Source organism: Streptomyces javensis (assembly GCF_039525925.1).
GTDB lineage: Bacteria > Actinomycetota > Actinomycetes > Streptomycetales > Streptomycetaceae > Streptomyces > Streptomyces asiaticus.
Genome location: NZ_BAAAIF010000029.1, coordinates 1 through 55,831, shown reverse-complemented (window position 1 = coordinate 55,831; position 55,831 = coordinate 1). Strand labels below are relative to the sequence as shown.

50 protein-coding genes and 1 riboswitch are annotated in these 55,831 nt (G+C 72.1%); of the genes, 13 read left to right on the top strand and 37 right to left on the bottom strand.

Annotation, left to right across the window (positions count from 1 at the left end):
• Positions 1–99 precede the first annotated feature (99 nt).
• The 5 genes from mmuM to ABD329_RS24850 form a co-directional block, all read right to left on the bottom strand.
• Positions 100–1,080 carry a homocysteine S-methyltransferase gene (gene mmuM, locus ABD329_RS24870; RefSeq protein WP_344316914.1) on the bottom strand — a complete coding sequence of 327 codons (981 nt, stop codon included), beginning with the start codon at positions 1,078–1,080 and terminating at the stop codon, positions 100–102.
• Positions 1,081–1,103: 23 nt separating this feature from the next.
• Positions 1,104–2,027, bottom strand: a complete 924-nt coding sequence (locus tag ABD329_RS24865) for an LLM class F420-dependent oxidoreductase (RefSeq protein ID WP_198282226.1) — start codon at positions 2,025–2,027, stop codon at positions 1,104–1,106.
• 18 nt (positions 2,028–2,045) lie between these two features.
• Positions 2,046–2,531, bottom strand: coding sequence for a DUF6099 family protein (locus tag ABD329_RS24860; RefSeq protein WP_020867923.1), 486 nt, complete (start codon positions 2,529–2,531; stop codon positions 2,046–2,048).
• A 297-nt stretch (positions 2,532–2,828) separates the two neighbouring features.
• On the bottom strand, positions 2,829–3,191 hold the full coding sequence (locus ABD329_RS24855) for a nucleotide pyrophosphohydrolase (RefSeq protein WP_309142977.1): 363 nt from the start codon (positions 3,189–3,191) through the stop codon (positions 2,829–2,831).
• Positions 3,175–4,332: an AAA family ATPase gene (locus tag ABD329_RS24850; RefSeq protein ID WP_344316912.1), complete on the bottom strand. Its 1,158-nt coding sequence runs from the start codon at positions 4,330–4,332 to the stop codon at positions 3,175–3,177. Before ABD329_RS24850 ends, ABD329_RS24855 begins: the two co-directional genes overlap by 17 nt.
• A 146-nt stretch (positions 4,333–4,478) precedes the next feature.
• Between ABD329_RS24850 and ABD329_RS24845 the strand changes: the two genes are divergently transcribed.
• The 3 genes from ABD329_RS24845 to ABD329_RS24835 all read left to right on the top strand — a co-directional run bounded on the left by ABD329_RS24845 (position 4,479) and on the right by ABD329_RS24835 (position 8,592).
• Complete coding sequence (locus ABD329_RS24845; RefSeq protein WP_198280118.1) at positions 4,479–5,003, top strand: hypothetical protein; 525 nt, start codon at positions 4,479–4,481, stop codon at positions 5,001–5,003.
• Positions 5,004–5,419: 416 nt separating this feature from the next.
• Positions 5,420–7,585, top strand: a complete 2,166-nt coding sequence (locus ABD329_RS24840) for an MMPL family transporter (protein WP_198280117.1) — start codon at positions 5,420–5,422, stop codon at positions 7,583–7,585.
• Between the two features lie 86 nt (positions 7,586–7,671).
• The gene (locus ABD329_RS24835; protein WP_198280119.1) at positions 7,672–8,592 is read left to right on the top strand and encodes a hypothetical protein; all 921 of its coding nucleotides are present in this window, start codon (positions 7,672–7,674) and stop codon (positions 8,590–8,592) included.
• On the opposite strand, the gene ABD329_RS24830 is transcribed toward ABD329_RS24835, so the two are convergent.
• From ABD329_RS24830 to ABD329_RS24795, 8 genes are all read right to left on the bottom strand, one after another.
• Entirely contained in the window at positions 8,544–9,887 is a 1,344-nt protein-coding gene (locus ABD329_RS24830; RefSeq protein ID WP_198280116.1) for a class I SAM-dependent RNA methyltransferase, read from the bottom strand. The genes ABD329_RS24835 and ABD329_RS24830 overlap by 49 nt on opposite strands.
• 117 nt (positions 9,888–10,004) lie before the next feature.
• A complete protein-coding gene (locus ABD329_RS24825) occupies positions 10,005–12,101 on the bottom strand; it encodes an APC family permease (RefSeq protein ID WP_198280115.1) in 2,097 nt (698 codons plus the stop codon).
• A gap of 88 nt (positions 12,102–12,189) precedes the next feature.
• Entirely contained in the window at positions 12,190–13,305 is a 1,116-nt protein-coding gene (locus ABD329_RS24820; protein ID WP_309142948.1) for a cytochrome P450 family protein, read from the bottom strand.
• On the bottom strand, positions 13,287–14,759 hold the full coding sequence (locus ABD329_RS24815) for a cytochrome P450 (RefSeq protein WP_198281580.1): 1,473 nt from the start codon (positions 14,757–14,759) through the stop codon (positions 13,287–13,289). Before ABD329_RS24815 ends, ABD329_RS24820 begins: the two co-directional genes overlap by 19 nt.
• The gene (locus tag ABD329_RS24810; RefSeq protein WP_198281581.1) at positions 14,756–15,367 is read right to left on the bottom strand and encodes a GTP-binding protein; all 612 of its coding nucleotides are present in this window, start codon (positions 15,365–15,367) and stop codon (positions 14,756–14,758) included. Before ABD329_RS24810 ends, ABD329_RS24815 begins: the two co-directional genes overlap by 4 nt.
• Positions 15,345–15,701 (bottom strand): DUF742 domain-containing protein, encoded by a 357-nt coding sequence (locus ABD329_RS24805; protein ID WP_037962352.1) that lies wholly within the window; start codon positions 15,699–15,701, stop codon positions 15,345–15,347. Before ABD329_RS24805 ends, ABD329_RS24810 begins: the two co-directional genes overlap by 23 nt.
• Positions 15,698–16,126 carry a roadblock/LC7 domain-containing protein gene (locus tag ABD329_RS24800; protein WP_046088447.1) on the bottom strand — a complete coding sequence of 143 codons (429 nt, stop codon included), beginning with the start codon at positions 16,124–16,126 and terminating at the stop codon, positions 15,698–15,700. The genes ABD329_RS24805 and ABD329_RS24800 overlap by 4 nt, the downstream gene beginning before the upstream one ends.
• Positions 16,123–17,745, bottom strand: coding sequence for an ATP-binding protein (locus ABD329_RS24795; RefSeq protein ID WP_344316911.1), 1,623 nt, complete (start codon positions 17,743–17,745; stop codon positions 16,123–16,125). The genes ABD329_RS24800 and ABD329_RS24795 overlap by 4 nt, the downstream gene beginning before the upstream one ends.
• A 611-nt stretch (positions 17,746–18,356) precedes the next feature.
• Here ABD329_RS24795 and ABD329_RS24790 point away from each other — a divergent pair.
• Both ABD329_RS24790 and ABD329_RS24785 read left to right on the top strand, forming a co-directional pair.
• Positions 18,357–19,025, top strand: coding sequence for a potassium channel family protein (locus tag ABD329_RS24790; RefSeq protein WP_198280808.1), 669 nt, complete (start codon positions 18,357–18,359; stop codon positions 19,023–19,025).
• On the top strand, positions 19,022–19,699 hold the full coding sequence (locus ABD329_RS24785) for a potassium channel family protein (protein WP_030834322.1): 678 nt from the start codon (positions 19,022–19,024) through the stop codon (positions 19,697–19,699). The genes ABD329_RS24790 and ABD329_RS24785 overlap by 4 nt, the downstream gene beginning before the upstream one ends.
• Positions 19,700–19,941: 242 nt before the next feature.
• On the opposite strand, the gene ABD329_RS24780 is transcribed toward ABD329_RS24785, so the two are convergent.
• The 8 genes from ABD329_RS24780 to ABD329_RS24745 all read right to left on the bottom strand — a co-directional run bounded on the left by ABD329_RS24780 (position 19,942) and on the right by ABD329_RS24745 (position 27,893).
• Positions 19,942–20,763: a DUF3159 domain-containing protein gene (locus ABD329_RS24780; RefSeq protein ID WP_198280807.1), complete on the bottom strand. Its 822-nt coding sequence runs from the start codon at positions 20,761–20,763 to the stop codon at positions 19,942–19,944.
• A 3-nt stretch (positions 20,764–20,766) separates the two neighbouring features.
• Complete coding sequence (locus tag ABD329_RS24775; protein ID WP_198280806.1) at positions 20,767–21,195, bottom strand: OB-fold nucleic acid binding domain-containing protein; 429 nt, start codon at positions 21,193–21,195, stop codon at positions 20,767–20,769.
• 46 nt (positions 21,196–21,241) lie between these two features.
• Positions 21,242–21,925: a response regulator gene (locus ABD329_RS24770; RefSeq protein WP_198280805.1), complete on the bottom strand. Its 684-nt coding sequence runs from the start codon at positions 21,923–21,925 to the stop codon at positions 21,242–21,244.
• Entirely contained in the window at positions 21,922–24,528 is a 2,607-nt protein-coding gene (locus ABD329_RS24765) for a DUF4118 domain-containing protein (protein ID WP_344316909.1), read from the bottom strand. The genes ABD329_RS24770 and ABD329_RS24765 overlap by 4 nt, the downstream gene beginning before the upstream one ends.
• 306 nt (positions 24,529–24,834) lie before the next feature.
• The gene (locus ABD329_RS24760; protein WP_344316908.1) at positions 24,835–25,722 is read right to left on the bottom strand and encodes a hypothetical protein; all 888 of its coding nucleotides are present in this window, start codon (positions 25,720–25,722) and stop codon (positions 24,835–24,837) included.
• A 290-nt stretch (positions 25,723–26,012) separates the two neighbouring features.
• Positions 26,013–26,798, bottom strand: a complete 786-nt coding sequence (locus tag ABD329_RS24755) for a DUF3710 domain-containing protein (RefSeq protein WP_051573833.1) — start codon at positions 26,796–26,798, stop codon at positions 26,013–26,015.
• 1 nt (position 26,799) lies between these two features.
• A complete protein-coding gene (gene dut / locus ABD329_RS24750; RefSeq protein WP_198278993.1) occupies positions 26,800–27,315 on the bottom strand; it encodes a dUTP diphosphatase in 516 nt (171 codons plus the stop codon).
• Positions 27,312–27,893: a PaaI family thioesterase gene (locus ABD329_RS24745; RefSeq protein WP_198278992.1), complete on the bottom strand. Its 582-nt coding sequence runs from the start codon at positions 27,891–27,893 to the stop codon at positions 27,312–27,314. Before ABD329_RS24745 ends, dut begins: the two co-directional genes overlap by 4 nt.
• A 59-nt stretch (positions 27,894–27,952) precedes the next feature.
• Between ABD329_RS24745 and ABD329_RS24740 the strand changes: the two genes are divergently transcribed.
• Entirely contained in the window at positions 27,953–28,399 is a 447-nt protein-coding gene (locus tag ABD329_RS24740) for a DUF3093 domain-containing protein (protein WP_198278991.1), read from the top strand.
• Positions 28,400–28,417: 18 nt separating this feature from the next.
• On the opposite strand, the gene ABD329_RS24735 is transcribed toward ABD329_RS24740, so the two are convergent.
• From ABD329_RS24735 to ABD329_RS24720, 4 genes are all read right to left on the bottom strand, one after another.
• Entirely contained in the window at positions 28,418–29,224 is an 807-nt protein-coding gene (locus ABD329_RS24735) for a hypothetical protein (RefSeq protein WP_425574378.1), read from the bottom strand.
• Positions 29,134–29,436, bottom strand: coding sequence for a DUF4193 domain-containing protein (locus ABD329_RS24730; protein ID WP_009714537.1), 303 nt, complete (start codon positions 29,434–29,436; stop codon positions 29,134–29,136). Before ABD329_RS24730 ends, ABD329_RS24735 begins: the two co-directional genes overlap by 91 nt.
• Positions 29,437–29,842: 406 nt before the next feature.
• Entirely contained in the window at positions 29,843–31,090 is a 1,248-nt protein-coding gene (locus ABD329_RS24725; RefSeq protein WP_198278989.1) for a sensor histidine kinase, read from the bottom strand.
• A 6-nt stretch (positions 31,091–31,096) separates the two neighbouring features.
• Positions 31,097–31,750 carry a response regulator transcription factor gene (locus tag ABD329_RS24720; RefSeq protein WP_014055413.1) on the bottom strand — a complete coding sequence of 218 codons (654 nt, stop codon included), beginning with the start codon at positions 31,748–31,750 and terminating at the stop codon, positions 31,097–31,099.
• Between the two features lie 359 nt (positions 31,751–32,109).
• Between ABD329_RS24720 and ABD329_RS24715 the strand changes: the two genes are divergently transcribed.
• Positions 32,110–32,283 (top strand): hypothetical protein, encoded by a 174-nt coding sequence (locus tag ABD329_RS24715; protein ID WP_020867951.1) that lies wholly within the window; start codon positions 32,110–32,112, stop codon positions 32,281–32,283.
• Positions 32,284–32,472: 189 nt separating this feature from the next.
• Here the strand turns inward: ABD329_RS24715 and ABD329_RS24710 are convergent, their stop codons facing one another.
• Positions 32,473–33,273 (bottom strand): inositol monophosphatase family protein, encoded by an 801-nt coding sequence (locus ABD329_RS24710; RefSeq protein WP_198278988.1) that lies wholly within the window; start codon positions 33,271–33,273, stop codon positions 32,473–32,475.
• Positions 33,274–33,337: 64 nt separating this feature from the next.
• Entirely contained in the window at positions 33,338–34,489 is a 1,152-nt protein-coding gene (locus ABD329_RS24705; protein WP_198278987.1) for a ferrochelatase, read from the bottom strand.
• A gap of 119 nt (positions 34,490–34,608) precedes the next feature.
• Between ABD329_RS24705 and ABD329_RS24700 the strand changes: the two genes are divergently transcribed.
• Together ABD329_RS24700 and ABD329_RS24695 are read left to right on the top strand one after the other, a co-directional pair.
• Positions 34,609–35,865, top strand: a complete 1,257-nt coding sequence (locus ABD329_RS24700) for an MFS transporter (RefSeq protein WP_198278986.1) — start codon at positions 34,609–34,611, stop codon at positions 35,863–35,865.
• Positions 35,819–37,144, top strand: a complete 1,326-nt coding sequence (locus ABD329_RS24695) for a D-arabinono-1,4-lactone oxidase (protein WP_198278985.1) — start codon at positions 35,819–35,821, stop codon at positions 37,142–37,144. The genes ABD329_RS24700 and ABD329_RS24695 overlap by 47 nt, the downstream gene beginning before the upstream one ends.
• A 45-nt stretch (positions 37,145–37,189) precedes the next feature.
• Here the strand turns inward: ABD329_RS24695 and ABD329_RS24690 are convergent, their stop codons facing one another.
• Positions 37,190–38,113, bottom strand: a complete 924-nt coding sequence (locus ABD329_RS24690) for a hypothetical protein (protein WP_344316907.1) — start codon at positions 38,111–38,113, stop codon at positions 37,190–37,192.
• Between the two features lie 356 nt (positions 38,114–38,469).
• Here ABD329_RS24690 and sepH point away from each other — a divergent pair, with 356 nt between their 5' ends.
• A complete protein-coding gene (gene sepH / locus ABD329_RS24685; RefSeq protein ID WP_198281359.1) occupies positions 38,470–39,570 on the top strand; it encodes a septation protein SepH in 1,101 nt (366 codons plus the stop codon).
• Positions 39,571–39,632: 62 nt separating this feature from the next.
• Here the strand turns inward: sepH and ABD329_RS24680 are convergent, their stop codons facing one another.
• The gene (locus ABD329_RS24680) at positions 39,633–40,469 is read right to left on the bottom strand and encodes a sulfurtransferase (RefSeq protein WP_198281358.1); all 837 of its coding nucleotides are present in this window, start codon (positions 40,467–40,469) and stop codon (positions 39,633–39,635) included.
• Between the two features lie 287 nt (positions 40,470–40,756).
• On the opposite strand from ABD329_RS24680, the gene ABD329_RS24675 reads away from it, so the two are divergent.
• Positions 40,757–41,530: a VOC family protein gene (locus ABD329_RS24675; RefSeq protein WP_198281357.1), complete on the top strand. Its 774-nt coding sequence runs from the start codon at positions 40,757–40,759 to the stop codon at positions 41,528–41,530.
• A 72-nt stretch (positions 41,531–41,602) separates the two neighbouring features.
• On the opposite strand, the gene ABD329_RS24670 is transcribed toward ABD329_RS24675, so the two are convergent.
• From ABD329_RS24670 to ABD329_RS24655, 4 genes are all read right to left on the bottom strand, one after another.
• Positions 41,603–42,247, bottom strand: coding sequence for a thymidine kinase (locus ABD329_RS24670; protein ID WP_198281356.1), 645 nt, complete (start codon positions 42,245–42,247; stop codon positions 41,603–41,605).
• A gap of 103 nt (positions 42,248–42,350) precedes the next feature.
• A complete protein-coding gene (locus ABD329_RS24665; protein WP_198282253.1) occupies positions 42,351–43,592 on the bottom strand; it encodes an alkaline phosphatase family protein in 1,242 nt (413 codons plus the stop codon).
• Positions 43,592–44,188: a DUF5998 family protein gene (locus ABD329_RS24660; protein ID WP_138917161.1), complete on the bottom strand. Its 597-nt coding sequence runs from the start codon at positions 44,186–44,188 to the stop codon at positions 43,592–43,594. The genes ABD329_RS24665 and ABD329_RS24660 overlap by 1 nt, the downstream gene beginning before the upstream one ends.
• Before the next feature lie 127 nt (positions 44,189–44,315).
• Entirely contained in the window at positions 44,316–47,201 is a 2,886-nt protein-coding gene (locus tag ABD329_RS24655; protein WP_344316905.1) for a bifunctional acetate--CoA ligase family protein/GNAT family N-acetyltransferase, read from the bottom strand.
• A gap of 189 nt (positions 47,202–47,390) precedes the next feature.
• On the opposite strand from ABD329_RS24655, the gene ABD329_RS24650 reads away from it, so the two are divergent.
• On the top strand, positions 47,391–47,672 hold the full coding sequence (locus tag ABD329_RS24650; protein WP_137979878.1) for an HPr family phosphocarrier protein: 282 nt from the start codon (positions 47,391–47,393) through the stop codon (positions 47,670–47,672).
• A gap of 156 nt (positions 47,673–47,828) precedes the next feature.
• On the opposite strand, the gene ABD329_RS24645 is transcribed toward ABD329_RS24650, so the two are convergent.
• The 4 genes from ABD329_RS24645 to ABD329_RS24630 form a co-directional block, all read right to left on the bottom strand.
• A complete protein-coding gene (locus ABD329_RS24645; RefSeq protein WP_198279113.1) occupies positions 47,829–48,584 on the bottom strand; it encodes a GntR family transcriptional regulator in 756 nt (251 codons plus the stop codon).
• A 245-nt stretch (positions 48,585–48,829) separates the two neighbouring features.
• Positions 48,830–49,630 carry a M23 family metallopeptidase gene (locus ABD329_RS24640; protein WP_198279114.1) on the bottom strand — a complete coding sequence of 267 codons (801 nt, stop codon included), beginning with the start codon at positions 49,628–49,630 and terminating at the stop codon, positions 48,830–48,832.
• A gap of 13 nt (positions 49,631–49,643) precedes the next feature.
• A riboswitch (cyclic di-AMP (ydaO/yuaA leader) is annotated at positions 49,644–49,809 on the bottom strand.
• 284 nt (positions 49,810–50,093) lie between these two features.
• Complete coding sequence (locus ABD329_RS24635; RefSeq protein ID WP_198279117.1) at positions 50,094–51,476, bottom strand: M16 family metallopeptidase; 1,383 nt, start codon at positions 51,474–51,476, stop codon at positions 50,094–50,096.
• Between the two features lie 20 nt (positions 51,477–51,496).
• Positions 51,497–52,867, bottom strand: coding sequence for a M16 family metallopeptidase (locus tag ABD329_RS24630; protein WP_198279115.1), 1,371 nt, complete (start codon positions 52,865–52,867; stop codon positions 51,497–51,499).
• 315 nt (positions 52,868–53,182) lie between these two features.
• Between ABD329_RS24630 and ABD329_RS24625 the strand changes: the two genes are divergently transcribed.
• On the top strand, positions 53,183–55,636 hold the full coding sequence (locus ABD329_RS24625) for a DNA gyrase/topoisomerase IV subunit A (RefSeq protein ID WP_198279116.1): 2,454 nt from the start codon (positions 53,183–53,185) through the stop codon (positions 55,634–55,636).
• Positions 55,637–55,831: the final 195 nt, after the last annotated feature.

Sequence of the window (55,831 nt, the reverse complement as noted above, 5' to 3'; positions counted from 1 at the left end):
CCAGGGGCCGGTCCGGGGGCTGGGGCTGAGCCCCAGTTGTGGGAAGGGGCGGGGAGGGGAACAGTCCGCCGCAGGCGGCACGGCCCACCCGACACCCCCTTAGTGATTCCGCACCACCGCCGCCAGCTCCGCGATCCGCTCCGGCCCCACCCGACAGCAGCCACCGATGAGCCGCGCCCCCGCCTCCCGCCACGCCTTCACCCGCCCCGGGTCAAACGTCGCCCGGCCGCGCCAGCTCCGCGCCGTGGCATCCCACTCCTCTCCGCTGTTCGGATAGACCACCACCGGCTTACCGGTGGTGTCGGCCGCGATCTCCACGGCCCGGTCCGCGTCGCCCGGCTCACAACAGTTGACGCCGACGGCGATCACCTGGTCGACCCCCGCGGCCAGGGCGAACGCGTCCCTCAACGGCTGCCCGGCCCGGGTGGTCTCCCCCGCGATGCTGTAGGAGAGCCACACCGGAACCCCGCATCGCTCGGCGGCGCTCAGCATCGCCTCGGCCTCATCCGCGTCCGGCACCGTCTCCAGCGCCAGCGCGTCGGGCCCGGCCGCGGCAAGGGCCTCGATCCTCGGCCGGTGGAACCGGGCCAACTCGGCCACGCTCAGCCCGTACCGCCCGCGGTACTCGCTGCCGTCCGCCAGCATCGCCCCGTACGGGCCGACGGAGGCGGCGACCCACACCGGCTCAGCGCCCCGCTCGCCCCCGCCTGCCCGCTCGGCGGCCGTCCGTTCAGCGACCGCCCGCCCGGCGGCCACGCGCGCCAACTCGACGCTGCGCCGCAGCAGCCCCGTGGCCTCCTCGTGGCCCGCACCCCGGTGGGCGAACCCCTCGTAGGTGGCCTGATAGCTGCTCGTGATGAGCACCCGCGCGCCCGCCCGGACGTAGGCGGTGTGGGCCGCCTCGATCTGCCCCGGGTCGTCGGCCAGCAGCCGGGCCGACCACAGCTCATCGGAGAGATCGCAGCCCTGTGCCGCCAACTGGTTGGAGAGACCGCCGTCGAGGACGAGCGGTCCGCGCTCCAGCGCGGCGGCCAGGGAGGCGGGGGTTGAGGTGGGGGTTGAGGTGGGGGGTACGGACATCACGGGTGCTCCTGGTGGTGCGCTCAGCCCAGCTGGGCCTGGACCTGCGAGGAAATCAGCTCCAGGTGGTCGAGGTCGTTCAGGTCCAGCATCTGGAGGTAGAGCCGGGAGGCACCCGCCTCCGCATAGCGGCCGATCTTCTCGACGACCTCGGCCGGGGAGCCCGCCAGACCGTTCTCCTTCAGCTCCTCGACCTCCCGGCCGATCGCCGCGGCCCGCCGGGCGACCTCGGCGTCGTCCTTGCCCACGCACACCACCAGCGCGTTGGAGTACACCAGGTCGTCGCCCTTGCGGCCGGCGGCCTTGGCCGCCTCCCGCACCCGGCCGAACTGGCGCTCACTGTCCTCGGGCGAGGCGAACGGCATATTGAACTCATCCGCGTACCGCGCGGCCAGCCGCGGGGTGCGGGTGGCCCCCTGGCCGCCGATCAGCACCGGCACCTTGCTCTGCGCGGGCTTGGGCAGCCCCGGGGAGTCCACCAGCTGGTAGTGGGCCCCGTCATGGCTGAAGGTCTCGCCGACCGGGGTCTGCCACAGCCCGGTGACGATGGCCAGCTGCTCCTCCAGCCGGGCGAACTTCTCCTTGGGGAAGGGGATCCCGTAGGCCCGGTGCTCCTCCTCGAACCAGCCCGCGCCCAGGCCCAGCTCGACTCGTCCACCCGACATCTGGTCGACCTGCGCGACCTGGATCGCCAGCACACCGGGCAGCCGGAAGGTGGCGGCGGTCATCAGGGTGCCCAGCCGGATCCGCCGGGTCTCGCGGGCCAGCCCGGCCAGGGTGATCCAGGCGTCGGTGGGGCCGGGGAGGCCGTCCACGTCTCCCATGTGGAGGTAGTGGTCGGACCGGAAGAAGGCGTCGAATCCGAGGTCCTCGGTGGCCTTGGCGACGGTGAGCAGCGTGTCGTAGGTCGCCCCCTGCTGGGGCTCGGTGAAGATGCGAAGATCCATGGCACCCATCCTGCCTCGTCACGCGGCACCACCCCACTCCCCACCCCACTCGCGGAAGGTGAGGTGCCTGAGCATGCCGTGCACCCGGTCCCGGGCCTCGTCCGCCGCGTCGATCGCCTCCACGCACTGCCAGTACAGCGCCTCCTCCTCGGTATTGGAGGCGACTCCGACCAACGCGAAGCCCGCCTCCGCCAGCAGCTCCCCCAGCGCCAGCAGCACCTCCCTCGGATCGCGCACCTCCGACAGCTGGGCGGCCCGTAAACCGCCGCCGCGCAATGTGGGGTGGTGCAGCGCCGGGTGGAACAGGGCGCCGCGCGCCCGCCCGCCCGCCTCGCACAGACCGCGCGCCTCCGCTCGCGCGGCCGCCGGGCCGCTCACCACGAAATATCCGCCGACCGCTTCGGCCAGCGCTTGAACCTGCCAGGCTTCGGCCACGATGTCATGCACGCTCCCGGCCTTCGCCAGGGCGTGCCGGGTGACACCGATCAGCCGCATCGCGTCCATTCCCCGCACCCCTCTCAACGGACTTTCGAGCCCGTCACTCCTCCACTACCCAGAGTGATGACTAACAGGCCGAAAAGCTAGGGGAATTCAGGAATCTGTTGACAACAGTTGCGGTGTGGATAACTTCTTCACCACGGAGAGTGACGGATCAAGGGGTCAGGGCCCCGCGAGTCGCCGGAGATCACGGTTCACCGCCACAGTCCCCGTTCACCGCCATAGCCCCCGTTCACCGCGAGATCACCCATTCACCGCCAAAGCCCCCGTTCGCGGCGAGCCCTCGTGGCCCCCGGTACGCCGTCAGCGCGCCCCGTTCACCGGAAACCGCATCTCGTTCCGGTCGATCTTCGCCGAGAGCGCCGCGAGCGCGTCGATCCCCAGCACTTCGCAGAACTGGAGCAGATACGCCAGCACATCGGCGACCTCGTCCTCGACCCGGCCCGCCTTCCCCTCGTCCTCCATCACCCGCGCCGACTGCTCAGGCGTCAGCCACTGGAAGATCTCCACCAGCTCCGACGCCTCGACGCTCAGCGCCGCCGCGAGGTTCTTGGGGGTGTGGTACTGCTGCCAGTCGCGCGCCGCCGCGAAGGCGGCCAGCCTGCGCTGGAGCACCGCCACATCCAGGCCGTCGGTTCGTCGTTCGCTCTCATGGGACTCGCTCACGCCCCAGGTTTACCACCGTGACGGGGGCGTCCCCGACCGCCCCCGTCACGTCCCCCACCGTCCCCACGAGCCGGATGTGCCCCCGTGCGCACATCCGGGCCGCCACCCCCAGGAGCTCCCGCGCCTGCCGCCGGTCCAGACACCGGTCGAAACCGTCGGCCAGCACGGTCAGCACCTGCCGCGCGGGGAGCACATCGGCCGCCGGGTCCACGGCCAGCACACCGGGCCCGGTCAGCAGCACCAGCGCGAGCGCGAGATACCGCAGCTCGCCGTCGCCGAGGCGCTCCACGGGCATCGCGCCGAGCTCCCCCTGCTCGACCAGGGCCCGCACCACCCCGTCCGCCCGCCCCTCCGTGACCAGTCCCTCGACCGGCCCGGCGCACCCCGCCCGGACCGCCGCGACCAGCGCCGCGTGCCGCGTACCGCACTCCCGGCTGGTCCGCCGCAGCACCGCCGCCAGGTTCTCGCAGCCGCCGCGCAGCCGCCCGTCCCTCGGCGCCGCCGGCGCCCGCATCCGGTCCGGCCGCGGATCGCAAGGGAAGACCGAGCGCAGCGCGATGACCACCTGCTCGGCGGCGGCGAGCGCGAGCCGCTGACCCTCCGTCGTGCCCGCGACCCGCAGCGGCAGCAGCGAGGTCGCCAGCCGGTCGTCGGGCAGCGGGGCGCGGGTCACCGCGACCGCGCCCGCCGTGTGCCAGGCGGCCTGGACACAGCGCCGCCCAGGGTCGCGCAGCGCCGTCTCCAGCAGGGTCTCCCCCGCCCCCGTCATCCGCTCGCCCACGATGCGCAGTTCGGGCTCGGCCTGTACGGCGACATCGACCCGTACCGGCCCGACCGGGCCGTCCACGGTGCAGCCGATGCGGAAGCCACGCCGCCCCTGCCGGTCCGGCCGCGCCCGGCGCGGGATGTACGCGGCCGGATCGCGGAACACCTCCGCGAGCCGGGCGCCGCCCGCGAGCCGCGCGAGCGCCGCGTACGCCTCCAGCACCCCGGACTTACCGCTGCCGCTCGGACCGGAGATCAGGGTCAGCGGTCCCAGCTGGAACGCGGCACGGCGGTGGCTCTTGAAGGCCGACAGCCTCAACTCGGAGACGATGGGCCGCAGTTCGGTCCTTGCGGGCAGCAGCCCGGATGCGCTCATGCTCCGGAACATATCTGTGGCACATACCGCCGAACCGTTACTCCTTCCGTATCTTCCTACCATCGGGGGATAGCCGCCGTGGCCGATGATGACCAAGGGACTGCGGATGTTCAGCGCTCGAGGAATTGAGGACGGTACGGGGGCCCATGACTGACAGCACGTTCTGGATCGCGGCCCTCACCGGCGGCACCGCCGTCATGGCCAGCTGGGTCACCAGCCGCGGCAACACCCGGGCCGCCCGGATCCAGGCGGACACCGCGGCGCTCGCCCAGCGCACGGAGCGGCTGCGTGACAGCAGGCGCACCGCATATCTCGATCTGATCGAACAGACCCACAGCATCGGCGAGTTGTACTGGGAGGTCGCCGCCGTCGAGCGCACCGGCGCGCCGGAACACCGCCTCGCCCTCCTGGACGAGCTGGCCGAGCGGGAGCGCGACGAGTACGGCAAGATGCGCCGCTGTGTGCGCGTGGTCGAGCTGGAGGGCCCGGCCGCCGCGGCCACCGCGGCGAACGCGTTGCAGAAGGCCACCGGCCCGTTCCATCGCGCCCTGGGCGCGATGCGCTCGGAGGAGCCGGAGGCGGGGCAGCGCTTCCACGCCGCGTTCCGCCCGTTCTGGCAGGCCCTCACGGACTTCGTGGACGCCGCGAAGACGGCCCTCCAGGAGGTCTAGTGCCGAATCCGGCCAGGCGTGGCACCCGCCCCCTGACGAGCCGTAGCGCGGCGTCCTGACGAGGTGTGCCGGGGCGCCCTGACGAGGCGTACGGGCGCGTTGTCAGGAAGCGGACGGGACGGGCGGGAACGCACCCGCGAGAAGCCGCCGGGCACGCTGATTTTGTCAACTACATGTCAGACCCGCCCACTTCACGGCCCGCCCGCGCCGCGGCCCCCGAAACTCGGACGGTGGCCGTCGGCCCGGGGCCCGAGGGGCGCCCTCAGCACGGATGCTGAGACGTGGATCGCTTCCCTAAACCCTTTGGCGGAGCCGCCCTCACCCCCCAGGCCGATTTCCACGAGGACACGTGGTGCGGCCCGAACAGCTGCCCTAGCGTGCCCTCTTACTGGAACCTTAACTCCCTAAGGAGCGTCATGTTCGGGCGAATAGGACGGTTCGCCGTCAACCGTCCATGGCTGATCGTCGCGATGTGGGTCATCGCGGCGGTCGGCCTGGCCATCCTTGCCCCACCGCTGAAGTCCAGCTCCGACCAAGCTGACTTCCTGCCCTCGCACTACGAATCGGTGCGGGTGACCAAGCTCCAGGAGCACGCGTTCCCGCAGCAGGAGAGCGCGGCCGCCATCCTGGTCTACCAGCGGTCGGACGGCGGGAAGCTCTCCGAGGCCGACAAGGCCGCCGTCATCAAGGCGACCAAGGGGTTCCAGGACAAGAAGTACAAGACCTTCAAGTCCGTGGTGACCACGCCCCAGGCCGTCTCCAAGGACGGCAAGATGGCGCTGGGCAACATCTACTCGACCAAGAAGAACCTCTACGACGAGGACACCCAGCAGTCGATCAAGGATCTGCGCGAGGACCGCGACAAGCTGCTGAAGGGCACCTCGCTGAAGGTCGATGTGGCCGGTCCCGCGGCCTCGGGGCTCGATTCCGCGGAGTCCGAGGGTGACACCGACGCCATGATCATGATGGCCACCCTGGTCCTGATCATCGTGCTGCTCGGCGCCATCTTCCGCAGTCCGCTCATCGCGCTGATGCCCGTGCTGATGATCCTGGTGATGTTCATCATGGCCCAGGGTCTGATCGGCACCGCCAGCGACCTGTTCGGACTCGAGGCCGACAGCAGCGTCTCCGCGATCCTGATCGTGGTGCTGTTCGGCGTCGGCACGGACTACATGCTGTTCCTGCTGTTCCGCTACCGCGAAAACCTCCGCAAGGGCGAGGAGCCCAAGGAGGCCCTGATCCAGGCGGTCACCCGGGTCGGCGAGACCATCGCATCGGCCGCGGGCGCGGTCATCGTGGCGTTCCTCGCCCTGACGCTGTCGACGATGGGCAGCATGCGCGCCATGGGTCCCTCGCTGGCGATCTCCGTCGCGGTGACCCTGGTGGCGGCCCTCACCCTGGTGCCCGCCGTGTTCTCGCTGCTGGGAACGAAGGCGTTCTGGCCGTCCAAGGCGTGGAAGCAGGCGCCCCGCAACCGGCTCGCCAACGGCACCGGCTCCCTGGTCTCGCGCCGTCCCGGGCTGATCGCCACGGTGTCCGCCTGTGTGCTGGCGGCGCTCGCGGTGGGCGCGTTCGGCTTCAAGGCCGAGTTCGACACCGACAGCTCGCTGCCGAAGGACCTGGAGTCCGTCAAGGCCATGACGGAGCTCCAGAAGAGCTTCTCGGCCGGTGAGTCCGACCCGAGCCTGGTGTACGTCCAGTCCAAGGACGGCGCCAAGCTGGACGCCGCGGCGCTGACCGGGTTCCGGAAGAAGCTGGAGGGGGTCGAGGGCGTCGGCGAGGTCTCACCCGCGGTGCCCAACCCCAAGGGCGACGTGGCCCAGTTCAGCGTCGTGCTGAAGTACCGGCCCGCCTCCGAGAAGGCCATCGAGCTGGTGGCCGGGGACCTGCGGGACACCGCGCACACCTCCGCGCCCCAGGGCAGCGAGGCCCTGGTGGGCGGGACGACCGCGGTGCTGGGCGATATCGAGGACGCGGTCAACCACGACTACCGGCTGGTGTTCCCGGTCGCGGGCGTGGCCATCATGCTGATCCTCGGCCTGCTGCTGCGCAGCGTGGTGGCACCGCTCTACCTGATGCTCGCCGTGGGCCTCGGCTTCGCCGCGACCCTGGGCTCGACGGTCTGGCTGTTCCAGGACATCAGGGGCGAGCACGGCCTGCTCTTCATGCTGCCGATCGTGGTCTATCTGTTCGTGGTGGCGATCGGCACGGACTACAACATCCTGATGGTGGCCCGATTGCGGGAGGAGGTCGGTAAGGGCAAGTCCCCGGCCGAGGCGGCCCGGCTCGCGGTGGCCCAGTCGGCGCCGACGATCGGTTCGGCCGCCATCATCCTGGCGGGCACCTTCGGTGTGCTGATGCTCGCCAGCAACACCATGCTCCAGCAGATGGGCTTCGCCGTCGCCTTCGGCATCCTCCTCACCGCGTTCATCATGGCGCTGCTGCTGGTGCCGACGGTGACCGCGATGCTCGGTTCCAAGGCGTGGTGGCCCAACCACCGCTTCGACTCCCCGCACGCCTCCGGTGGCTCCGGCCCGGGGCGGGCCGAGGAGCCGGACACCGCGGAGACCGTACGGGTGTGATCCGCGGCTTACGCGGCCGCCGAAACGCCGCGGTGGCCCTTCGCGACACGGACGCGGAGGGCCACCGGACGGACCGGTGGGACCGGATGGGGCGGCTGGCCGCGTACGGGGGCTCCGCCGCCATGGCCCCCTACGCCGTGATCAAGGTGTCGTGGGTGATCGGCTCACTGCTCGGACTCGCGCCCGTCGGGGCCGGGTTCGGGCTCGCCGAATGGGTGGTGCTCAACACCGTCACGGTCGGCATGGCGGTCATCGGGATCACTCTCGGACTGGCCCTGGCCCGGCCGTGGGGGATGCGGCTGCCCGGGGTACCGCTGATCTTCTGCGCCTGGGTCGGCACGGGGTTCCTGGTGTCGATGCTGCCGTACGCGGTGGCCGACTCGCTGCTGTCGGAGCCGGACGCCTCCGGGTCCGGGGGCGACAGCGACCCCCGGATGCCCGGCTGGGAGGCCGCCCTGATCCAGTTCGGCTTCATCGGCATGGGCCTGGGCCTCACCCTCGCGCTCCCCGCCTATCTGCGCAGGCGCTGGCCGGAAGCGTTCACCGGCCGGGCCCGCGGTCCCTCACCGCTCGGCCGGGCGGCCGTGGCGCTCGGCGCCGCCGTCGGCCTGATGTGGCTGTACTGGGCGGCGGGCGGCACCGCGGGCCTCGCCCACCCCGGCGAGGGCCGCACCACCTGGCGCCTGCTGTGCGGGATCTGCGGCACCTGGGCGCTGGTCGCCGCGTTCGCCGTGGCCCGCCCGGGCCGCGAGGGCCCCGGCCGGCTCCCCCGCTGGCTGCCGTCGGTCCTCGGCTGGCTCGGCTCGGGCTCGCTCTTCGCGTGGAGCGGCTGGAAGCTGCCCTTCACCCTGTACGTGGCGATCGCCTCGCCCCGCGACGTCGTCCTCCCGGAGCGGCCGGCCCTCGCGATCACCCTCCACCTGTGCGCCGTCCTGGCGGGCGGCGCGATGATGTGGACTCAGCGCTCCTCGCGCACGGGCTCCAGGATCGCCACGCACTCCACGTGATGCGTCACCGGGAACAGGTCGAACGCACGCGTCCGGCGCGGGGCGTAGCCCGCCTCGCGGAAGTACTTGAGGTCGCGGGCGAGGGCCGCCGGGTCGCAGGCGACGTAGGCGATGCGGCGGGCGCCCAGGGCCGCGACGCGGGCGACCGTCTCCTTGCCCGCGCCCGCGCGGGGCGGGTCCAGGACGATCAGGTCGGCCTCGGTGATCCCGGTGCGGGGCAGCACCTGCTCGACCTTGCCGTGCTCGATTCGGACGCGCTCCAGGTCCTGGAGGTTGTGCCGGGCGTCCTCGACCGCGCGCTTGCTCGACTCGATGCCCAGCACCGCACCGCGCTCCCCCACCCGCTCGGCGATCGCGCCCGCGAAGAGGCCGACACCGCAGTACAGATCGAGGGCCATCTCGCCCTTACGGGGCATCAGACCCTGCATCACGGCCTCGACGAGGACGTCGGCCGCCTTCGAGTGGACCTGCCAGAAGCCGCCCTCGCCGACCCGCCAGGTGCGGCCCGCCGCGCGCTCGCGGACGAAGGGGCGGCCGTGGACGCGGTGCACCAGACGGGCCCGGTCGCGGCCGCGGGACTCGCTGACCCGCAGCACGGAGACCGGCCGGTCCAGCTCCACGATCGGCAGCCGGCCGCCGGGGCGCGGGGTGAGGACCACCTGCCGGTCGGAGGAGCCGGTGGCGGCGATGGCCTCCACGGTGGCCATCTGGGGCCACTCGCGCTTCTCGACGCCGAGTTCGGTGACGCCGGGGGCGGCGATCAGACAGTGGTCGATCGGCTCGACCTCGTGCGAGCGGTGGCGGCGCAGCCCGGGACGGCCCTGTTCGTCCACCGCGTACTGCACCCGGGTGCGCCAGGCGGGGACCTCGCCGCGGGCCACCTTGTCGCCGGGCGCGGGCTCGACCGTGCCGTCCCAGCCCGCCTCTTCGGGGGTGAGCCCGGCCAGCCGGGCCAGCTGCTCGGTGATCACGTCGGCCTTGAGCCTGCGCTGGGCGCCGGGGGCGGCGTGCTGCCAGTCGCAGCCGCCGCACTTGCCGGGTCCGGCGAACGGGCACGGCGCCTCGACCCGGTCCTTGGAGGGGTCCAGCACCCGCACCGCGTCGGCGCGCAGGAAGCGCGCGCCCTCCTCGCCCTCGGTCACCCGGGCGACGACCCGCTCGCCGGGCAGCGCGTGCCGGACGAACAGCACCTGGCCCTCGGCGGTCCGGGCGATGCAGTGACCGCCGTGCGCCACCGGGCCGACCTCGACCTCGTACTCCTCGCCGACCAGCGATGCCTTGGGTTCACTTTGCATGGCGGGCTCAGGCTCCAGAAGGGGTGAGGGGGCGCGGTGGGACAACAGCCCACCAGTCTACGTCGCGCCGGACCGCGCCCCGTCACCCCCGGATCCCCGGGCCCCGGATCCCCGGGTCTAGCGGCCCGGCACCTGCGAGGTGACCCCCGGCTTCTCGCCCTTCGCCCCCTTCTCGCCCTTCTCCCGCTTGGGCGGGATCACCGGGCCGCGCCGCACCGCACCCGGCGCGCTCCACTCGGCCCGCTTGCGGGCCCGCTTCCGGGCCAGCTCGGAGGAGTCCAGCTGCCACGGCACGGAGGTGACCATGACGCCCGGGGTGAACAGCAGCCGCCCCTTGAGCCGCAGCGCGCTCTGGTTGTGCAGCAGGTGCTCGTACCAGTGGCCGACCACGTACTCGGGGATGAAGACGGAGACCACATCGCGCGGGCTCTCCCGGCGCAGGCTCTTGACGTAGTCGATGACCGGCCGGGTGATCTCGCGGTAGGGCGAGTCGAGGATCTTGAGTGGTACGTCTATGCCGCGCTCGTGCCACACCGTCTGGAGCGCCTTGGTCTCGGCGGGGTCCACATTGATGCTCAGCGCCTCCAGCCGGTGGGAGCGCATCAGCTTGGCGTAGGCCAGGGCGCGCAGCGTCGGCTTGTGGACCTTGGAGACCAGCACCAGGGAGTGCACCCGGGAGGGGCGCACCTCCTCCTCGTCGAGCTGTTCGGTGGCCGCCGCCAGCTCCTCGGAGACGCCGTCGTAGTGGCGCCTGATGGCCGTCATGGTGACGTAGAAGATGACCATGCCGAGCAGGGCGACCCAGGCGCCGTGGGTGAACTTCGTCAGCAGCACCACGACCAGCACCAGGCCGGTGAAGAAGGCCCCGAAGGTGTTGATCGCTCGGGCGCGGACCATGCGGCGGCGGGCGTTCGGGTCCCGCTCGGTCGCCAGATGGCGGTTCCAGTGCCGCACCATGCCGGTCTGGCTGAGGGTGAACGAGACGAAGACGCCGACGATGTAGAGCTGGATCAGCCGGGTGGAGTCGGCCCCGTAGAGGTAGACCAGGACCGCGGCCGCGGAGGCCAGCAGCACGATGCCGTTGGAGAAGGCGAGCCGGTCGCCGCGGGTGTGCAGCTGCCGGGGCAGATAGCGGTCCTGGGCCAGGATCGAGCCGAGCAGCGGAAAGCCGTTGTACGCGGTGTTGGCGGCCAGGAACAGCACCAGCGCGGTGGCCCCGGCCAGCACCACGAAGAGGAACGAGCCGTCGCCGAAGACCGCGGCCGCCACCTGCGAGATCACCGGGTTCTGGGTGTAGTCGGCACCCAGCGGTGTCCCGTTCTTCAGCAGGTCGTGCGCGGGGTTCTCGGCCATCTTGACGTTGGTGGCCAGGGCGAGGGTGATGATGCCGACGAACATGGTCACGGCGAGGCCGCCCATCAGCGCCAGCGTCGTGGCCGCGTTACGGCTCTTGGGCTTGCGGAAGGCGGGCACGCCGTTGCTGATCGCCTCGACGCCGGTCAGGGCGGCACAGCCGTCGGAGAACGCGCGCAGCAGCAGGAAGATCAGCGCGAAGCCGGCCAGCCCGGTCTGCTCGGCGTGCACCTCGTAGCCCGCGGTGGGGGCCTTCATGTCGTCGCCCAGGACCAGTCCGCGGTAGGCGCCCCAGAGGATCATCGCGAAGACGCCGCCGACGAAGACATAGGTGGGGACCGCGAAGAGCTTGCCCGACTCCCGTACGCCCCGCAGGTTCATGAGCGTCAGCAGCAGGATGATCCCGACCGCGCAGAGCGTCTTGTTCTCGACGAAGAAGGGGACGGCCGAGCCGAGGTTCTCCACACCCGAGGAGATCGACACCGCCACCGTGAGGACGTAGTCGACCAGCAGGGCGCTGGCGACCGTCAGTCCCGCCTTGGGGCCGAGGTTGGTGGTGGCGACCTCGTAGTCACCGCCTCCGCTGGGGTACGCGTGGACGTTCTGGCGGTACGAGGCGACCACCGTGAACATCAGCACGACGATGGCGATCGTGATCCACGGGCTGTAGTGGTAGGCCGACGCACCCGCCACGGACAGAACGATCATCACCTGCCCCGGCGCGTACGCGACGGAGGACAGGGGGTCGGAGGCGAAGACGGGGAGCGCGATGCGTTTCGGGAGGAGGGTCTCCCCCAGCTTGTCGCTGCGCAGCGCCCGCCCGATCAGGATCCGTTTCGGGAGGTCGGTCAGTTTGGACACGCAGAGGATCGTAAGGGGTAGCCCGGGCCCCCGCCCACCCGCCCACCCCTGGGAATGGGGGCGGGCGGGGGCGCGGGCCCCGGGGCGGTCAGGCCAGCCGCGCGGGCAGGGTGCGGTGGCCGTTGGAAATGAAGGACTCCACCGGCTCCAGCGGGTCCTGCCCGGACGCGAGCGTGAGCCCGGGGAAGCGGTCGAAGAGCGCCGGGAGCGCGATCGCGGCCTCCAGCCGCCCCAGCGGGGCGCCGACGCACAGATGGACGCCGTGGCCGAACGCCAGATGGCTCTTGAGCTGCCGGGTGACGTCGAACGCGTCCGCGTCGCCGTGCACCTCCGGGTCGCGTCCGGCGGCCGCGTAGGCGGCCAGGATCGCGTCGCCCTTGCGCAGCACCACGCCGCCGTCCAGCTCGATGTCCTCCACGGCGTAGCGCAGCGGCAGGTTGGCGACCGGGGCGGAGTGCCGCAGCGTCTCCTCGATCACATCGTCCCAGGTGGCCCGGCCCGCCCGGACGTGCTCGAGCTGCTCGGGCCGGGTGAGCAGCGCGTGGATGGCGTTGTCCAGGAGGTTGACCGTGGTCTCATGACCGGCCGAGAGGAACAGGGCGAGGGTGTCGGTGAGCTCCTTCTCGCTGAGCCGGGAGTCGCTCTCCTCGTCCCGCACCGCGATCAGCCCGCTGGTCAGGTCGTCGCCGGGCGTCTCGCGCTTGGTGGCCACCAGCTCGCCGAGGACGGCGTACATCTCGCCGTAGGTGGCGGTGACCTCCTCCGCGGAGGCGGAGGTGTGGAAGATGCTGTCCACGACCCGGCGCATCCGCTCGCGCAGGTTCTCGTCCTCGAGCCCGAACAGCTCGGAGATCACCTGGATGGGCAGCGGGTACGCGTACGCCTCGCGCAGGTCGACCACCTCGCCCGGCCCGGCGGCGGCCAGGTCGTCCAGGAGCCTGGCGCAGATCTCCTCGATGCGCGGCCGCAGGGCGGCGGTGCGCCGGGCGGTGAACGCCTTGGAGACCAGGGTGCGCAGCCGCCGGTGCTCACCGCCGTAGGCCGTGAACATGTTCTCCACGGCGACCCAGGTGATCAGGGGCCACTCGGGCGAGATCTCACCGTTGTTCCACGCGGGCCAGTGCTGCCGGGGGTCCTTGGAGACCCGGGGGTCGGTCAGCAGCTGTTTGAGCGTGCGCTGGCGGGTTATTGCCCACGCCACCACGCCGTCAGGAAGCTCAACAAGCGTCGCCTCGCCGCCTGCTGCGACTCGGGCTGCCTCTCCGACAATGTCTCGGCCGGCGGGGTCGAGGACGATGGGACGGGGTTCCACTGGCTGCCTCCAGGGCTCTCGTCGAATGGGGCCGACTTGGACACGGACGCCGCGAACGGCTCGGCCTGAGCCGCCGCCTGGGCGGGGAAGCGCACCGGCAGGGCGGCCAGGGCACGGTGGAAGGGTCCGGTCCGCCAGGTCAGCCGCTCGGCGGGGACCGCGAGTTCCATGTCCGGAAGGCGGTCCAGGAGCCGCTCGATGGCCACGGAGGCGATCACCCGGGCGGGCCGCTCGGCGGGGCAGCGGTGGGCGCCCGCGCTCCAGGCCAGGTGGGCGCGGTTGCCGGAGCGGCGGTCGGAGGCCAGGGCGGCCTCGTGGTTGGCCGCCGCGTAGCTGATGAGCACCGGGTCGCCCTTGCGCAGCCGTACGCCCGCCACCTCGCAGTCGTACCGGGGGAAGCGGGTGCCGTAGTTGGCCATCGGCGGATCGTTCCAGAGCACCTCGTCCAGGGCGTCCTGGACGGGCATGCTGCCGCCGGACAGCTCACCGGCGAAGCGGTCGTCCGACAGCAGCAGCCGCAGCGCGTTGGCGATCAGGTTCTGCTCGGGATCGGTACCGGCCGCCATCAGCAGGATCATCTGCTGCATCAGCTCGTCGTCGGAGAGCTGCGAGGGGTGCGCGATCAGCCAGGAGGTGACGTCGGCGGCGAGTTGCTCCCGCTTCTCCGCCACCAGGCCGGAGATCCACCGCAGCAGCTCGTCGTTGGCCGCCGCCGCGTCCTCGCCGCTGTCGAAGAGCTTCATCATCGTCTCGACCAGCTTCGGCCCGTCCGCCGGACGGGCGCCGAAGAGCTGGTTGAAGACCAGCAGCGGGAGCACCGACGCGTACTCGGTGATCAGATCGGCCTGGCCCCGGGAGGCGAAGGCGTCGATCAGTGTCTCCGCGCTGCGCTCGACGTACTCGCTGAGGGCGTGCGGATCCACCCGGTCCAGGCTGTCGGTGATCGCCCCGCGCAGCCGGGCGTGTGCCTCGCCATCGCTGAACAGCGCGTTCGGCCGGTACATCATCATCGGCGCGACCGGGTTGTCCAGCCCCACCGTGCCGTCCTGCATCGCCCGCCAGGCGCGCGGGTCCTTGGCGAACCGCTCGGTGTCGCGCAGGATCTCCAGGCCGAGCTGATAGCTGGTGACCAGCGAGGCGTACACCCCCGGTGACAGCTCGACCGGTGCGATCGGCCCGAAGGTGGCGCGCATCCGCGCATAGGTGCCGTGCGGATCGTCGGCGAACTCCTGCCCGTACATCGGTACGGCCGCACGGGCCCCGGCGGCGCCCCCGGCCTCGGCGGGGGCGGCGTGCGCGGGGCAGCCGGGTGGCGGAACGGCTCCGGCGGCTGGGCTGTTGGTCACACAATCTCCTGAGAACTACGGGTCTGGCGGGCCTGTAGGTACTGGACGAGGGCGATCAGCGCGTGGGTGGAGGAGATCCGGTCCCGGGCGTCGCAGGTCACCAGGGGCGTCTCCGGAAGCAGATCGAGGGCCTCCCGGACCTCCGACTCGGCGAAGCGGGGAGCGCCCTCGAAGTGGTTGACGGCGACGGCGTACGGCAGTCCGTGCTCCTCCAGGACGGCCATCACCGGGAAGGACTGCTCCAGCCGCCGGGTGTCGGCCAGCACCAGCGCGCCCAGCGCCCCGAGCGTCATGTCCCGCCACAGCCGGGTGAAGCGCTGCTGCCCCGGTGTGCCGAACAGATAGAGCACCAGGGACTCGCTGAGGGTGAGCCTGCCGAAGTCCATGGCGACCGTGGTGGTCGTCTTGTCCTCGGTGCCCCGCAGATCGTCGGTGAGCGCACCGGCCTCGGTCATCGTCTCCTCGGTGCGCAGCGGCCGGATCTCGGACAGCGAGCTCACATAGGTCGTCTTGCCGACCGCGAAGTGCCCGACGACCAGGATCTTCGCCGCCACCCGCACCGTGGCCGGGAGATAGGCCGCCTGGTCAGAGGCGAGCGCGGAGTCCATCGAGCACCTCCTGGAGCAGCTGGACCTCGGGGAGTTCGGCGGGCGGGATGGGGGCCCGCGCGCTGATGTGGCCGCTGTCCACGAGGTCGCCGAGCAGGACCTTGGTGACGCTGACGGGCAGCTCCAGATACCCGGCGACCTCGGCCACCGAGAGCGCGCCGCCCAGACACAGCTCCATGACCCGCCGCTTCTCCGGGCTGAGCCCGGTGAGCGGCCGGTCGGGGTGGGCCATGACCAGGGTCACCAGGTCGAAGGTGTTACGAGTCGGGTAGGCACGGCCGTCGGTCACGACATACGGCCGTACCAATCCTCGTTCGCGCCTCCCCGGACTCATGTGTGACTGCCGATCCCCTGCCGCGGGAGGCCCTGCCTCGGCGGGCTGGTGAGCTCCTTGCCGAGCCGGTCGACGAGTTTCTGCATCCGGTAGCTGACCGCCTCCATGTCCACGGCCTCGGTGGCCGAGACCGCCAGATACGCACCGGGCCCGGCGGCGATCAGGAAGACGTACCCGCCGACGAACTCGACGAGCGTCTGCTGCCAGGGCGTCTCGTGCGGATCACAGAACTCGGAGGTGGAACGGCTGATGGACTGAAGTCCGGAGAGTGCGGCGGCCTGGCGCTCGGCCTCGTCGCGCGCGATGCCCTGGGAGTGTGCCCGGAGCATCCCGTCCGCGGAGAGCAGGATCGCGTGCCGCGCCTCCGGCATCTTGACGACCTCGTCGAGCATCCAGCCGAGCTCGTTGTTGAGATGGTCGTTCATGCCTGGCGATTCCCTTCGTCATGGTGAGGGGCGGAGTCCTGGGTGGCGGAACGGCCCGAGCGGGTGCCGCGGGCGAACGCGCCCATCCGCGAGGCGGTTTCCTTCGCCGACCGCACACGGAACGCGCCCGTGTCGGGGTCGGCGGCGCCGGTCTGCCCGGCGCCGGTGGTCCAGTCGCCCGGCGGCGGGGTGGCGGCGGCCTGCCGGCGGCGGCGCTTGGGCAGACCGCCCGCCGTGGTGCCGTACACACCGGCGCCCTCGCCGTCGGCGGACGGCTGGGGCTCCGGGGCGGGTGCCGGTTCCGGGGCGGAGGCCGTCGGGGCCGGTGCCTGAGGCTGGGCCTGGTGCGGGATCGGCGCCTGACGCGGGGCCGGGGTCTCGTGCGGGGCCGGGGCCTCGTACGGGGCCGGGGCCTGGTGCGGGGCCGGGGCCTGGTGCGGGGCCGGGGCCTGGTGCGGGATCGGCGCCTGGTGCGGGATCGGGGACGGCTCCTGCGCCTGGGCCGGGACGGTCGGCGCCTGCGGCGCCCTTCTGGGGGGACGGGTCCGGCGGGAGGGCAGGGTGTGCAGCGGCTCGGCGCCCTCGGGGTCCTGTCCGGCGGTGCCCGGCCGCCCGTCGGGGTCGATATGGGTGAGCAGCTCGGTCGGCAGGAACAGCACGGCGCGCACACCCCCGTACGGGGACCGGGTGTCCACCGAGACGCTGAAGCCGTACCGCGCGGCCAGCAGGCCCACCACGGCGAAGCCGAACTGCGGCGGGTCGCCGAGCCGGGAGACGTCCACGGCGCGCTGGCCGGAGAGCAGGTTGGCGGCGCGCTGCACCTCCAGGCCGTCCATGCCCACACCGGCGTCGTCGATCACGATGCAGGCCCCGTTGTGCACCGGCTGGAGGCTGACCTCCACCGAGGTGTTGGGCTGCGAGTGGCGGGCGGCGTTGTCCAGCAGCTCGGCGACCGCGAGCACGGCGGGCTCCACGGCCCGGCTCACCACGGCGACGTCGATCAGGGCGTGCACCTGCACCCGCTGGTAGTCGCGGATGCGCGACTTGGCGCCGCGGACCACATCGGTCAGCGAGGAGGCCAGCCGCTGCCGGCCGGGCCAGGAGCCGCAGAGCACCGCGATGGCCTGGGCGCGCCGGCCGAACTGGGCGTTGGCGTGGTCGATCTCCAGCAGATCCCGCAGCACATCGGGGTTGTCGTGCCGCTCCTGCATCTCGGAGATGGAGACCTGCTGTTCGTTGGCGAGTCCCTGGACGGCTCGCATGGACGCCTTGAGCGCCGCCTTGGCGGAGGCGTCGGCGCGCGTCTGCGCCTTGTCCACCGCCCGGGTGAACTGCTCCATGACGGCGTGCAGGCTCTGCGCGAAGGCCGTACCGGCCAGCTTCTCGTCACGCAGGCCCGGCAGCGGGCCGGGCTGGCTCAGCGCGTCGGCGATCGAGGGCAGGCGTACGTCGACGAGGTGGCGCACCTCCTCGTCACGGGCGCGCAGGCTGTCCTCGAGCGTCGTGTTGCGCCTGCGGACTCCGGCGGTGATCTGCCGCTGGCGGATCAGAAGCACCAGGACGACGAGAAGCGCGGCGGCCAGACACCAGCTCACCGCCTCCGTTATGTGATCAGTCATCAGGAACCTCGTGCAGGGGAACGCGGGCGCGGAAGGAACGCTCAGAGCCCTGATGTCCCGTCCGGAAACGGAATACGACGATCATCTTAGCCATGTCGTGACCTAGCGTCCGACACCCGTGACAAAGTTCGAACCAGCGGGAATCACTGGCCATTTGCCATGTGGTTTCGGTGAAGATCCGGGATTTGAGACGAAGATGAAGGGTCGCGACCACCCGAGGAGCGCCGTAACCCGGGCCCACCGTAGTGGTCACGGCTGATCACCGACAGCTTTTTCACTCGGCATCCGCAACCGGAAATGATCGTTACCTCTTTCCTCCCGGCGTGTCCGCGATCACCTCCGGCCAGTTCCGCTCATCACCGATCACCGTGGGAACTTTCGCGCTATGTCATACGTCACCACCTTCATTCCCGGACCGTCGCGCGCGGACGGGGGAGCGGGCCGCCGGTACGGATACGGTGGGGACAGGTGCCGCGGCGGCCGATTCCCGTCGTCCCCGGGCACCGGCATCGGGGTCCCGCCCCGCTGTCGCCCCGTAGGTCCTGGAAGGAAGATGTGAGCAGGGTGTTTGCGCAGGTCGGCACGGTCATCAGGAGTGCGGGGTAGGACGCATGCATATCGTGATCATGGGCTGTGGCCGGGTGGGCGCGGCCCTCGCCCAGACCCTGGAGCAACAGGGACACACGGTCGCGGTCGTCGACCAGGACCCCACCGCCTTCCGCCGCCTCGGCGCGGGCTTCGGCGGGCGCCGGGTGACCGGCGTCGGCTTCGACCAGGACACCCTGCGCGAGGCGGGCATCGAGGAGGCCGGCGCCTTCGCCGCGGTCAGCAGCGGTGACAACTCCAACATCATCGCGGCCCGGGTGGCCCGCGAGATGTTCGGCGTGGAGAACGTGGCGGCCCGGATCTACGACCCCCGCCGCGCCGAGGTCTATCAGCGCCTCGGCATCCCGACCGTGGCCACGGTGCGCTGGACCGCCGACCAGATGCTGCGGCGGCTGCTGCCGTCCGGCGCGGAGCCGCTGTGGCGGGACCCCAGTGGCGGGGTCCAGCTGGCCGAGGTGCACATCTCCCCCTCGTGGGTGGGCCACAAGGTCAGCGAGCTCCAGGAGGAGACCGGTGTGCGGGTCGCGTTCCTCACCCGGCTCGGCGAGGCGATGCTGCCGACCTCCGGGACGGTGCTCCAGGAGGGCGACCTGGTGCATGTGATGATGCGCACCGACGAGGTCGAGAAGGTCGAGGCGGCCTTTGAAAAGGGTCCCGAGGAGGCCGGGCGATGAGGGTTGCCATTGCCGGTGCGGGCGCCGTGGGGCGTTCCATCGCGAGCGAGCTGCTGGAGAACGGGCACGAGGTGCTCCTCATCGACAAGGCGCCGACCGCCATCTCGGTGGAGCGGGTGCCGCAGGCCGAATGGCTGCTGGCCGACGCGTGCGAGATCACCTCGCTGGACGAGGCGGCACTTCAGCGCTGCAATGTGGTCATCGCGGCCACCGGTGACGACAAGGTCAACCTGGTCGTCTCGCTGCTCGCCAAGACCGAGTACGGGGTGCCCCGGGTGGTCGCCCGGGTCAACAACCCCAAGAACGAGTGGCTGTTCAACGAGGCGTGGGGCGTCGATGTGGCCGTCTCCACCCCGCGGCTGATGTCGGCGCTGGTCGAGGAGGCGGTGAGCGTCGGCGATCTGGTGCGGCTGCTCCGCTTCAGCCACGGCGACGCCAATTTGGTGGAGCTGACGCTGCCGCCGGAGGCGGCGCTGGTGGGCACCCGGGTCGGCGATGTGGAGTGGCCCGAGGACACCACGCTGGTCACCATCATCCGCGGCACCCGCGTGCTGACCCCGAACAAGGACGATGTGCTGGAGGCCGGGGACGAGCTGCTGTTCGTCGCGGCACAGGCGCGCGAGGAGCAGCTGGAGCAGTTGCTGTCCGTCCAGCGCCAGGACGCCGCCGGTTAGGCCGCCGGCCAGGCCGGTTAGGCACTGAGGTCCGCCGCCCTGGGCTCCCGGCTCGGGAGCCCAGGGCGGCGGACCTCAGTGCCGGGACGGCTAAGCAGGTCGGAGGAAGTCCGCTACGGTTCGGGCAGCGCCCCGAAGGGGCGCGGGGCTGTGTCGATGTGCGGCTCCGCCGCACGGGCGCGACCAGCCACGATGCGGCCGCAGATGCACGACGGCATCTCGTGGCACTTCCCGCGGAGCGCTTAGTGCCGGGGCGGCCGCCGGTCGGCGGATTCGGTACGGGCCTCGGACACGATCTGGCCGGTCCACTCCGAGAGCAGCGGATCGACGGCCTTGTCGGCCTCGGCCTTCGCCCGCTCGCGGTCCCGCTCCGCCTTCTCCTCGGCCTCCATCTCCGCGATGACGTCGATCGGCGGCGGGGCCTTGGCCAGGAAGATCCAGGTCAGATAGACGCAGAGCAGGAACGGCGGAATGCCGAGCACGACCTTGACCCAGCCGAGCTGGGTGGCGTCCCCCCACCAGTAGAGCGGGAACAGCACCGCCGACTTGGCCAGCAGGATCAGCCCCCACGCCCAGGTGGACCGGGTGTAGGCGCGGAACCGTCCCGGGTTGCGGGTGCGCCAGGAGAGGTTCTCCTTCAGCATCGGCCCGAGCAGCACGCCGATGAGCGGGAAGCGGAAGATCGCCGAGAGGATGTAGGCGATCGCCAGGCCCAGGGTGTAGAGCATGCCCGGCAGGTAGAAGTTCTTCGCGTCGCCGGACATCATCGCGAAGATCGCGCCGAACGCGACCCCGAAGACCCCGCTGAAGGCGTGCTTCAGCGTCTCCTTGCGCACCAGCCGGGTGAGCCCGAGCAGCACGGAGAGGCCGAGCGCGGCGATCGCGGCGAGGTGGATGTCCCGCTTGATCGTGTACAGCAGGACGAAGACCAGACCGGGGACGGTGGTGTCCACCATGCCCCGCACCCCGCCGAACGCCTCCAGGAGCGCGGTGTCCGCCGCCGCCCTGCTGTCGGCGGCGGTGCGTCGGTGCCCGGTCGGGGGCGTCTTGTCGTCTGGCGTCACCGGCTACTCCTGTCCGAGCGGTCGGAGTTCGTACTTCGGATTGAACAGCACCCGGCGCCCATGGCTCATGGAGATCCGGCCCGAGGCGATCAGCTTGCGCCCCGGTTCTATCCCGATGATGGAGCGACGGCCCAGCCACACCACGTCCAGCGCGGCGGTGCCGTCGAAGAGCTCCGCCTCCAGTGCGGGGACTCCGGCCCGCGGCCTGAGGGTGACCGTGCGCAGCGTGCCCGTCACCTTGACGATCTGACGGTCACCGCAGTCGCCGATCTTGGTGCAGCCCGCGGCCTCCGCGTCCTGCTGCAACTCGGCGGAGTGCAGTTCCTCCTGGGAGCTCGACAGCCGGTCCAGCATCCGCCGGAACCGGCCGACCGGTTTTTCCGGCCTGTCTCCACTGTCAGCCCCGTCGGAGGGGTGGCGTACGGAACTCATACGGCCAGCGTACCGGTGCGCCATGGGCGAAACGCCGTCCCCGCGCTCATCGCTCGAACCGGTAGCCCATGCCCGGCTCGGTGACGAAGTGCCGCGGATGCGAGGGGTCGGCCTCCAGCTTGCGGCGCAGCTGCGCCATGTACACCCGCAGGTAGTTGCTCTCGGTGCCGTACGAGGGGCCCCAGACCTCCTGCAACAGCTGCTTCTGGCTGACCAGGCGGCCGGCGTTGCGCACCAGGACCTCCAGCAGATGCCATTCGGTGGGGGTCAGCCGCACATCGCGGCCGTCGCGATGGGCCTTCTTGGCGGCCAGGTCGACGGTGAACGCGTCGGTCTCCACCACCACCGAGTCCTCCGGCCGCCCGACCGGCTCGGCACGGCGGACGGCCGCGCGCAGCCGGGCGAGCAGCTCGTCCATGCCGAACGGCTTGGTGACGTAGTCGTCCGCCCCGGCGTCGAGCGCCTCGACCTTCTCGTCCGAGGTCTGACGGGCGGAGAGCACCAGGATCGGCACCCGGGTCCAGCCCCGCAGCCCCTTGATCACCTCCACCCCGTCCATATCGGGCAGGCCGAGGTCGAGCACGATCACATCGGGATGGCGGGCGGCGGCGAGCCGGAGTGCGGTGGCACCGTCCGAGGCCGCGTCCACCTCGTACTTGCGCGCCTTCAGGTTGATCACGAGGGCGCGCACGATCTGCGGCTCGTCGTCCACCACGAGCACCCGGTTCATCTGGCGGGCCTGCCTTTCTGCACTGTTGTGCCTGACGTGGAGCCGACCTGGACCGGGAGGCCGGTCGGCGGGCGGTCTCGGGCGACCCGCAGCGTGAGCACCATGGTCATCCCGCCACCGGGGGTGTCCTCGGCGGTCAGCCGCCCGTCCATGGCCTCGGCGAAGCCGCGGGCGACGGCGAGCCCGAGGCCGACCCCGGCGCCGCGCGGGGCGTCCCCGTACCGCTGGAAGGGCTCGAAGATACGGTCCTTCTCGCTGTCCGGCACGCCCGGCCCGCCGTCGGCCACGCGCAGCTCCACCCGGTCGCCGAGGGCGCTCGCGGAGACCAGCACGGGGCGGTCCGGCGGGCTGTACTTCACCGCGTTCTCCACGATGTTGGCGACGGCGCGCTCCAGCAGCCCGGGGTCGACCGCGACCATCGGCAGCTCCTCGGGGATGTCGAGGGCGACGTCGGCCTCGGGGACGCCGACGAGCGCCATCGGCACCACCTCGTCCAGGTCGATCTCCCGGATGAGCGGGGTGACGGTGCCGGTCTGGAGCCGGGACATGTCCAGGAGGTTGCCCACCAGGTGGTCCAGCCGGTCGGCGCCGCTCTCGATGCCCTCCAACAGCTCGGCCTCGTCCTCCGCCGACCAGGCCACGTCATCGGCGCGCAGGGAGCTCACGGCCGCCTTGATCGCCGCGAGCGGGGTGCGCAGATCGTGGCTGACGGCGGCGAGCAGCGCGGTGCGGATGCGGTTCCCCTCGGCCAGCTCACGGGCCTGCCCGGCCTCCTGGGTCAGCCGCTGCCGGTCGAGGACGACGGCGGCCTGGGCGGCGAAGGCGGCGAGCACCCGGCGGTCCTCGGCGGGCAGGACCCGGCCGGAGAGCGCGAGCGCCATATGGTCGCCGACCGGCATGTCCACCTCCGCGTCCTCGGGCCGCTCGGGCGGCGGGGTGCCGCCGTGGCCGCCGACGCTGCCCGCGCAGGTCCAGGGGGCGACATCGCTCTCCCGCTCCAGCAGCGCGACGGAGTCCATGGCGAATGTCTCGCGGACCCGCTCCAGCAGCGCCTCCAGGCTGGTCTCGCCGCGCAGCACGCTGCCCGCGAGGAAGGACAGTATCTCGGACTCGGCGCGCAGCCTGGCGGCCTGATGGGTGCGGCGGGCGGCGAGATCCACCACGGAGGCCACGCAGACCGCCACCGCCACGAAGATCGCTATGGCGATGATGTTCTCGGGGTCGGCGATGGTCAGGGTGTGGGTGGGCGGGGTGAAGTAGTAGTTGAGCAGCAGCGATCCGACGGCCGCCGAGGCGAGCGCGGGCACCATGCCGCCCAGCAGGGCCGCCAGCACATTGAGGAAGAGGAAGAGCAGCACCTCGTTGGCGAACCCGGGCCCGGCCTCGGAGGCGAGAGTGGCGCCGGTGGCGGTGAGCAGCAGCGTGAGCAGGGCCGGTCCGGCCACCCCGACCACCCAGCCCGCGATCAGCCGGGAGCGGCCCAGCCGGGCGCCGCGCGCCACCGGCAGCCCGCGGCCCTTGGCGACCTCGTCATGGGTGACGATATGGACGTCCAGGTCGGGCCCGGACTCCCGGGCGACGGTGGCGCCCACCCCGGGCCCGAACATGTACTGCCAGGTCTTGCGGCGGCTGGAGCCGAGCACGATCTGGGTCGCGTTGACCCCGCGGGCGAACTCCAGCAGCGCTCCGGGGATGTCCTCCCCTATGACGTGGTGGAAGGTGCCCCCGAGGTCTTCGACGAGGGTGCGCTGGACCGCGAGCTCCTTGGGCGAGGCCGAGGTCAGACCGTCGCTGCGGGCGATGTAGACGGCGAGGATCTCGCTGCCGGAGCCCTTGGCAGCCATCCGGGCCGCCCGGCGGATCAGCGTCCGCCCCTCCGGGCCACCGGTCAGCCCGACGACGATGCGCTCACGGGCCTGCCAGGTGGAGCGGATGGAGTGCTCGTCGCGGTACTGCTGGAGGTACTCGTCCACCCGGTCGGCGGTCCACAGCAGGGCCAGCTCGCGCAGCGCGGTCAGGTTCCCGGGCCGGAAGTAGTTCGACAGCGCGGCGTCGACCTTGTCGGGCGCGTAGATGTTGCCGTGCGCCATGCGGCGGCGCAGCGCCTGGGGCGACATGTCGACCAGCTCGATCTGGTCGGCCCGGCGCACCACCTCGTCCGGGACGGTCTCCCGCTGGCGCACCCCCGTGATCGACTCCACCACGTCCCCCAGCGACTCCAGGTGCTGGATGTTGACGGTGGAGACGACGTCGATGCCCGCCCGCAGCAGCTCCTCGACGTCCTGCCAGCGCTTCTCGTTCCGGCAGCCGGGGACGTTGGTGTGGGCGAGCTCGTCGACCAGCGCGACGGCGGGGCGGCGCGCCAGCACCGCGTCCACGTCCATCTCGCCGAAGGCGGACCCCCGGTACTCCACCTCCCGGCGGGGCACCTCCTCGAGCCCGTGCATCATCACCTGGGTGCGCCGGCGGCCGTGGTGCTCCACGAAGCCGACCACGAGGTCCGTGCCGCGCTCGATCCGGCGGTGCCCCTCGGACAGCATCGCGTAGGTCTTGCCGACGCCCGGTGCCGCACCGAGGTAGATCCGCAACTTTCCGCGTCCCATGCCCCTATTTTCCCTGCTGGACGGCTTTTCCCTGCTGGACGGCGCCTGAGCGCTCGGCGAGCCTCCGGCGGGCGGTACCCGTCGAGCAAACCCCGCCCCCGGCCGGACCGGCCGTCCCTTGACGCCTCCCTTACGGCCGACGGCGCCCTCTTGACGCGTCTCTGACGCGCGGCGCCCGGACACCCCGGGGCAGGGGCCGCACACCTCGGGGCAGAACCCACGAAAAAGCCGGTGGGCCGTACTCCGCAGAGAAGAGTACGGCCCACCGGTAGACGCTCACATCAAGCCGGGCCTTACGCCGTCGGCTCAGCCGGATGCGAGCGAGCAGCCCGCCAAGGCGTCAAGACCGGAGGGGGCGGTCGAGCCCTGGCGGGAGATCGAGAGTTCGATGCGGTCGATCGTCGAGGCGCGCTTGTCCTTCAGCGGGCCGAGGATCGCGTTCTGTACGAAGTTGGGGCCGCCCTCGCCCGCGGAGGAGGCCAGCCGCTTGTTGGCCTCGTCGAGCTGGGTCTGGAGCAGCGCGATATTGCGGTCCACCTCGGCCTGGGCGGCGGCCGGTACGTCGCCGATCCCGGAGGCGACATCGGGGCAGCTGATCGTCTGACCGGAGCCCGCACCGGCCCCGCCGCCCTGCTCCTGCCCGCCCTGGCCGGCTCCCCCGCCCTGCTCTTCGGCGGGCTGGGACGCGGCTGCGGTCGGACTCGCGGCGCCGCCCGCCTCGCCGCCCCCGCCATTGTCGGAGCCCGCTTCCGCCCCGCCGTCCGACAGCGTGCACTCGGCGAGCGCGTCGAGCCCCGCCGGCTTCTCGGCATGCCGTCCTATGGAGATCGCGATGCGGTCCAGGGTGGACTTCCGCTTGTCCGCCAGCGGCCCGAGGATCGCGTTCTGCACGAAGTTGGGGCCGCCCTCGCCCTGGCTGGTGCTGAGCCGCTTGTTGGCCTCCGCCAGCTGGGTGTCCAGCAGGGCGAGGTTGCGGTCCACCTCGGCCCGGGCCTCGGCCGGGATCTCCGGGAGGGAACCGGTGACGGCGGGGCAGCTGATGGCCGAGGCCGCCTTGGTCGACGCACCGGCGTCGCCGCTGCCGTCCTGACCGGCCATGGCGGCTCCCACCACGACGGCCGCACAGGTGATACCGCCGATCGCCCCGGAGAGGAGGATTCTCCGGCGGTGGAGTAACGGAAGGCCACGCGACATCTGATCACTCACCTCGTTGAGGTCGGACAGGGGGTGTCTCTCGCGACGCGCCTTCTCCCCCTCGGAGCGTCACAAGGTCTCGCGCCCATGAGTACGGCCGGTGCGGCGGGTGTGTTCAACGGGTTCCGGGAAAACCCCGAAAACCCGAAGGGGCCGGCTCCGGAACATGCCGAAGGGGCCCGGGGGCCCTGCCCCGGGCCCCTTCCGGGCCTCGGCTCTCCGCGGTACGTGAGCCGCCGTACGCGATTCGCCTTGCGCGAGCCGCGGGTACGAGCTCTCGCGAGGACGGCTCAGCGCACCTCGGAGATCTCCGGGCCGCGCTGGAGCCGGTCGGCGCCGCCCGCGAACCGCGAGCCCTGCGCCTCGTCCTGCTGCACCCCGTCGGGCACCATCTGCGCGTCGTCCGGCAGCTTGAGGACGATCGGGTCGCGCGGGGCCATCGGGCCCTCGCCGCGCACCACGACCGTGTCCCGGAAGATCGCTTCCAGGAGGCTGCCGGTCTCGGGCTGCACCGCGCCCTGCCCGGAGATCACACCGCGCAGGAACCAGCGGGGCCCGTCCACGCCGACGAAGCGGACCACCTGCACACCGTTCTTGCCGTCCGGGAGCTGCACCGGCACCTGGGCGCGCAGCTCCCAGCCGAGCGGGCCCTCGACCTCGTCCACGATCCCGCCCTGCTGGGTGATGCCGGTGGCGATCTCGTCGCGCACCTCGCCCCAGATGCCCTCCTTCTTGGGCGCGGCGAACCCCTGGAGCTGCACGGCGCTGTCCCGCAGCACCACGGTCGCGGCGACGATCGCGTCCCCCGCGACCTCCACCCGCAGCTCCATGCCCTCCACGCCGGGCACGAACAGACCACCGAGGTCCACCCGGCCCTCGCCGGGCTCGCGCACCTCGGACACGTCCCAGGGGCCCTCGGGGCGCGGGGCCGGCGGCAGGCTCACCCGCTCGCTCTCCACGGGTGCGGCGGTGTCCTCAGCGCCGTCCGCGTCCTCCGCGTCCTCGGCCAACTCGTCGGAGGTCACGTCGAGCGACTCGACGTCCTCCTTGCTGCGCTTGCGGCGACGTCCGAACACGTCATCGTCCTTCCCGGTCGGAACCGACCGAAGCGTATCCATTCCCACCCGTTGTGCCGTCCACGGCGGCATGACCGCCGGTGGACCCGAAGCCCCCTTCGGCCCGCGCCGACCCGGGAAGCTCCGCCACCTCCTGGAAGCGCACCTTCTCGACCTGCTGGACGACCAATTGGGCGATCCGGTCGAAGCGCTCGAACCGCACGCTCTCGCGCGGGTCCAGATTGACCACGATCACCTTGATCTCTCCACGGTACCCGGCATCGATGGTCCCCGGGGCATTCACCATGGCGACGCCGCAGCGCGCGGCGAGTCCGGACCGTGGATGCACGAAGGCGGCATACCCCTCCGGGAGCGCGATAGACACTCCGGTGGGCAGAACCGCGCGCTCCCCGGGGGCCAGCTCGGCGGGCTCGGTGGTGACCAGGTCGGCCCCGGCGTCGCCGGGGTGGGCGTAGCCCGGGACCGGAACCTCGGGGTCCACCCTGCGGATCAGCACGTCGACGGGGACCGGGCTCATGGGTTCACCTCGAAAGCGCGCGCGACCTTCACCTGATCCGGATCGGCGAGCGCCGCGTCGATCTCCTCCGCCCGGCCGTTCTCGATGAAGTGGTCGACCCGCACCTCTATGAAGAGGGCCTGCGCCCGCACCGCGACCGGGCCGTCGGGGGCGTCGATCCGGCCCGTGGCCGAGCAGTAGATCTTGCGGCCGTGCACGGCGGTCACCCGCGCGTCCAGGTGGAGCTCGGCGCCGACCGGCACGGGCCGTACGAAGTCCGTCTCCAGCCGCCCGGTCACCGCGATCACCCGCTGGAGCCAGTTGAGCGACCCGAGCGTCTCGTCCAGCGCCGCGGCCAGCACCCCGCCATGGGCCAGGCCGGGCGCGCCCTGGTGGCCGCCGCGCACGGTGAACTCGGCGGTGACGCTCACGCCCTCGCCCGCCCGTGTGGTCAGCCCCAGGCCCCGCGCCTGGTCGCCGCAGCCGAAGCACTGGTCGTAGTGCGCGCCGAGGGCCTCCCCGGGCGCGGGCGCGTCGGGGTGGCGCACGGGGGCCTTGGAGTCCTCCGGCGGCGTCAGCCCTGTCGTTCGTCCACTCACAACGGCTGACCTTACCCGCGAGAACAGTCCGGGTCGGCGGCCGTGCCAAGCTGATACGCATGCAGCCTTACGAAGAACGCCTCAGCGCGCCCCGTTCCTGGTGGTTCATCGCCGTCCTGCTGGGGGTCTCGGTGGGGTTGATCATGCTGCCGTTCGGCACCCTGCCGATGCTCGGCGGGCTGATCGGCGGGGCGGCGCTGGCCTGTGTGGCGGTGAGTTCGTACGGCTCGGCGCGGGTGCGCGTGGTGGCGGACTCGCTGGTGGCGGGCGAGGCGAAGATCCCGGTGTCGGCGCTGGGGACCCCGCAGGTGCTGGACGCCGCCGAGGCGGCCGCCTGGCGGTCCTACAAGGCCGATCCGCGGGCGTTCATGCTGCTGCGCAGCTACATCCCGACGGCGCTGCGGGTGGATGTCACCGATCCGGAGGACCCAACACCGTATGTGTATGTGTCCACACGGAATCCGGAGGCGCTCGCCGCCGCGCTCACGGCCGTGCGCTCGGCGTGACGGGAACGGGCGAGGAGCTCACTTCTCCAGGGCCACGGGGAGGTCCCAGGGGACCTGCTTGGCCCGCAGGTCCTTGCGGACCTTGCGCGCGAGCTTCTTGGTGTCGCGCCGGTTCATCGCGGCTCCCACGGCCGCGCCGATCATGAAGGGCGCCAGGGACGGCATGTTCCGGAAGCCGCGTCTGAGGACCTGCTGCCGCAGCTCGCGCTTCATCTGGACGCCGAGAGCCGCGTTGACGGTCGCCGGCTGGGCGACGTCGATACCGCGCTCCTCGGCCCAGGCGCCGAGGTAGGCGACGGCGCGCTGGCGGGTGGAGCCGGGCGCACGCACCCCGTAGACCTCGTGCAGCTCGGCGATCAGCTTGAACTCTATGGAGGCCACGCCGACGATCTCGGCGGCCAGCTCGGTGGGCATGGCGGGCGGGGCCGGCAGCATCGCCGCGGCACCGACGCCCGCACCCACTGTGGCGGTGCCGCCCGCGGCACCGGCCACCAGCTTGTCCGCGAGCTCTTCGGGGCCCAGCCCCGGGAACTGCTTGCGCAGCGTCGCGAGATCGCGGACAGCAATGCGTGGAGCGTTCGCGATGATCCGGTCGGCGACCGCGTAGACCCCCGCTCTCGCGCGCTCACCGCCTCGTCGCGCACCACGGCCGACAGCGGTCGCGAGCGAGGCCATCCGGCCTCGCCCGGTCTCGTTCATGTCGTCGTGTTCCGCCTCCACGCCGACCCCGCGGCTCAGGCCGCGCAGTCGCGGCAGATCGGCTGGCCGTTCTTGGTCTCGGCGGCCAGCTGGCTGCGGTGGTGCACAAGGAAGCAGCTCATGCAGGTGAACTCGTCGGCCTGACGGGGCAGGACCCGGACGGACAACTCCTCGTTGGAGAGATCCGCGCCGGGCAGCTCCAGGCCCTCGGCCTGCTCGAACTCGTCCACGTCGACGGTCGACGCGGACTTGTCGTTCCGCCGGGCCTTCAGTTCCTCGATGCTGTCCTCGTTGACGTCATCGTCGGTCTTGCGTGGGGTGTCGTAATCCGTTGCCATGTCTGTCTCCCCCTCTGGGTGTCTGTGGTGTCTCCAGCGCACGTAACGCGTGAGAGGCCGGACTTGTGCCCGACCCGAGGCGGAGATTTTGCCTCACATCAAGGTCTGTTACTCAATCGACACCCAACCGCACCCCTGAAGAGGTGATCGGGTTGGATGGCCATCGGGACCGTACACGGTCCGAATGTCGCACTCACATGCGCCATGACGTGTACTTCCCGTGATCACGGCCCCTGAAAACCCGGATTTTCCCGGCTTTCTGTCTACCGTGACGATCACGCAGAGTATATGGCCGGAAAATCGCCCATGTGATCGATCACACACCCTACATCGGGTGGGCGGATCCCGAAAATTCCGCCCAAAGCGAACACATCCCGGCGGGCTCCCGGCCGCTCGCTCTTCGGCATCACACCGGCAGCACCACCCGCATCACCAGGCCGCCTCCCTCGCGCGGCTCCGCCGCGATGCGGCCGCCGTGGGCGCGCGCCACCGAGCGCGCGATCGACAGCCCGAGGCCGACGCCCTTGTCGCTGCCGGTGCGCTCCGTACGGAGCCTGCGGAAGGGCTCGAAGATGTTGTCCATCTCGTAGGCGGGGACCACCGGACCGGTGTTCGCGACCACCAGCACGGCCTGGCCCTGGCGGCTCTCGGTGGTGACCTCCACCCAGCCGTCCCGGGCCACGTTGTACCGCACCGCGTTCTGGACCAGGTTCAGCGCGATCCGCTCCAGCAGCACCCCGTTGCCCTGGACCACCGCGGGGGCGCGCTGCCCGCGCAGCTCCACGCCCTTGTCCTCCGCCTCCGCCCGCACCTGCTCCAGCGCCTGGGAGGCCACCTCGGCGAGGTCCACCGGCTTGCGGTCGACGATCTCGTTGTCGCTGCGGGCCAGCAGCAGCAGGCCCTCCACCAGCTGCTCGCTGCGCTCGTTGGTGGCCAGCAGGGTCTTGCCCAGCTGGGTCAGCTCCGGGGACGCCTGCGGGTCCGAGAGCTGCACCTCGAGCAGGGTGCGGTTGATCGCCAGCGGGGTGCGCAGCTCGTGCGAGGCGTTGGCGACGAACCGCTGCTGGGCGGTGAACGCCCGGTCCAGGCGCTCCAGCATCTCGTCGAAGGTGTCGGCGAGCTCCTTGAGCTCGTCGTCCGGGCCGTCCAGCTCGATCCGGCGGGACAGGTCCGAGCCCGCCACCTGGCGAGCGGTCCGGGTGATCCGGCCGAGCGGCGAGAGCACCCGCCCGGCCATCGCGTAGCCGAAGGCGAAGGCGATCACGGACAGGCCCAGGAGGGCTATCAGGGAGCGGCGCAGCAGCCCGTCGAGGGCCAGCTGGCGCTGCTCCTTCATGCATGTGTTCAGGACCGCGTTGAACTGGTCGGGGCTGCTCTGGCCGATGATCTCGGGGCAGGTGTTGTTGGTCGGCTGGACACTGCCGCCGACCAGCTTGAACGGCAGCTCGTTACCGACGTGCAGGGCCTGCGCGGCCAGCAGGTAGATGATCGTCAGCAGCACCACCCCGGCGATCAGGAACATCCCGCCGTACAGCAGGGTGAGCCGTATCCGGATCGTGGGGCGCAGCCAGGGGTTGGTGCGCGAGCCGGCCTGCGGATCCCAGCTGGGCTTGGGCGGCACCGTCGGCGGCAGCGGGGTCGGAGTCGTCGCCATGCCCGATCAGATCCGGTAACCCGAGCCGGGGACGGTGACGATCACGGCGGGCTCGCCCAGCTTGCGGCGCAGGGTCATCACGGTCACCCGCACCACGTTGGTGAACGGGTCGGTGTTCTCGTCCCAGGCCTTCTCCAGCAGCTGCTCCGCGGAGACCACGGCGCCCTCGCTGCGCATGAGCACCTCAAGCACCGCGAACTCCTTCGGCGCCAGCTGGATCTCCTTGCCGTCCCGGAACACCTCGCGGCGGTTGGGGTCCAGCTTGATCCCGGCGCGCTCCAGGACGGGCGGCAGGGCGACGGTCGTCCGGCGGCCGAGCGCCCGGACGCGCGCGATCAGTTCGCTGAAGGCGAAGGGCTTGGGCAGATAGTCGTCCGCGCCGATCTCCAGGCCTTCCACGCGGTCGCTGACGTCGCCGGAGGCGGTGAGCATCAGCACACGGGTGGGGATGCCGAGTTCGACGATCTTGCGGCAGACGTCGTCGCCGTGCACGAGGGGCAGGTCCCGGTCGAGGACGACGACGTCATAGTCGTTGACGGCGATCCGCTCCAGGGCGGCGGCTCCGTCATACACGACGTCGACGGCCATGGCCTCCCGGCGTAGTCCGGTGGCCACCGCATCGGCGAGCAGCTGCTCGTCCTCGACGACGAGTACGCGCACGTCGTTGGTCCTTCCTTGATTGCCGCAGTGGGCGGGGTGATCTCGCCAAACTCGATGAGTGTTCGGCGCCTCCATCCTGCCTCGAAGTCTCATAAACCGGCGGTAAGAGGGTCGCCGCGGGATCCCGAGTGCGGATCATGGCCGCGGCGGAGGGGGCCGCGGCGGTCGGAACCCCGAATTCAGATTCTTTCGGGTCCGGAGGTTTCCCCCGAAGACGGGGTGGGGAGGACGACTGCACACCCGCGATCACGCCCTGTCCCCGGCATATCTGGCTGGCATTGCCGTCGGCAGGGGCACGCCGTGATCAACCCGCCGTCGGCACACCCCCGTGCCACCGACCCACGACGAGGGGGCGCAACATGGACGCGTTCACCGCAGGCATTCTGCAGCGCATAGAGAACACCAAGTCCGATCTCATTCGCGCCCGTGAGACGGGCGACGACTTTCTTGTGGACGTGGAGCAGTCGGAGCTGGAAGACCTCCGTCGCCTCGCCGCCGAGCACGGCGTCGAAGTAAGCGCCTCGTTTGCTTGATCCCTTGTGGATTCCGGACCCGATCCAGATCCGGATTCCATGTGACCGTGTGACCGATTCCCATTCACCGCCGGATGGTGATCCAGAAAACATCCGGTAACCACGCCGAAGCGCCCCGGTGTCCTTGTGACTCCGGGGCGCTTCCGTATGTGTGGAGGGGCCGTGTGAGTGGAGGGGCCGGGGACGGAATCAGTCGTGCCAGGCGCCCAGGTCGTCCAGAAGCCCCCGCAGCGGCTCGAAGAGGCCGGGGGCGGCGGCGATGGTCAGCTCGGTGGAGGCCGGGACGCCCGGCCGCCCTCCGGTCAGCGCGCCCGCCTCGCGCGCTATGAGCGCGCCCGCCGCGAAGTCCCAGGGGTTGAGCCCGCGCTCGTAGTAGCCGTTGAGCCGGCCGCAGGCCACATCGCACAGATCGATGGCGGCCGATCCGCCACGCCGGATGTCCCGCACCCGCGGCAGCACCCCGCCCAGCACCCTGGCCTGCCCGATGCGGCGCTCGCGCACATACCCGAAACCCGTGCCGATCAGCGACTCCTCGAGCGGGGCCGCCGGGCGGCAGTGCACCCGCTCCCCGTTCCGCCAGGCGCCCTGGCCCAGGACCGCGTGGAAGGTCTCGCCGCGCACCGGGGCGATCACCACCCCGACGACCGCCTCGCCGTCCTTCTCGGCGGCGATGCTGACCGCCCAGGACGGCAGGCCGTAGAGGTAGTTCACGGTGCCGTCGAGCGGGTCGATCACCCAGCGCACCCCGCTGCTGCCCTCGCTGCTGGAGCCCTCCTCCCCCAGCACCCCGTCCTGCGGGCGGCGGCGCGCGAGGAGGTCGGTGATCAGCTTCTCGGCGGCGATGTCCATCTCGGTGACGACGTCGATCGGGCTGGTCTTGGTGGCCGCCACCCCGAGGTCGGCCGGGCGGCCGTCGCGCAGCAGGTCCCCCGCGCCGCGGGCGGCCTCCAGCGCCGTCTCGAGGAGTTCGGTCATGAGCGGGTCGGTCATCGTGCTCCTTTGCGGATTGCCCGGAGGGGCGAGCGGCGGTGGCGGGCCGGGACGGCGGGCGCGGTCAGTCGGTGCCCGCGGCGGCGGGGCGCGGCGACCTGGCCGGGCAGCAGCCCGCCGGGCAGACGTCATGGCTCGGGCCGAGGGCGCCCAGGGCGCAGCGCTCCGGGGCGGCCGCCGCCCGGCCCTCGGCGAAGCGCTCGGTGGCCGCACGCTCCAGCACCAGCTCGCGTACGCACGCGGCGAACCGCGGGTCGGCGCCGACCGTCGAGGCGCGGGAGACCGGCAGCCCCAGCTCGGCGGCCTTGGCCGTGGCCTCGGTGTCGAGGTCGTACTTGACCTCCATGTGGTCCGAGACGAAGCCGATCGGGACCATGACGACGGCCGGCGCGCCTTGGCCGTGCAGCTCCTCGAGGTGATCGCAGATGTCCGGCTCCAGCCAGGGGATGTGCGGGGCGCCGCTGCGCGACTGGTAGACCAGCCGCCAGGGGCGCTCGACGCCGGTCTCCGCGCGCACCGCGTCCGCGATCAGCCGGGCGACATCGAGGTGCTGCGCGACGTACGCGCCGCCCTCACCGTCCTCGGTGTGCGCCTCCACCGGGCCCGAGGTGTCGGCGGCGGCGGTCGGGATGGAGTGGGTGGTGAAGGCGAGGTGGGCCCCGGCCCGCCGGTCCTCGGGCAGCTCCGCGAGGGCGGCCAGCGTGGTGTCCACCATGGGCCGCACGAAGCCGGGGTGGTTGAAGTAGTGCCGCAGCTTGTCCACGCGCGGCAGCGGCAGGCCCTCGCCCTCCAGGACGGCCAGGGCGTCCGCGAGGTTCTCGCGGTACTGCCGGCAGCCCGAGTACGAGGCGTAGGCGCTGGTGGCCAGCACCAGGATCCGGCGGTGGCCGTCGGCGGCCATCTCCCGCAGGGTGTCGGTCAGATACGGCGCCCAGTTGCGATTGCCCCAGTAGACCGGCAGGTCCAGGCCGTGCTCGGTGAAGTCCTTGCGCAGCGCGTGCAGCAGCTCGCGGTTCTGCGCGTTGATCGGGCTGACCCCGCCGAAAAGGAAGTAGTGCCGGCCGACCTCCTTCAGCCGCTCGCGGGGGATGCCCCGCCCGCGCGTGACGTTCTCCAGGAACGGCACGACGTCATCGGGGCCCTCCGGGCCGCCGAAGGAGAGCAACAGCAGTGCGTCATAGGGGTCGGGGGCAGGCTGTACTGACTGATCCGGCATGCTCCCGATCCTGCCACCCGCCGCTGACGGGCGGGAAACGGCCCTGCGCGAAGCGGGCGCCGGGCCGTAATCTGTATCAGCGCTCGACGATCCTTACCCTGCTCACGGCGGAGTCTGCCTTGCCCAGTCCCAGCCCCTACCGCGCGATCTTCGCCGCCCCCGGCGCCAAGGAGTTCTCCGCGGCCGGCTTCCTCGGGCGGATGCCGCTGTCCATGGCGGGCATCGGCGTGGTCACCATGGTCTCCGAACTCACCGGCCGGTACGGGCTCGCGGGCGCCCTGTCGGCCACGCTGGCGCTCTCCGCCGCCGTCATCGGCCCGCAGATATCCCGGCTGGTCGACCGGCACGGCCAGCGCCGGGTGCTGCGCCCGGCGACCCTCATGGCGCTCACCGCCGTCCTTGGGCTGCTGCTGAGCGCGCACCGGGGCTGGCCCGACTGGACGCTGTTCGTCTTTGCCGCCGCGTCCGGCTGTGTGCCCAGCGTGGGCTCCATGGTGCGGGCCCGCTGGGCGGCGATCTACGAGGACTCCCCGCGCGAGCTGCACGCCGCGTACGCGTGGGAGTCCATCGTCGACGAGATCTGCTTCATCGTCGGGCCGGTCATCTCGATCGGGCTGTCCACCTCCTGGTTCCCGGAGGCGGGCCCGCTGCTGGCCGCCTGCTTCCTGGCGGCCGGGGTCTTCTCGCTGACCGCCCAGCGGGCCACCGAGCCCGTACCGCATCCGCGCGGGCACCACGCCGGCGGCTCGGCGCTGCGCTCGCGCGGGCTCCAGGTGCTGGTGGCCACCTTCATGGCCACCGGCGCGATCTTCGGGGCGATCGACGTGGTGACGGTGGCCTTCGCCGAGGACGAGGGCCACAAGGGCGCCGCCAGTCTGGTCCTGGCGGTGTACGCGGCGGGCTCCTGCCTCGCGGGCGCGGTCTTCGGGGTGCTGCGGCTGAGCGGTCCGGTGTCCCGTCGTTGGTTGTGGGGTATTTGTGCGATCGCCGTGAGTATGATCCCGCTCCAACTGGTCGGGAACCTGCCGTTCCTGGCCGTGGCGCTCTTCGTCGCGGGCCTGGCCATCGCACCCACGATGGTCACCACCATGGCCCTTGTCGAACGGCACGTACCACGCGCGCATCTGACCGAGGGGATGACCTGGGTGAGCACCGGGCTCGCGGTCGGGGTGGCGCTCGGCTCGTCGGCCGCCGGATGGGTGGTGGACGCGGCCGGCGCCCGGGCGGGGTACGCGGTGCCGGCCGTGGCCGGGGCGCTCGCGGCCGCGGTGGCGTTCCTCGGGTACCGCCGGCTCCGGCCGGCGCCACAGCGGGAGGGGTCGGGTGCGGATGGCCGTCAGGACCGTGAAGACCGTACGGAGCAGCGTGTGGCGTAACTGGGCGGGAAACGTGATGGCCCGCCCGACGCGGATCGTCGCCCCGTCGTCCACGCAGGAGCTGGCCGAGATGGTGCGCCGGGCGACGGCGGAGGGGCTGAAGGTGAAGGCGGTGGGCACCGGGCACTCCTTCACCACCGCGGCCGCCACCGACGGGCTGCTGATACGCCCGGACCGGATGGCGGGGGTGCGCGCGCTGGACCGCGAGGCGGGGACCGTGACCGTCGCGGCCGGCACCACGCTCCGGCAGCTCAACGAGACGCTGTCGGCCCATGGTCTTTCGCTGGTCAATATGGGCGACATCATGGAGCAGACGGTGGCCGGGGCGACCTCCACGGGCACCCATGGCACCGGCCGGGACAGCGCCTCGATCGCCGCCCAGATCAAGGGTCTGGAGCTGGTGACGGCGGACGGTTCGGTGCTGCGCTGCTCGGCGGAGGAGAACCCGGAGATCTTCGCGGCGGCCCGGATCGGGCTCGGCGCGCTCGGCGTGGTCAGCGAGATCACCTTCGGGGTGGAACCGGAGTTCCTGCTCTCGGCGCGCGAGGAGCCCATGCCCTTCGACCGCGTGATGGCCGATTTCGAACAGCTCGTGGCCGAGAACGAGCACTTCGAGTTCTACTGGTTCCCGCACACCGGCAACTGCAACACCAAGCGGAACAACCGCAGCACCGGCCCCGCAGCACCGGTGGGCCGGGTCAGCGGCTGGGTGGACGACGAACTGCTGTCCAACGGCATCTTCCAGGTGGCCTGTTCGGTGGGCCGGGCGGTCCCCGCCACCATCCCCGGAATCGCCAAAATCTCCAGCCGTGCCCTGTCCGCCCGGACCTACACGGACATCCCTTACAAAGTCTTCACCTCTCCGCGCCGGGTGCGGTTCCTGGAGATGGAGTACGCCGTGCCGCGCGAGGCCGCGGTCACCGTGCTGCGCGAGCTCAAGGCGACCGTCGAGCGGTCCGGACTGCGGGTCAGCTTCCCGGTGGAGGTGCGCACCGCGCCCGCCGACGACATCCCGCTATCCACCGCCTCCGGGCGCGAGACCGCGTACATCGCCGTCCATCTGTACCGGGGCACTCCGCACCGGGCGTACTTCACGGCGGCCGAGCAGATCATGATCGCGCACGGCGGCCGTCCGCACTGGGGCAAGCTGCACAGCCGCGACGCCGCCTATCTGGCCGGGGTCTATCCCCGGTTCGGCGAGTTCGCGGCGGTGCGCGACCGGCTGGACCCGGACCGGCTGTTCACCAACGACTATCTGCGGCGGGTGCTCGGCGACTGACGCGTCACGGCGCGTCGGGCGACTGACGTCAGCGGCCCCTCCGGGTCACGGCGCGCCGGTGGCGCCGGGGGTGGGCGCGGCATCGCCGGAAGCGTCCGTCCCGCCCTCCGTGGCACCGCCGGACGGGGTCCGGGAGGGGCCCGGGGTGGCGGGCGCGGAGGTGCCGGGCGCGGTCGCGCCGCCGCTGCCGCCGTCCTGGCCGGAGCCGTCGCCGGAACCATTGCCGGAACCCTTGCCGGATCCGGACGATCCGGACGCGTCGGGCGTCGGCGTGGTCGAGGCGTCGGCCGCGCCCCCGCGGGAGGTGCCCGGGGACGGCGCCTCGTCGCCGCCCCCGGAGGAGCCGGGGCTCCGCGACGGGGCGGACGGGTCCCGGCGCGAGGGGCCGGGGGTGGACTTCGACCCCGAGGAGCCGCTCACGCTGTCGCTGACGGTGGTTCCGGTCCGGTTCTCCCCCCAGACGTTGGACACCGGGCCGCCGGAGAACATCTCGATCCCCGTGATCACGCTCATGGCGGCGATGAAGACGGCGGCCGCCCCGACGGCGTGGCGCCGCCTGACCCGCGGCCGGGCGCCGTGCGTGGTCGGCTCGCCGTACTCACCGGGGGCCGGGGTCCGCTCGGGCTCGACCTGCTCGACCTGCTCGACCGGCTCGACGGGTCCGGCCGCCTCGGCCGGCTCGGCTGACGCGACCGCACCGCCGTACCGCCGGCGCCCGGTCGGCCGCGTCTGGACCCGCACCTCCTTGATCTGCTCACCGGTGCGCCGGAACAGGTGCTGGAAGAGGGTGCCGCCCGCGGTCGCCACCACGCTCACCACACCGGCGCCCAGGATCGTCCCGTAGACGCCCAGTTTGGACGCGAGTACCGCGGCGGCGACGGCCGCCAGCGCGCTGCCGGCCACATGGGCCACGCTCAGCTCGATCCGTCCGCTCTTGTGTTGTCCGTCGCTGTCGGCCTTGCCGTGCATCTCCCGCCTCGCTTGGACATTCGTTCCAGCCTCCAGGGAGAAGTGACCGATAAACGAAGCAGATCGTTCCGATTCTGTCGTTTCTGTGAAACTTGCCACCCAAATTGGGTCTCACATCGAAGGATTCAGGCTGCCATCCCCCTCCCGGCCATGAACTCGGCTGGCGTGCCGCTCTACCTGAGCGGCCCGAATGGAGTACTGTGGCGAGCCTTGGCCCCGCTTTCCCGTCCGGCCGCCCGGACCCAACGGGAGGGGTCAGAGGGCGGCAATCAACCGGCCCGGGCAACTCGGCAAAGTTGTGGCAGGCTGCACCCGGGCAGGCCACACTCGTCTAGCGGGAGAGCAGCGACGCAACCGTGACGTCGGCAGGCACCACCCGGGAGGTCCCCATGCCCGAACTGCGTGTCGTGGCCGTCAGCAACGACGGCACACGGCTGGTGCTCAAGGCTGCGGACAGCACGGAGTACACACTTCCCATCGACGAGCGACTGCGCGCCGCGGTGCGCAACGACCGCGCTCGGCTCGGCCAGATCGAGATCGAGGTCGAGAGCCATCTGCGACCCCGTGACATCCAGGCCCGTATACGTGCCGGCGCCACCGCCGAAGAGGTCGCGCAGATGGCGGGCATCCCCGTCGACCGCGTGCGGCGCTTCGAGGGCCCGGTGCTCGCGGAGCGCGCCTTCATGGCCGAGCGCGCCCGTAAGACTCCCGTGCGCCGTCCCGGCGAGAACACCGGACCGCAGCTCGGCGAGGCCGTCGCGGAGCGGCTGTTGCTGCGCGGCGCCGAGAAGGACACCACGCAGTGGGACTCCTGGCGGCGCGACGACGGCACCTGGGAGGTGCTGCTGGTCTACCGGGTCGCCGGTGAGCCGCACTCGGCGAGCTGGACCTACGACCCGCCCCGGCGGCTGGTCCAGGCGGTGGACGACGAGGCGCGTGCGCTGATCGGCGAGGCCGACGACACGCCCGAGCCGAGCTTCCCGTTCGTGCCGCGGATCGCCCGGCTGCCGCGTGACCGGGACCGCGATCGCGACAGGGACCGGGATCGGACGTCGCCCGAGCGCCTCGGCGACGACGACGCCCCGGCACCCGCGTCCGCGTCCGTCTCGCTGGACGACGGTCTCGGGGAGCGGGACTCGCTCACCAGCCTGCTGGAGGCCGTGCCCAACTTCCGGGGCGACATGGTCGTGCCCGAGGCGCCGGTCGCGTCGGCGGCCCCGCCGCCGGAGGAGCCCGCCGAGGAGCCGGAGGCCGTCGAGCCGCCCGCCTCCGCGGCGAGCGCGGGTTCGGCGTACGCGGATGTCCTGATGCCGCGCTCGGTGGCGGGCCACCGCGACCGGCTGACCGGTACGACGGACCGCCAGGCGGAGGCGGACGGCGTCCGCCCGGGCCGCCGGGCCGCGGTGCCGAGTTGGGACGAGATCGTCTTCGGCACCCGCCGCAAGAAGCAGGAGTAGCGGCCGCCGCCACACCGACGGGCCCTGCCACCGCACGCCGGTGGCGGGGCCCGTCGGTGTGGTCAGCCCCGCTCGGGGCCGGTGGCCACCGGACGGGCGCCGTCCGAGGACCATTCGCTCCAGGAGCCGACGTACAGGGCCGCCGGAACGCCCGCGACCGCCAGCGCCAGCACCTGGTGCGCGGCCGAGACGCCGGAGCCGCAGTACACCCCGACCTCGGCGTCCCCGGTGGCGCCCAGGGCCGCGAACCGCTCGGCCAGCCGCTCGGCGGGCAGGAAGTGGCCGTCCTCCGTGACGTTCTCCGCCGTGGGGGCGGAGACGGCGCCCGGGATATGGCCGCCGACGGGGTCGATGGGCTCGACCTCCCCCCGGTAGCGCTCGGCCGCGCGGGCGTCCAGCAGCACCCCGCGCCGGGCGAGCGCCGCCGCGTCGTCCGCCTCCAGCAGCGGCAGGGCCCCGGGCCGCGGGACGAAATCGCCCTCGGGCGCCTCCGGCGCCTCGGTGGTCAGCGAGCCGCCGACCGCCGTCCAGGCGGGCAGGCCCCCGTCGAGCACCCGGACGGACGGATGGCCCGCCCAGCGCAGCAGCCACCACGCGCGCGCCGCGGCCCACCCCTGTCCGCCGTCGTACACCACCACGCGCCGGTCCTGGCTCACCCCGGCTCGGCGCATCGCGGCCGCGAACGCGGAAAGATCGGGCAGGGGGTGACGGCCGGACTTTCCGGGCGGGCCCGCGAGCTCGGTGTCGAGGTCGACGTAGACGGCACCGGGCAGATGCCCCGCCTCGTAAGCGGGGCGGCCGGGAGGCCCGCCGAGCTGCCAGCGCACATCGAGCAGGAGCGGAGGATGATCCTCCGCCAGCTCGCTCATGAGATCGGATGCGGTGATGATGGCATGCATAGGGATCATCCTTGCGTAGGTATCTCTGCGTCGATTGGACCACCCGGTCACCCGGTGTACGTCCGGGTGACACCAGAGCGCAATGAAGCAGAAACGGATGTGCGGTAGTAATTCGGGCATTCTGCTTCGAGGCACGGTGAATTGCCGCTCCGCCGGGGCGCTATGTGCGACAGGTGGTGCAAACATCTGTCGGACCCCCCGCATCAGCACCTCCGCACGACCGCCCCGCGCCGCCGACCGGCCCGGGGCCGTACGTCCACCACGATGGTCCGAGGAGAGAATGACGTATGACCGAGGCAGCGACTCGGCGCACACCGGGCACGCCCTGCTGGACGAGTCTGATGGTGCACAGCCTTGCCGCGACACAGGACTTCTACCACTCCCTGTTCGGCTGGGAGTTCACCCCGGGCCCCCAGCAGCTCGGCGCGTATGTCCGCGCGGTCCAGGGCGGCCGGCCGGTCGCCGGGTTGAGCGAGCTGCCTCCGGAACGCCATCTGCCCGTGGCCTGGATGACCTATCTGGCCTCCGACGACGCCGATGAGACCGCCGAGATGATCCGCGCGTGCGGCGGCACCGTGGCGGTGGGCCCGCTGGACGCCGACGAGGCCGGCCGGATGCTGATCGCCGCCGACCCCGAGGGGGCGGTGTTCGGGGTGTGGCAGGAGTGCACGTACGCGGCGGCGGAGCCCGGGGCGCCGGGCACTCCGGTCTGGCACGAGTTGCTGACCCGTGACGGCGCCGGGGTGCTGAAGTTCTACAAGATGGTCTTCGGCTACCAGGCGGAGGCGGCCGCCCCGGAGGAGCCGGGCTGCCGCACCCTGCGGCTGGACGACCGGCCGGTCTGCGCGATCCAGAGCGTGGGCGAGGCCCTGCCGCGCGACCGGGGCCCGTACTGGATGACCCACTTCGCGGTGGACGATGTGGACGAGACGGTGCGCCGGGTGACCGCGCTGGGCGGTCAGGTGGTGCGGCCGCCGTCGCGGGGAGCGAGCGGCCACCGGGCCACGGTGCGGGACCCGGAGGGGGCGGCCTTCACGGTCGTACGGCGCACCGGGGGATGAGCCGGGCACCGGCCGGGGGGCCATGAGTCGAGCATCGGCCGGGGGCCGGGGCCGGTCCACCGGAGGGCCCCGTCAGTCGACGGGCAGCACCTCGGGTGAGAGGGCGGCGGCGCGCGCCCGGGCGGCCGTCATCCGGCGCCGGTGGTGGCGGCGGCACAGCACCTCGTAACCGACCTCGCTCCCCGGCCGGTTGACGTCACCCACGACCACCTGGGCGCCCTCGACGACCATCTGGCCGCCGACGGTACGGGCGTTGTGCGTCGCCCGGGCGCCGCACCAGCACAACGCCTCCACCTGAAGCACCTCCACCCGGTCGGCGAGCTCCACCAGGCGCTGGGAGCCGGGGAAGAGCTTGCTGCGGAAGTCGGTGGTGATGCCGAAGGCGAAGACGTCCACCTCCAGGTCGTCCACCACCCGGGCGAGTTGGTCGATCTGCGGCGGCGTCAGGAACTGCGCCTCGTCCGCGATGACGTAGTCGACCCGGCCCCCGGCGGTCAGCGCCTGGACCACATGGGTGTAGAAGTCGAGGTCGTCGGCGACCTCGATGGCCTCGGTGGCCAGCCCGAGCCGCGAGGAGAGCTTGCCCTCGCCCTCCCGGTCGTCCCGGGTGTAGATCATCCCCTGGAGCCCGCGCGCCGAGCGGTTGTGCTGGATCTGGAGAGCGAGGGTGCTCTTTCCGCAGTCCATCGTTCCGGAGAAGAACACCAGCTCGGGCATGAGGAGGCGGGGCCTTTCGTAGGGCGGGGGTGACCGGGGTGGGGGTGAGCGGGGTGGGGGTGAGCGGGGCAGGTGTGAACGGGACGGGTGTGAACGGGGTCGCTCAGGAGCGTACTTCGAGGAGCGGCACCAGCTGCTCCACGGGGGTCATCGAACCGTGCAGCCCGACCATGGCGGACTCCTTCGGCTCGGTGTGCGAGGCGACGATCGCGACATCGTCGCGCGCGGCGGCCACGATATCGCCGATCCGCCGGTACACCCGGTCGTCGACGCCCTTACCGCCGCCATCGGCACCGCCGGGCCCGCCGAACCACCCCGCCTCGATGGCCTCGTCACGGCCGGCCACCCACATCCGCTCCCCCAGCACCTCGCGCCAGACGGCCAGCACATCGCCCGCGGCGCCCGGGACGGCGTACACATGGCGGGCGCGGCCCTCGCCGCCGAGCAGCGAGACGCCCGCGCGCAACTCCCAGTCCTCGTCGAAGTCGATGCGCGACTCCGGGTCGAACGGGATGTCGATCATGCCGTGGTCGGCGGTGACATAGAGCGCCGAGCGCGGCGGGAGGCTCTCGGCGAGCCGCTGGGCGAGCCCGTCGACATAGCGGAGCTGATCGCGCCACTCGGGTGAGTCCACGCCGAAGCGGTGCCCCTTGCCGTCCACCTCGCTGTAGTACGTGTAGACGAGCGAGCGACCCGCGGCGGCGAGCTGCTCGGCCGCGAGGTCCATCCGCTCCTCGCCGGTGAGCCGCCCGTGGAAGGTGCCGCCGCTGAGCGCGACCTTGGTGAGCGGGGTCTCGGCGAAGGTGGGCGCGGAGACCTGGCAGGTGTGCACCCCCGCCGCGTCGGCGAGCTGGAAGACGGTCGGATACGGCTGCCAGGCGTGCGGCTCCGTCCAGGGCTGCCAGCGCAGCTGGTTCATCAGCTGGCCGGTGTCCGGGTCGAGCACCGTGTAGCCGGGCAGGCCGTGGGCTCCGGGAGGCAGTCCGGTGCCGACCGAGGCGAGCGAGGTCGCGGTGGTGGACGGGAAGCCCGCGGTGAGCGGCTCCCCCGAACCGTTCAGCGAACTGGGCAGCAGCGAGGCCAGAAAGGGCGCCTCGTCGGCGTGGGCGCGCAGCAGCTCCCAGCCGAGGCCGTCCACCAGGAAGACGCAGACGCGGTCGGCGGGGGTCAGCACCAGATCGGAGGAGAGCCCCGGGACCTCCTGGCCCGCGGCCACGGCGGGCAGCAGATCGGCGAGCGAGCCGGTGCCGTACCGCGGCCGGGGCGCGGAACGCGGGTCGAGCGGCGTGGGCTCGGGCCAGAGGGAGGCGGTGGAGGGCAGCGGGCCGGTGGCGGAGCCGGACATCAGCGGCCGGCGTCCGGGGTGGCCGCGGTGGCCTCGGAGAGCGCCTGGGCGAAGGCGAGGGTCTGACGGACGGTGTCGGGGCCGTCCCCGGCCTCGCTGACGCGCAGGCTGAGGTCGTCGGCGGTGGACGAGCCGGTGTAGCCGTGGTCGGCCTCGCAGTTGGGGTCGCCGCAGGCGGCGGGCTCCAGGTCCAGGCGGCTGACGGCGCCCCAGCCGATGGTCAGCACGACCTCGCGGGGCAGCGTGCCCGGGGTGTACGACTCGGGGTTGGCGACGACGCGGCTGAGCACGACCGAGGAGATCCGCTGGAGCTTCACCGACTCGGTGGAGGTGGTGGCGTACGGCGACGGGGAGGTGCCGTCCGCGGCCTGCTCGTCGGTGTGGCTGACGATGAAGCGATTGTCCGTGAGGACGAGGACCGTCACATGGCGGCGGACCTCGTTGGCGTCGAAGGTGGTCTCCTGGTGGACCAGGTACGACACGATGGGCTCGCCGCCCACGGCGGCCTCCACCGCCTCGGCCACGAGTGCCGGGTAATAGCCGCTGCGCTCGATCGCCGCGCGCAGCCCCTGGGTCGTCGTACCGGTCTTCGCCATGTGCACCATCCTACGGGGCGACGCCGACACGGGCGCCCGTGCCCGTCAAGGCTCCGACGACTCCCGCCGAGGTTCGGACGACCGCACGCCAGGGTTCGGACGGCTCGGCAGGCGACTCGGCCGGCGCTCAGTAGGCGGGCATGTGGCGGGGGCCGAGGTCGGTGCGCGGGGGCGGCGGGGCCAGCCGCGCCGAGGCGCCCAGCACGGACAGGCCGTGCTGGGCGACGACGACGGGCTCGAGGTCGACGGCGACCATCTCGGGGTGGTCGTCCACCAGGCGGGACACCCTCAGCAGCAGCTCCTCGAGGGCCACGGTGTCCACCGGCTTGGAGCCGCGCCAGCCGAACAGCAGCGGCGCGGTCCGGATGGACCGGATCAGCTCGGCGGCGTCCCGGCCGGTGACGGGGACGAGGCCGTGGGCGGTGTCGCCGAGCAGTTCGGACGGGGCACCGGCGAGCCCGAAGGAGAGCACGGCCCCGGCGGCGGGGTCGATGGCGGCCCGTACGACGGTGTCCACGCCGCGCGGCGCCATCCGCTGCACGACCAGCCCCAGCTCCTCGGCGCGGCCCAGGTAGTCGGTCAACTCGGCGTAGGCCCGGCGCAGTTCCGTCTCGCTGCCCAGCTCCAGCCGCACCCCGCCCAGGTCGGCCCGGTGGCGCAGATGGGACGCGGTGGGCTTGAGCGCGACCGGGAAGCCGAGCCGCTCGGCGGCCCTTACGGCGGCGTCGGGGTCGGGCGCGGGGAGTGCGGGCAGCACGCTGACGCCGTAGCGGGCCAGCAGGCGCTGGGTGTCGGCGGCGGACAGTTCGACGCCGGGGCCCGTGCCGTCGAAGGCCCCGCCGCTCGTGGCCTCGCCGGTTCCGACGGCCACGTCATGGCCGGTTCCGACGCCCGGACCGCCGGCGGTCCCGGCTCCCGCGGCGTCGCCGCCCGCGCCTTCGGCCGGGGCCAGCAACACCTGGATGTCGGCCGCCGCGCCCGCCTCGTCGATGTCGTCGTACTCCGGGACCCGCCCGGGCTCGGCGGCCTCCTCCCGCCAGCGCGCGTACCGTACGGCCTCGGCGAGCGCGCGCACGGCCCGCTCGGCGGCGGGGTAGGCGGGGATCCTGCGGGTGCCCGGGGCTGGCTCGGCGCCGGTCCCGGCCAGGGCCTGCGCGAGTTCCTGGATCTCGAGATGGACCACCGCCACCGGCTTGGCCGGACCGGGCCCGGGAGTCTGCGCCGCCTCCCTTACGGCCGCCGCGAGGGCCTGAGCACTGCCGTCGCCGACCCACGGGATGGCGGTGACGATCACGGCGTCACAGGTGTCGTCGGCGAGTGCCTCGGTGAGGGCGTGCCGGAAGTCGTCCGGGGTGGCGTCCGTGGTCAGGTCGCGGGGCGGCAGCGGGCGGAGTTCCTCGGTGAGGCAGGCGTCGTAGGTGATCAGGCCGAGTGACTCGGAGTTGCCGAGGATGGCGACGCGCGGACCGGCGGGCAGCGGCTGGGAGGCGAGCAGCACCCCGGTGTCGGCGAGTTCGGTCACGGTGTCCACCCGGATGACGCCCGCCTGCCGCAGCAGATCGGAGACGGTGGCGTCCGGGAGCCGGGTGGTGGGCACGGCGTGGCCGGTGGGGGCGCTGCCGGTGTGGCGGGCGCCCTTGACGACGACCACCGGTTTGACGGCCGCGGTGCGCCTGGCGAGCCGGGTGAACTTGCGGGGGTTGCCGATCGACTCCAGGTACATCAGGACGACGTCGGTCAGCGGATCGTCGTACCAGTACTGGAGCAGGTCGTTGCCCGAGACGTCGGCGCGGTTCCCGGCGGACACGAAGGTCGATATCCCCGCGATCCCGGCGAGGCTGGCCAGCCCGGCACCGCGCCGGTTCAGCCCGGACAGCAGCGCGATGCCGATCGCCCCGGACTGGGTGAACAGACCCAGCCGGCCGGGGTTGGGCAGCTGTGGGGACAGGGAGGCGTTCAGCCGGAAGCCGTCGGCGGTGTTGATGACGCCGAAGGCGTTGGGGCCGATGACGCGCATGCCGTAGGACCGGGCCTGGCGGACGAGGTCCCGCTGCCGGTCGCGGCCCTCGCCCCCGCTCTCGGCGTATCCGGCGGAGAGCACGACGAGCCCCTGGACGCCGTGGTCGCCGCATTCGGCCACGACGGCGGGCACCCGCTCGGCGGGGACGGCGACGACGGCCAGGTCCACTGGCTCCTCTATGGCGCGCAGCGAGCGGTGGGCCGGGACGCCTTCGGGCTCCAGACGCGTCATGTCGTCGGGGAAGGCGTGGTTGACGGCGTGGACGCGTCCGGTGAAGCCGCCGTCCAGGAGGTTGCGCAGCACGGTGCGGCCGACGCCGCCGGGCGTGCGGCTGGTGCCGATGACGGCCACGGAGCCGGGCGCGAGCAGCCGCTGGACGGACCGGGCCTCGGCGCGCTGTTCGCGGGCGCGCATGACGGCCAGGGAGCGGTCGGTGGGTTCGAGGTCGAACTCCAGGCGGACGACCCCGTCCTCGAAGCTGCGCTTCTGGGTGTAGCCCGCGTCCGTGAAGACCTTGATCATCTTGTTGTTGGCGGGCAGTACCTCTGCGGCGAACCGCCGGATGCCCCGCTCGCGCGCCACGGCGGCGATGTGTTCGAGGAGCGCGGAGGCCACCCCGCGGCCCTGGTGGGCGTCCTGGACGAGGAAGGCGACCTCGGCCTCGTCGGCGGGGGCCGCGGCGGGCATCCCCCGGCCGTCGATGCGGTCGTACCGAACCGTGGCGATGAACTCATCCCCCACGATGGCCGCCAGGCCCACCCGGTCGACGTAGTCGTGGTGGGTGAAGCGGTGGACATCGCGGTCGGAGAGGCGGGGGTAGGGCGCGAAGAAGCGGTAGTACTTCGACTCGTCCGAGACCCGCTCGTAGAAGCTGACCAGCCGCTGTGCGTCCTCGGTGGTGATGGGACGGATCTGTGCCGTACCGCCGTCCCGGAGCACCACATCGGCTTCCCAGTGGGTCGGGTAGGCGTGATGGTCCGACGGGCTCCGCATGGGAGCCAGGGTACGGGCCCGCCCGGTCCGGATGGTGGACACCCTTGCGTCGGGGCCAAGTGTCGGGGGAAGGTCCGTATCGGGCCAGTCCGGGCATGGCCGGGCTCACTCGGACATCGTTCGGGTGAATCCGGACACCGTATGATTTTGGTCTAGACAACAGCACCGTCACACCTGAAGGGCAACACCATGGCTGAGCGCCGCGTCACCATCGGCTGGGCCGAGGGCCTGCACGCCCGCCCTGCGTCGATCTTCGTCCGGGCGGCCACCGCCTCCGGCGTCCCCATCACGATCGCCAAGGGCGACGGCACCCCGGTCAACGCCGCCTCCATGCTGGCCGTGCTCGGCCTGGGCGCCCAGGGCGGCGAGGAGGTCGTCCTCGCTTCCGACGCGGACGACGCCGAGGTCGCGCTCGACCGTCTGGCGAAGCTGGTGGCGGAGGGGCTCGAGGAGCTTCCCGAGACCGTCTGACCCCGGGCGGGCCCCTTCCTGGAATTCCCGGGCGATTCCCGGGCGATTTCAGGGATTCGGCACGGCGGGGCCGCGGTGACCGTAATGGTCACCGCGGCCCCGCCGTTTTCATGTTTCCGCGCACAGAATTCCCAAGAGTTGTATACGGGAGCTCTGTTAATTCCGACCGCTCGCCGTGTTGACGGAATGTTTCGAAGTCCTCACCGGAATCGGGCGGCGCAGCCGGAATTCCGACAGCGCGCGTTCGGTGTGCACGGTGGCGAGCGCCCGCGCGCGGTCGGCGTCGCCGCGCGCCACCGCGTCCACCAGCGCGCCGTGCTCCGCCCAGGACTCCATGGCCCGCGCGGCCGGGTCGGGGCGCACGGCGCCCTCGAGCGGCGTGGGCCGCGGCCCGGGAGCGGCCGCGTACACCCACGCGGTCTTGCGGCGCAGCTGGACGAGCAGCGCGGCCAGGCTCGGGCTGCCGGACGCCTGGGCCAGCGTCTCGTGGAACCAGTCGCCCAGCGGCCGCAGCTCGCCGAGCCGGCCGCCCTGGGCCCGCTCCCGGCCGAGCCGGACCAGCCCGCGCAGCACCTTCAGGTGGGCCTCGGTGCGGCGCTGTGCGGCCCGCTCCGCGCCCAGCGGCTCCAGCAGCGCGCGGATGTCCAGCAGATCGGCCGCCTCGCGCTCGGAGGGCTGGGCCACGCAGGCCCCCGCGTGCCGCCGGGTCGTCACGAAGCCCTCGGACTCCAGGGTGCGCAGGGCCTCGCGGACCGGCACCCGGGAGACGCCGTAGCGCCGGGCGAGCAGTTCCTCGGTGAGGCGGCTGCCGGGCTGATACGCACCGGAGACGATGTCGTCGCGAATCGCCGCGCAGACCGCGTGTGCCGAAATCCGGCGACCGCCCTGGACCGCGTTCGTATCCCCGCTCACTTACGGTCCCGCATTGTCGAACCTCCGCCTTAACGCCCGCGAAACGCGGCCATGGAATGCGCGTTGGACGACTCTATTCCACGCGGCCGCCATTTCCGATGGCGGGAAGCATTTCATGGATATTTTTTGGTCAGGCGGGTGGTGGCACGCCGAAGGCCCCGTCCGGCGGACGGGGCCTTCTCGGAAGTCTCGCGGGCTCCCGGGACCCCGGGACCGCGCGGCGTTCGCGTCGGACGCGCGACGGGTCAGACGTTGACGCCGTGGTTGCGCAGGTACGACAGCGGGTCCATGTCCGAACCGTAGTCCGGGCTGGTGCGGGCCTCGAAGTGCAGATGCGGTCCGGTGACGTTGCCGGTGGCGCCCGACAGGCCGATCTGCTGGCCGGGGGTGACCTTCTGGCCGACCGAGACGCTGATCGACGACAGGTGGCCGTACTGGGTGTACGTGCCGTCGTTCATCTTGATGACGACATTGTTGCCGTAGGAGCCGCCCCAGCCCGCCTCGACGATCTCGCCCATGCCCACGGAGTGCACCGTGGTGCCGGTGGAGGCGTGGAAGTCGATACCGGTGTGGCTGCCGGAGGACCACAGCCCGCTGGACGCCTGGTAGCCGGTGGAGACGTAGGAGCCGCTGATCGGCGACACGAAGGTGTTGAGGCGCTTGCGCTCGGCCTCGCGCGCCGCGCGCTCCTTGGCCTCCCGCTCGGCCTTGGCCTTCTTCGCCGCGGCCTCCGCCTTTCTGGCGGCCTCCTGGCGGGCGATCGCCTCTGCCTTGGCCTTGGCCTTGGCGGCGGCCTGCTCGGCGGCGGTCTCCTGGGACTGCGCCTGGGCCTCGATGTGGTCCGCGATCCCATCGCCGATCACGATCGCCTGGGTCAGACCGGTCTGCTGGGGGTTGGGGCCCCCGTCGGCCGCGAACGCCTGTCCGGTGATCCCGGCGACCACACCCGAGGCGACGGTCGTGATGCCCACGACGTTCGCGCCCGTGCGGATGTTGACCTTGGTGGTGCGGCGATGCTTCCCGGTGGCAGTGCGGGTGGACGCCATACTGAGGCGCACTCCTTTCCTTCCCTCTCGCCTACCGGGTTAGCTGACGGGTTCGGAGCAGGAAGGTCTCCTACGGACTCCTCCCCCGGCCGGGGAAGGCGCCCGATTCACCCCTGGGGACGTGTTGGGTCCCCGGCTCCCCTGGCTCGCGCCGTACGGGGACTCGGCGATGACTGTCCGGTGCCGCGGGTGCGGCGGGTCGCTGGCGAACAGCCGGACTGACGCTAAACGGGCCCGCTTTCGATCACCAAACGGTTCCGGTTTTTTGTTGCTCTCCCCACAAACCAAACAAGCAGTCAATCCCATAAACCGGGCATGTCGGATGGACTCCGGCGCCCTTACGGGGCCGGGGTCCATCCGCTGCCGACTCATGGACCGGGCGTCCACCGGACCGCCTGCCGGACCGTCAGCGAGTCGGCCGGACCGGCGATTCAGCGCACGGATCCGGCCAACTCTCCACGGCTCAGTTGGAGATGACCCGCACCTCGCCGATGCCCAGCGCCCGGACCGGCTCCTCGATCGCCGAGGCGTCCCCGACCAACACCGTGACCAGCCGGTCCGCCGGGAAGGCGCTCACCACCGCGGCGGTGGCCTCCACCGTGCCGGTCTCCGCCAGACGGGCGTACAACTGCGCCTGGAAGTCGTCCGGAAGATGCTGCTCGACCTGATCCGCGAGGGTGTTCGCGACGGATGCCGCCGTCTCGTACTTCAGCGGGGCGACGCCCACCAGGTTCTGGACCGCGACATCGCGCTCGTCGTCGGTCAGCCCCTCCTCCTTCAGCGTGCGCAGCACCTTCCAGAGGTCGTCCAGCGCGGGGCCGGTGACCTCGGTGGCCACCGAGCCGCTGATCGCCAGCATCGAGGCGCCCGCGGAGCCACCCGTGGGCGACGGGGGCCCGGAGCGGAGCACCTGGCCGAAGGCGCGCACCCCGTAGGTGTAACCCTTCTCCTCGCGCAGCACGCGGTCGAGGCGGGAGGTGAGGGTGCCGCCCAGGCAGTACGTGCCGAGCACCTGCGCGGGCCAGACCCGGTCATGGCGGTCGGCGCCCACGCGGCCGATGAGCAGCTGGGTCTGCACCGCGCCCGGCCGGTCGACGATCACCACCCGGCCGGTGTCGTCCGCGACGATCGGCGGAGCCGTGCGCGGCGCGCCCGCCCCGCCCGTCCAGGCGCCGAGGGTGTCCGCGAGCGCCCGGTCCAGGTCGACGCCGCCGAGGTCGCCCACGATGACGGCGGTGGCGGTGGAGGGGCGGAGATGCGCCTCGTAGAAGGCCCGCACGGCCGCGGCGTCGATGCCCTCGATGGTCTCCTGGGTGCCCTGGCGCGGCCGGGACATCCGCGACTCGGCCGGGAAGAGCTCAGCGGAGAGGGCCATCGAGGCGCGGCGGGCCGGGTTGGCCAGCTCATGGGGGATCTCGTCCAGCCGGTTGCGCACCAACCGCTCGATCTCGCCGTCCGGGAAGGCGGGGGCGCGCAGCGCGTCGGCCACCAGACCGAGCGCCTTGGGCAGCCGGGAGACCGGGACCTCCAGGGAGACGCGGACACCGGCGTGGTCGGCGTGGGCGTCCAGCGTGGCGCCGCAGCGCTCGAGCTCGGCGGCGAACTCCTCGGCGTCGTGCTTGTCGGTGCCCTCCGACAGGGCACGCGCCATGATCGTGGCGACGCCTTCGAGCCCGGTCGGCTCGGCGTCCAGCGGCGCCTCCAGGTTGATCTCGACGGCGACGACCTGCTGGCCGGGGCGGTGGCAGCGCAGCACGGTGAGGCCGTTGGGCAGCGCACCGCGCTCGGGGGCGGGGAACGCCCACGGCCTGGGGGCGCCGCCCTTGGGCTGCGGGTGGAAGGTCATGGTCGCGGTGACGGCGTCGCTCACTGGGCCGCCTCCCCTTCTGCGTCGGTCTCGGCGGCTTCGGCGGTGTCGGCTGCGTCCTCGGCGCCCTGGACGGGCTCGTAGACCAGCACGGCGCGGTTGTCGGGGCGCAGCCGCGCCGCGGCCACGGTCCGCACCTCCTCGGGGCTGATGTCGAGCACCCGCTCCACGGCGGTCAGCGCCAGCTGCGGGTCGCCGAAGAGCACCGCGTAACGGCAGAGCTCGTCGGCCCGGCCGCCGACCGTGGCCAGCCGGTCCAGCCACTCGCGCTCGATCTGCGCCTGGGCGCGCTCCATCTCCTGCGGGGTCGGCCCCTCCTCGGCGAAGCGGGCCAGCTCCTCGTCGACGGCGGCCTCGATGGCGGGCACCTCGACACCGCCGGAGGTCTTCACGTCCAGCCAGCCCAGCGAGGGGGCACCGGACAGCCGCAGCAGGCCGAACCCGGCGGCCACGGCGGTGCGGTCGCGGCGCACCAGGCGGTTGTGGAGCCGGGAGGACTCGCCGCCGCCGAGGACGGTCAGCGCCAGGTCGGCGGCGTCGGCCTCACGGGTGCCGTCGTGCGGCAGCCGGTAGGCGGCCATCAGGGCGCGGGCCGGGACCTCCTCCTCCACGACCTCGCGCAGCTGACCGCCGATCACCTCCGGGAGCGTGCCGTCCCGGGGCGGCCGCTTGCCCTCGTGGGAGGGGATGGAGCCGAAGTACTTCTCGACCCAGGCGAGCGTCTGCTCGGGGTCGATGTCGCCGACGATCGACAGCACCGCGTTGTTGGGGGCGTAGTAGGTGCGGAAGAACTCCCGCGCGTCCTCCAGGGAGGCCGCGTCCAGGTCGGCCATGGAGCCGATCGGGGTGTGGTGGTAGGGGTGGCCCTCGGGGTACGCCATGGCGACGAGCTTCTCGAAGGCGGTGCCGTACGGGACGTTGTCGTACCGCTGGCGGCGCTCGTTCTTGACGACGTCGCGCTGGTTCTCCAGGCTCTCCTCGTCCAGCGCGGTCAGGAGGGACCCCATCCGGTCGGCCTCCAGCCACAGGGCGAGCTCGACCTGGTGGGCGGGCATGGTCTCGAAGTAGTTGGTGCGCTCGAAGCTGGTCGTGCCGTTGAGCGAGCCGCCGGCCCCCTGCACCAGCTCGAAGTGGCCGTTGCCGGTGACCTGCGCCGAGCCCTGGAACATCAGGTGCTCGAAGAGGTGCGCCAGGCCGGTGCGCCCCTTGACCTCATGGCGCGAGCCGACGTCGTACCACAGACAGACCGCGGCGACCGGGGTCAGATGGTCCTCGGAGAGCACCACGCGCAGGCCATTGGCCAGGCGGTGCTCAGTCGCTTTCAAGCCGCCGGAGCCGGCCTGCTGCGTGGCCGTGTGACCCATGGGCATGTACGTCCCTTCGATCGCGTGATGGAGCGCGTGCCAGCCGCTTGCGCAGCGCTTCTGTCACTGTATGCAAGGGGACGGACATCTGGCGAAGTTCCGGTCCACTCCCGTCCCGCCGAGCTGTCCCGAACCGTTTCCGCGAGCCCTCCGGCGCCGGATCCTGGCCCCTCCGAGGGGGCTCCGAGCGGTGCCGCCGGACGCGGTTCCGGGCCCCGCTCCGGCCGCGAGCGCCCCGGGCCGTTCCACACTTGTCGGTGGACGGGGCCACAATGGTCCGCGTCAGATCCCGCATCGGCAGTTGAAGGAGCCCCAAGCGCGATGGCCCGCCGCCGCACGAAGACCCCGCCGCCGGACGACTTCGAGGAGCGCATCCTCGACATCGACGTCGTCGACGAGATGCAGGGCTCCTACCTCGAGTACGCCTACTCGGTCATCTACTCGCGCGCGCTGCCCGACGCCCGGGACGGGCTCAAGCCCGTGCACCGCCGCATCCTCTACCAGATGAACGACATGGGCCTGCGCCCCGAGCGCTCCTATGTGAAGTGCGCCCGCGTCGTCGGCGAGGTGATGGGAAAGCTCCACCCGCACGGCGACGCGTCGATCTACGACGCGCTGGTGCGCATGGCGCAGCCGTTCTCCATGCGCCTGCCGATGGTCGACGGCCACGGGAACTTCGGCTCGCTGGGCAACGACGACCCGCCGGCCGCGATGCGGTACACCGAGTGCCGGATGGCGTCGGCGACCTCGCTGATGACCGAGTCGATCGACGAGGACACGGTCGGCTTCTCCCCGAACTACGACGGCAGCGAGCAGGAGCCGGTCACCCTCCCCGCGGCCTATCCGAACCTGCTGGTCAACGGCACGTCCGGGATCGCGGTCGGCATGGCCACCAATATGCCGCCGCACAACCTGGGCGAGGTCATCGCCGCCGCCCGCCATCTGATCAGGCACCCGGGCGCGGACCTCGACACGCTGATGCGGCATGTGCCGGGGCCCGACCTGCCCACCGGCGGCCGGATCGTGGGCATGAGCGGCATCCGGGACGCGTACGAGACGGGCCGCGGCACCTTCAAGATCCGCGCCACGGTGGCCGTGGAGGACGTGACGGCCCGCCGTAAGGGCCTCGTCGTCACGGAGCTGCCCTTCGCCGTGGGGCCCGAGAAGGTCATCTCCAAGATCAAGGACCTGGTCGGCTCGAAGAAGCTCCAGGGCATCGCGGACGTCAAGGACCTCACCGACCGTGAGCACGGGCTGCGGCTGGTCATCGAGATCAAGAACGGCTTCAACCCCGAGGCCGTGCTGGAGCAGCTCTACAAGCTCACGCCGATGGAGGAGTCCTTCGGCATCAACAACGTGGCGCTGGTGGACGGCCAGCCGCTCACGCTGGGCCTCAAGGAGCTGCTTGAGGTCTACCTCGACCACCGCTTCGACGTGGTCCGGCGGCGCAGCGAGTTCCGGCGCACCAAGCGGCGGAACCGGCTGCACCTGGTCGAGGGTCTGCTGGTGGCCCTGCTCGACATCGACGAGGTCATCCGCCTCATCCGCCAGAGCGAGAACGCGGCGGAGGCCAAGCGGTCCCTCATCGAGCGCTTCGGCCTCTCCGACATCCAGACGCAGTACATCCTGGACACCCCGCTGCGCCGGCTGACCAAGTTCGACCGGCTGGAGCTGGAGTCGGAGCGCGACCGGCTCAACGCCGAGATCGAGGAGCTGACCCGGATCCTCGACTCCGACGCCGAGCTGCGCAAGCTGGTCTCCTCCGAACTGGCCGCGGTGGCCAAGAAGTTCGGCACCCCGCGCCGTACGGTGCTGCTGGAGTCGTCGAACGCGCCGGTGACCGCGGTGCCGCTGGAGGTCGCGGACGACCCCTGCCGGGTGCTGCTGTCCTCCACCGGGCTGCTGGCCCGCACCGCCGACGGCGAGCCGTTCCCGGTCGAGGGGAAGGCCAAGCGCGCCAAGCACGATGTGATCGTCTCGGCGGTCCCGGCCACGGCCCGTGGCTCCGTGGGCGCTGTGACCTCCACCGGGCGGCTGCTGCGGCTCTCGGTGATCGACCTCCCGATGCTCCCGGAGTCGGCCGCACCCCCGAACCTGTCGGGCGGGGCGCCCATCGCCGAGTTCCTCTCACTGGAGGACGACGAGGAGCTGATCTGCCTCACCACCCTGGACGAGTCCTCACCGGGGCTCGCGATCGGCACGGAGCAGGGCGTCGTCAAGCGCGTGGTCCCCGACTACCCGGCCAACAAGGACGAGTTGGAGGTCATCGGCCTCAAGGAGGGCGACCGGATCGTGGGCGCGGTGGAGCTGTCCACCGGCGAGGAGGACCTGGTCTTCATCACCGACGACGCCCAGCTGCTGCGCTACGCGGCGAGCCAGGTGCGGCCGCAGGGCCGCGCCGCGGGCGGTATGGCGGGCGTCAAGCTCGGCTCCGGCGCCAAGGTGATCTCGTTCACGGCCGTCGACCCGGCGAGCGACGCGGTGGTCTTCACGGTCGCGGGCGCGAGCGGCACGCTCGACGACTCGGTGCAGCAGTCGGCCAAGCTCACCCCCTTCGACCAGTACCCGCGCAAGGGCCGGGCCACGGGCGGGGTGCGCTGCCAGCGGTTCCTGAAGGGCGAGGACTGCCTGGTCATGGCCTGGGCGGGCACGATCCCGGCCCGCGCGGCGGGGCCGAACGGCACCCCGGCGGCCCTGCCGGAGATCGACCCGCGCCGGGACGGCTCCGGCGAACCGCTCGCCAAGCCGGTGACGGTGGTGGCCGGGCCGGTGTAGCCCGGCCGGGCGGGTCCGGCGGGACGGGCGGGCCTGACGGGACGAGCCGGGTCCGGCCCGGACGAGCGGGACGAGCGCGCAGGGGCGCGGCACCACGACTTGGGTTCTAGGAGTCGTTGCAACACCCCAGTTCAGGGGATGCGATGGACTTCGAGATTCGTAAGGACCGGACGAGGCCTCAGGGTAGGAAGAAGC

What these genes read in the sequence shown, in the direction of transcription:
- mmuM (WP_344316914.1), bottom strand. Translation starts at nt 1,080, where the DNA reads ATGTCCGTACCCCCCACCTCAACCCCCACCTCAACCCCCGCCTCCCTG.
- ABD329_RS24865 (WP_198282226.1), bottom strand. Translation starts at nt 2,027, where the DNA reads ATGGATCTTCGCATCTTCACCGAGCCCCAGCAGGGGGCGACCTACGAC.
- ABD329_RS24860 (WP_020867923.1), bottom strand. Translation starts at nt 2,531, where the DNA reads ATGGACGCGATGCGGCTGATCGGTGTCACCCGGCACGCCCTGGCGAAG.
- ABD329_RS24850 (WP_344316912.1), bottom strand. Translation starts at nt 4,332, where the DNA reads ATGAGCGCATCCGGGCTGCTGCCCGCAAGGACCGAACTGCGGCCCATC.
- ABD329_RS24845 (WP_198280118.1), top strand. Translation starts at nt 4,479, where the DNA reads ATGACTGACAGCACGTTCTGGATCGCGGCCCTCACCGGCGGCACCGCC.
- ABD329_RS24840 (WP_198280117.1), top strand. Translation starts at nt 5,420, where the DNA reads ATGTTCGGGCGAATAGGACGGTTCGCCGTCAACCGTCCATGGCTGATC.
- ABD329_RS24835 (WP_198280119.1), top strand. Translation starts at nt 7,672, where the DNA reads ATGGGGCGGCTGGCCGCGTACGGGGGCTCCGCCGCCATGGCCCCCTAC.
- ABD329_RS24830 (WP_198280116.1), bottom strand. Translation starts at nt 9,887, where the DNA reads ATGCAAAGTGAACCCAAGGCATCGCTGGTCGGCGAGGAGTACGAGGTC.
- ABD329_RS24810 (WP_198281581.1), bottom strand. Translation starts at nt 15,367, where the DNA reads ATGGACTCCGCGCTCGCCTCTGACCAGGCGGCCTATCTCCCGGCCACG.
- ABD329_RS24805 (WP_037962352.1), bottom strand. Translation starts at nt 15,701, where the DNA reads ATGAGTCCGGGGAGGCGCGAACGAGGATTGGTACGGCCGTATGTCGTG.
- ABD329_RS24800 (WP_046088447.1), bottom strand. Translation starts at nt 16,126, where the DNA reads ATGAACGACCATCTCAACAACGAGCTCGGCTGGATGCTCGACGAGGTC.
- ABD329_RS24795 (WP_344316911.1), bottom strand. Translation starts at nt 17,745, where the DNA reads ATGACTGATCACATAACGGAGGCGGTGAGCTGGTGTCTGGCCGCCGCG.
- ABD329_RS24790 (WP_198280808.1), top strand. Translation starts at nt 18,357, where the DNA reads ATGCATATCGTGATCATGGGCTGTGGCCGGGTGGGCGCGGCCCTCGCC.
- ABD329_RS24785 (WP_030834322.1), top strand. Translation starts at nt 19,022, where the DNA reads ATGAGGGTTGCCATTGCCGGTGCGGGCGCCGTGGGGCGTTCCATCGCG.
- ABD329_RS24775 (WP_198280806.1), bottom strand. Translation starts at nt 21,195, where the DNA reads ATGAGTTCCGTACGCCACCCCTCCGACGGGGCTGACAGTGGAGACAGG.
- ABD329_RS24770 (WP_198280805.1), bottom strand. Translation starts at nt 21,925, where the DNA reads ATGAACCGGGTGCTCGTGGTGGACGACGAGCCGCAGATCGTGCGCGCC.
- ABD329_RS24765 (WP_344316909.1), bottom strand. Translation starts at nt 24,528, where the DNA reads ATGGGACGCGGAAAGTTGCGGATCTACCTCGGTGCGGCACCGGGCGTC.
- ABD329_RS24760 (WP_344316908.1), bottom strand. Translation starts at nt 25,722, where the DNA reads ATGTCGCGTGGCCTTCCGTTACTCCACCGCCGGAGAATCCTCCTCTCC.
- dut (WP_198278993.1), bottom strand. Translation starts at nt 27,315, where the DNA reads ATGAGCCCGGTCCCCGTCGACGTGCTGATCCGCAGGGTGGACCCCGAG.
- ABD329_RS24740 (WP_198278991.1), top strand. Translation starts at nt 27,953, where the DNA reads ATGCAGCCTTACGAAGAACGCCTCAGCGCGCCCCGTTCCTGGTGGTTC.
- ABD329_RS24730 (WP_009714537.1), bottom strand. Translation starts at nt 29,436, where the DNA reads ATGGCAACGGATTACGACACCCCACGCAAGACCGACGATGACGTCAAC.
- ABD329_RS24725 (WP_198278989.1), bottom strand. Translation starts at nt 31,090, where the DNA reads ATGGCGACGACTCCGACCCCGCTGCCGCCGACGGTGCCGCCCAAGCCC.
- ABD329_RS24715 (WP_020867951.1), top strand. Translation starts at nt 32,110, where the DNA reads ATGGACGCGTTCACCGCAGGCATTCTGCAGCGCATAGAGAACACCAAG.
- ABD329_RS24710 (WP_198278988.1), bottom strand. Translation starts at nt 33,273, where the DNA reads ATGACCGACCCGCTCATGACCGAACTCCTCGAGACGGCGCTGGAGGCC.
- ABD329_RS24705 (WP_198278987.1), bottom strand. Translation starts at nt 34,489, where the DNA reads ATGCCGGATCAGTCAGTACAGCCTGCCCCCGACCCCTATGACGCACTG.
- ABD329_RS24695 (WP_198278985.1), top strand. Translation starts at nt 35,819, where the DNA reads ATGGCCGTCAGGACCGTGAAGACCGTACGGAGCAGCGTGTGGCGTAAC.
- ABD329_RS24690 (WP_344316907.1), bottom strand. Translation starts at nt 38,113, where the DNA reads ATGCACGGCAAGGCCGACAGCGACGGACAACACAAGAGCGGACGGATC.
- ABD329_RS24680 (WP_198281358.1), bottom strand. Translation starts at nt 40,469, where the DNA reads ATGCATGCCATCATCACCGCATCCGATCTCATGAGCGAGCTGGCGGAG.
- ABD329_RS24675 (WP_198281357.1), top strand. Translation starts at nt 40,757, where the DNA reads ATGACCGAGGCAGCGACTCGGCGCACACCGGGCACGCCCTGCTGGACG.
- ABD329_RS24670 (WP_198281356.1), bottom strand. Translation starts at nt 42,247, where the DNA reads ATGCCCGAGCTGGTGTTCTTCTCCGGAACGATGGACTGCGGAAAGAGC.
- ABD329_RS24665 (WP_198282253.1), bottom strand. Translation starts at nt 43,592, where the DNA reads ATGTCCGGCTCCGCCACCGGCCCGCTGCCCTCCACCGCCTCCCTCTGG.
- ABD329_RS24660 (WP_138917161.1), bottom strand. Translation starts at nt 44,188, where the DNA reads ATGGCGAAGACCGGTACGACGACCCAGGGGCTGCGCGCGGCGATCGAG.
- ABD329_RS24655 (WP_344316905.1), bottom strand. Translation starts at nt 47,201, where the DNA reads ATGCGGAGCCCGTCGGACCATCACGCCTACCCGACCCACTGGGAAGCC.
- ABD329_RS24650 (WP_137979878.1), top strand. Translation starts at nt 47,391, where the DNA reads ATGGCTGAGCGCCGCGTCACCATCGGCTGGGCCGAGGGCCTGCACGCC.
- ABD329_RS24640 (WP_198279114.1), bottom strand. Translation starts at nt 49,630, where the DNA reads ATGGCGTCCACCCGCACTGCCACCGGGAAGCATCGCCGCACCACCAAG.
- ABD329_RS24635 (WP_198279117.1), bottom strand. Translation starts at nt 51,476, where the DNA reads ATGACCTTCCACCCGCAGCCCAAGGGCGGCGCCCCCAGGCCGTGGGCG.
- ABD329_RS24630 (WP_198279115.1), bottom strand. Translation starts at nt 52,867, where the DNA reads ATGCCCATGGGTCACACGGCCACGCAGCAGGCCGGCTCCGGCGGCTTG.
- ABD329_RS24625 (WP_198279116.1), top strand. Translation starts at nt 53,183, where the DNA reads ATGGCCCGCCGCCGCACGAAGACCCCGCCGCCGGACGACTTCGAGGAG.